This window comes from Halarchaeum nitratireducens, assembly GCF_014647155.1.
GTDB classification, from domain to species: Archaea; Halobacteriota; Halobacteria; order Halobacteriales; family Halobacteriaceae; genus Halarchaeum; species Halarchaeum nitratireducens.
This window is the reverse complement of sequence record NZ_BMOQ01000008.1, coordinates 111484-169154: the sequence shown is the minus strand read 5'-3', so window position 1 is coordinate 169154 and position 57671 is coordinate 111484. Positions and strand designations below refer to the sequence as shown.

Annotated in this window: 48 protein-coding genes and 3 pseudogenes (1 of these 51 running past the window's edge); 12 read left to right on the top strand and 39 right to left on the bottom strand. The window is 62.4% G+C overall.

Annotation, left to right across the window (positions count from 1 at the left end; translation table 11 throughout):
- Positions 1–331 precede the first annotated feature (331 nt).
- From IEX91_RS14400 to IEX91_RS14355, 10 genes and pseudogenes are all read right to left on the bottom strand, one after another.
- Positions 332–595 carry a DUF7389 domain-containing protein gene (locus tag IEX91_RS14400; RefSeq protein WP_188879851.1) on the bottom strand — a complete coding sequence of 88 codons (264 nt, stop codon included), beginning with the start codon at positions 593–595 and terminating at the stop codon, positions 332–334.
- A 213-nt stretch (positions 596–808) separates the two neighbouring features.
- Positions 809–2110, bottom strand: a complete 1302-nt coding sequence (locus tag IEX91_RS14395) for an RNA-guided endonuclease InsQ/TnpB family protein (protein WP_188879849.1) — start codon at positions 2108–2110, stop codon at positions 809–811.
- A 101-nt stretch (positions 2111–2211) separates the two neighbouring features.
- On the bottom strand, positions 2212–2526 hold the full coding sequence (locus tag IEX91_RS14390; protein WP_188879847.1) for a DUF6166 domain-containing protein: 315 nt from the start codon (positions 2524–2526) through the stop codon (positions 2212–2214).
- 209 nt (positions 2527–2735) lie between these two features.
- Positions 2736–2915 carry a hypothetical protein gene (locus IEX91_RS14385; RefSeq protein WP_188879845.1) on the bottom strand — a complete coding sequence of 60 codons (180 nt, stop codon included), beginning with the start codon at positions 2913–2915 and terminating at the stop codon, positions 2736–2738.
- Between the two features lie 2 nt (positions 2916–2917).
- Positions 2918–3408: pseudogene (locus IEX91_RS14380) on the bottom strand (hypothetical protein).
- A gap of 488 nt (positions 3409–3896) precedes the next feature.
- The gene (locus IEX91_RS14375; protein WP_188879843.1) at positions 3897–4139 is read right to left on the bottom strand and encodes a hypothetical protein; all 243 of its coding nucleotides are present in this window, start codon (positions 4137–4139) and stop codon (positions 3897–3899) included.
- A 125-nt stretch (positions 4140–4264) separates the two neighbouring features.
- Positions 4265–4885, bottom strand: coding sequence for a hypothetical protein (locus IEX91_RS14370; RefSeq protein ID WP_188879842.1), 621 nt, complete (start codon positions 4883–4885; stop codon positions 4265–4267).
- 279 nt (positions 4886–5164) lie between these two features.
- Positions 5165–5572, bottom strand: a complete 408-nt coding sequence (locus IEX91_RS14365) for a PIN domain-containing protein (RefSeq protein WP_123079108.1) — start codon at positions 5570–5572, stop codon at positions 5165–5167.
- On the bottom strand, positions 5569–5799 hold the full coding sequence (locus IEX91_RS14360; protein ID WP_123079106.1) for an antitoxin VapB family protein: 231 nt from the start codon (positions 5797–5799) through the stop codon (positions 5569–5571). Before IEX91_RS14360 ends, IEX91_RS14365 begins: the two co-directional genes overlap by 4 nt.
- 78 nt (positions 5800–5877) lie before the next feature.
- A complete protein-coding gene (locus IEX91_RS14355) occupies positions 5878–6798 on the bottom strand; it encodes a transcription initiation factor IIB (protein WP_188879841.1) in 921 nt (306 codons plus the stop codon).
- A 165-nt stretch (positions 6799–6963) separates the two neighbouring features.
- Here IEX91_RS14355 and IEX91_RS14350 point away from each other — a divergent pair, with 165 nt between their 5' ends.
- Positions 6964–7149, top strand: coding sequence for a hypothetical protein (locus IEX91_RS14350; protein ID WP_188879840.1), 186 nt, complete (start codon positions 6964–6966; stop codon positions 7147–7149).
- A 1154-nt stretch (positions 7150–8303) separates the two neighbouring features.
- On the top strand, positions 8304–8657 hold the full coding sequence (locus IEX91_RS14345) for a recombinase family protein (protein ID WP_188879878.1): 354 nt from the start codon (positions 8304–8306) through the stop codon (positions 8655–8657).
- 46 nt (positions 8658–8703) lie between these two features.
- Here IEX91_RS14345 and IEX91_RS14340 read toward each other — a convergent pair whose 3' ends face one another.
- The 3 genes from IEX91_RS14340 to IEX91_RS14330 form a co-directional block, all read right to left on the bottom strand.
- Complete coding sequence (locus tag IEX91_RS14340; RefSeq protein WP_188879839.1) at positions 8704–9645, bottom strand: hypothetical protein; 942 nt, start codon at positions 9643–9645, stop codon at positions 8704–8706.
- Positions 9646–9647: 2 nt separating this feature from the next.
- On the bottom strand, positions 9648–10820 hold the full coding sequence (locus IEX91_RS14335; RefSeq protein ID WP_188879838.1) for a hypothetical protein: 1173 nt from the start codon (positions 10818–10820) through the stop codon (positions 9648–9650).
- A 391-nt stretch (positions 10821–11211) separates the two neighbouring features.
- Entirely contained in the window at positions 11212–15363 is a 4152-nt protein-coding gene (locus IEX91_RS14330) for an Eco57I restriction-modification methylase domain-containing protein (protein ID WP_229772904.1), read from the bottom strand.
- Positions 15364–15666: 303 nt separating this feature from the next.
- Here IEX91_RS14330 and IEX91_RS14325 point away from each other — a divergent pair, with 303 nt between their 5' ends.
- Positions 15667–17490 (top strand): DUF262 domain-containing protein, encoded by a 1824-nt coding sequence (locus IEX91_RS14325; RefSeq protein ID WP_188879836.1) that lies wholly within the window; start codon positions 15667–15669, stop codon positions 17488–17490.
- Between the two features lie 45 nt (positions 17491–17535).
- Positions 17536–17835, top strand: a complete 300-nt coding sequence (locus IEX91_RS14320) for a hypothetical protein (protein WP_229772903.1) — start codon at positions 17536–17538, stop codon at positions 17833–17835.
- A 30-nt stretch (positions 17836–17865) separates the two neighbouring features.
- Here the strand turns inward: IEX91_RS14320 and IEX91_RS14315 are convergent, their stop codons facing one another.
- The 7 genes from IEX91_RS14315 to IEX91_RS14285 all read right to left on the bottom strand — a co-directional run bounded on the left by IEX91_RS14315 (position 17866) and on the right by IEX91_RS14285 (position 29365).
- Positions 17866–18879, bottom strand: coding sequence for a hypothetical protein (locus IEX91_RS14315; RefSeq protein ID WP_188879835.1), 1014 nt, complete (start codon positions 18877–18879; stop codon positions 17866–17868).
- A gap of 144 nt (positions 18880–19023) precedes the next feature.
- Positions 19024–22770, bottom strand: coding sequence for a UvrD-helicase domain-containing protein (locus IEX91_RS14310; protein ID WP_188879834.1), 3747 nt, complete (start codon positions 22768–22770; stop codon positions 19024–19026).
- Entirely contained in the window at positions 22770–26186 is a 3417-nt protein-coding gene (locus tag IEX91_RS14305; protein ID WP_188879833.1) for a PD-(D/E)XK nuclease family protein, read from the bottom strand. Before IEX91_RS14305 ends, IEX91_RS14310 begins: the two co-directional genes overlap by 1 nt.
- 194 nt (positions 26187–26380) lie before the next feature.
- Positions 26381–27274, bottom strand: a complete 894-nt coding sequence (locus tag IEX91_RS14300; protein WP_188879831.1) for a DNA-binding protein — start codon at positions 27272–27274, stop codon at positions 26381–26383.
- Positions 27275–28014: 740 nt separating this feature from the next.
- Complete coding sequence (locus IEX91_RS14295) at positions 28015–28584, bottom strand: hypothetical protein (RefSeq protein WP_188879829.1); 570 nt, start codon at positions 28582–28584, stop codon at positions 28015–28017.
- Entirely contained in the window at positions 28581–28949 is a 369-nt protein-coding gene (locus tag IEX91_RS14290) for a hypothetical protein (protein WP_188879827.1), read from the bottom strand. Before IEX91_RS14290 ends, IEX91_RS14295 begins: the two co-directional genes overlap by 4 nt.
- A gap of 92 nt (positions 28950–29041) precedes the next feature.
- Positions 29042–29365, bottom strand: coding sequence for a hypothetical protein (locus tag IEX91_RS14285; protein ID WP_188879826.1), 324 nt, complete (start codon positions 29363–29365; stop codon positions 29042–29044).
- Between IEX91_RS14285 and IEX91_RS16380 the strand changes: the two genes are divergently transcribed.
- Positions 29346–29753: a hypothetical protein gene (locus IEX91_RS16380; RefSeq protein WP_229772902.1), complete on the top strand. Its 408-nt coding sequence runs from the start codon at positions 29346–29348 to the stop codon at positions 29751–29753. The two genes, IEX91_RS14285 and IEX91_RS16380, sit on opposite strands and share 20 nt — an antisense overlap.
- Here IEX91_RS16380 and IEX91_RS16820 read toward each other — a convergent pair.
- The 16 genes and pseudogenes from IEX91_RS16820 to IEX91_RS16665 all read right to left on the bottom strand — a co-directional run bounded on the left by IEX91_RS16820 (position 29726) and on the right by IEX91_RS16665 (position 46910).
- Positions 29726–29966 (bottom strand): annotated as a pseudogene (locus IEX91_RS16820) (DUF7558 family protein). The gene IEX91_RS16380 and the pseudogene IEX91_RS16820 sit on opposite strands and share 28 nt — an antisense overlap.
- Before the next feature lie 37 nt (positions 29967–30003).
- Positions 30004–30471, bottom strand: coding sequence for a hypothetical protein (locus IEX91_RS14275; protein WP_188879823.1), 468 nt, complete (start codon positions 30469–30471; stop codon positions 30004–30006).
- A complete protein-coding gene (locus tag IEX91_RS14270) occupies positions 30468–30800 on the bottom strand; it encodes a ribbon-helix-helix domain-containing protein (RefSeq protein WP_188879822.1) in 333 nt (110 codons plus the stop codon). The genes IEX91_RS14275 and IEX91_RS14270 overlap by 4 nt, the downstream gene beginning before the upstream one ends.
- Before the next feature lie 86 nt (positions 30801–30886).
- The gene (locus tag IEX91_RS14265) at positions 30887–31210 is read right to left on the bottom strand and encodes a DUF7558 family protein (protein ID WP_188879821.1); all 324 of its coding nucleotides are present in this window, start codon (positions 31208–31210) and stop codon (positions 30887–30889) included.
- Positions 31211–31213: 3 nt separating this feature from the next.
- Entirely contained in the window at positions 31214–31501 is a 288-nt protein-coding gene (locus IEX91_RS14260) for a hypothetical protein (protein ID WP_188879820.1), read from the bottom strand.
- 71 nt (positions 31502–31572) lie between these two features.
- Positions 31573–32118 (bottom strand): hypothetical protein, encoded by a 546-nt coding sequence (locus IEX91_RS14255; RefSeq protein ID WP_188879819.1) that lies wholly within the window; start codon positions 32116–32118, stop codon positions 31573–31575.
- A 182-nt stretch (positions 32119–32300) separates the two neighbouring features.
- Positions 32301–32741 (bottom strand): hypothetical protein, encoded by a 441-nt coding sequence (locus IEX91_RS14250; protein ID WP_188879818.1) that lies wholly within the window; start codon positions 32739–32741, stop codon positions 32301–32303.
- A 539-nt stretch (positions 32742–33280) separates the two neighbouring features.
- Positions 33281–34804: a primase-associated protein gene (locus tag IEX91_RS14245; protein WP_188879817.1), complete on the bottom strand. Its 1524-nt coding sequence runs from the start codon at positions 34802–34804 to the stop codon at positions 33281–33283.
- A complete protein-coding gene (locus IEX91_RS14240; RefSeq protein WP_188879816.1) occupies positions 34801–35685 on the bottom strand; it encodes a bifunctional DNA primase/polymerase in 885 nt (294 codons plus the stop codon). The genes IEX91_RS14245 and IEX91_RS14240 overlap by 4 nt, the downstream gene beginning before the upstream one ends.
- Complete coding sequence (locus IEX91_RS14235) at positions 35682–39488, bottom strand: ATP-binding protein (RefSeq protein WP_188879815.1); 3807 nt, start codon at positions 39486–39488, stop codon at positions 35682–35684. Before IEX91_RS14235 ends, IEX91_RS14240 begins: the two co-directional genes overlap by 4 nt.
- A complete protein-coding gene (locus tag IEX91_RS14230; protein ID WP_188879813.1) occupies positions 39481–41691 on the bottom strand; it encodes a VirB4 family type IV secretion system protein in 2211 nt (736 codons plus the stop codon). Before IEX91_RS14230 ends, IEX91_RS14235 begins: the two co-directional genes overlap by 8 nt.
- Positions 41684–42802, bottom strand: coding sequence for a hypothetical protein (locus tag IEX91_RS14225; protein ID WP_188879812.1), 1119 nt, complete (start codon positions 42800–42802; stop codon positions 41684–41686). Before IEX91_RS14225 ends, IEX91_RS14230 begins: the two co-directional genes overlap by 8 nt.
- Before the next feature lie 3 nt (positions 42803–42805).
- Positions 42806–43864: a hypothetical protein gene (locus IEX91_RS14220; RefSeq protein ID WP_188879810.1), complete on the bottom strand. Its 1059-nt coding sequence runs from the start codon at positions 43862–43864 to the stop codon at positions 42806–42808.
- Between the two features lie 2 nt (positions 43865–43866).
- A complete protein-coding gene (locus tag IEX91_RS14215) occupies positions 43867–44562 on the bottom strand; it encodes a hypothetical protein (protein WP_229772901.1) in 696 nt (231 codons plus the stop codon).
- 167 nt (positions 44563–44729) lie between these two features.
- Positions 44730–46460, bottom strand: a pseudogene (locus IEX91_RS14210) (hypothetical protein).
- Between the two features lie 21 nt (positions 46461–46481).
- On the bottom strand, positions 46482–46910 hold the full coding sequence (locus IEX91_RS16665) for a hypothetical protein (RefSeq protein ID WP_188879808.1): 429 nt from the start codon (positions 46908–46910) through the stop codon (positions 46482–46484).
- Between the two features lie 373 nt (positions 46911–47283).
- Here IEX91_RS16665 and IEX91_RS14200 point away from each other — a divergent pair, with 373 nt between their 5' ends.
- The 3 genes from IEX91_RS14200 (at position 47284) to IEX91_RS14190 (ending at position 49853) form a co-directional block, all read left to right on the top strand.
- On the top strand, positions 47284–47763 hold the full coding sequence (locus tag IEX91_RS14200; RefSeq protein ID WP_188879807.1) for an SLC5/6 family protein: 480 nt from the start codon (positions 47284–47286) through the stop codon (positions 47761–47763).
- 83 nt (positions 47764–47846) lie between these two features.
- Entirely contained in the window at positions 47847–48812 is a 966-nt protein-coding gene (locus IEX91_RS14195) for a sensor histidine kinase (RefSeq protein WP_229772898.1), read from the top strand.
- 174 nt (positions 48813–48986) lie between these two features.
- Positions 48987–49853: an amidohydrolase family protein gene (locus tag IEX91_RS14190; protein ID WP_188879805.1), complete on the top strand. Its 867-nt coding sequence runs from the start codon at positions 48987–48989 to the stop codon at positions 49851–49853.
- 13 nt (positions 49854–49866) lie between these two features.
- Here IEX91_RS14190 and IEX91_RS14185 read toward each other — a convergent pair whose 3' ends face one another.
- The 3 genes from IEX91_RS14185 to IEX91_RS14175 form a co-directional block, all read right to left on the bottom strand.
- Entirely contained in the window at positions 49867–52074 is a 2208-nt protein-coding gene (locus tag IEX91_RS14185) for an LUD domain-containing protein (RefSeq protein WP_188879804.1), read from the bottom strand.
- Positions 52071–52580: an LUD domain-containing protein gene (locus tag IEX91_RS14180; protein ID WP_188879803.1), complete on the bottom strand. Its 510-nt coding sequence runs from the start codon at positions 52578–52580 to the stop codon at positions 52071–52073. Before IEX91_RS14180 ends, IEX91_RS14185 begins: the two co-directional genes overlap by 4 nt.
- Before the next feature lie 76 nt (positions 52581–52656).
- On the bottom strand, positions 52657–53982 hold the full coding sequence (locus tag IEX91_RS14175) for a GntP family permease (protein WP_188879802.1): 1326 nt from the start codon (positions 53980–53982) through the stop codon (positions 52657–52659).
- A 286-nt stretch (positions 53983–54268) separates the two neighbouring features.
- On the opposite strand from IEX91_RS14175, the gene IEX91_RS14170 reads away from it, so the two are divergent.
- From IEX91_RS14170 to IEX91_RS14155, 4 genes are all read left to right on the top strand, one after another.
- Positions 54269–55000, top strand: coding sequence for a fumarylacetoacetate hydrolase family protein (locus IEX91_RS14170; RefSeq protein WP_188879801.1), 732 nt, complete (start codon positions 54269–54271; stop codon positions 54998–55000).
- 56 nt (positions 55001–55056) lie between these two features.
- Positions 55057–55359, top strand: a complete 303-nt coding sequence (locus IEX91_RS14165; RefSeq protein ID WP_188879800.1) for an L-rhamnose mutarotase — start codon at positions 55057–55059, stop codon at positions 55357–55359.
- Positions 55360–55462: 103 nt separating this feature from the next.
- The gene (locus IEX91_RS14160; protein ID WP_229772897.1) at positions 55463–56878 is read left to right on the top strand and encodes an ABC transporter substrate-binding protein; all 1416 of its coding nucleotides are present in this window, start codon (positions 55463–55465) and stop codon (positions 56876–56878) included.
- A gap of 68 nt (positions 56879–56946) precedes the next feature.
- Positions 56947–57671, top strand: partial view of a carbohydrate ABC transporter permease gene (locus IEX91_RS14155; protein ID WP_188879796.1) — the 5' portion only. 202 nt of this gene lie beyond the right edge of the window; the window shows 725 of its 927 coding nt (coding positions 1–725); it begins with the start codon at positions 56947–56949; the stop codon falls past the right edge of the window.

Here is a 57671-nt window from a genome sequence, read left to right as displayed (position 1 = left end):
TCCGTATAAAGCCGGAGGTGACCTTTCCCTTTCGACCGCTGCCACCTTCGACGACGCTCGCTCAGTTAGATCGAAGCTCCGCTGTCTGCTGGGCGAGTCGCCGAAGTACTGGTTCGCGATTCTGATGCGCGTTTTCGTAGGCGACACACGCTTGGACGGTCTCGACGTCGGGAACCGTGACGATGCACGCGCGGCGGAGGTCGAGATTCGCTGGCGTGAGTCGCTGTTCGGGCGTGAGTGTGCCCGCATTCTCGCTCTCTTGGTTGGACATGATGGCGCCTCGCCCGCTCGCGGCGTCGACAAACGTGATCAGGGGCTTCGACGTGCGCCTTTACTCGGCCTCGACCCCGGGTTGGATCTGTCGTGCATCCTCGGCGAGTCGATGCAGGTACTCGCGAAGCACGTCCATGTCCTCTTGGGCGTCGTCGAGCGTTTCGGCTTTCACCTTCCCCGTGATCTTGTCTTCCTCGCGCGTTCCGGACCCGCGTTTGAGTTGGACGGTGATCGAGACGCCGACGTCAGTGCGTTCGACGTGCTTGGTTTCGGTTGGCTGTTCGTCGGTCACGTTGCTCGTCGCTTCGGTGGAGTCGGACATTGGTGGTGAGAGAAGTGCGTTAGGGAGTGGGTGCGATATCCTTGGGGAGGATTTGTTCGATATCGGCGTCGGTGATCGTCCAGGTGCCATCGGCGCCGTACTCGAGGTGGCTGACGACCTCGTCTTTGAACGTGTAAACTACCCCACCCTACTCCCTCGGCGCAGACGCGCCTCGGTCCTTGAGGGTGGGGCTTTGATGTGGACTCCCGGCAATCAGTCCCCGGCAATCTGCCGGTGACTCTCGCCGTTCAACGTCCCACCATTCACACGCACGTCTACTGGTGCGTCTCCGCTCCCCGACGTGGGCGAGGAACGGAGTCTGTGCGTCCGCTTCCGAGCGTACCGTAGCCCGATATTCTTCGCGCCGTTGTAGTCCGCGTTCACCTCGTACCCGCACTTCTGGCAACAGAAGTGTTCGCCGTGGCGGTTGTCCTCGTGCGTGAATCCACAGTCCGTTCGTGAACAGCGTTGGGACGTGTGGTTCGGCTCAACTTGCTCCACAGAGACACCCCGTTCGGGGGCCTTGTACTCGACGTACTCGAACAGGCGTCGGAACGCCCAGACGTGGTGCCACGTCGCGTGCGGAAGTCGATCTCGAATGTCGGTCAAGTCCTCGAACACGATAACGTCGCAGTCGTGAGTGAGGGCTTCCGTAACGAGCTCGTTGGCGACCGTGTGGATGTACTGTTTGCGCCATGCGTCTTCGCGCTTCCCGAGGCGAAGCAGGGCGTTGTGCGCGGCTTGGGTGCCGCGCTGTTGCAGTTCTCCACGTCGCTTCTCAAATTCGCGGCACCAGTGGTCGTAGTCGTCTCCCTGCCAGAACGTGCCGGTCGAGGAGACGGCGAGGCTGTTGACGCCGAGGTCGATACCGAGGACCGTTTGGTCAGGGTGCCCGGTATCTGCCGGAACCTCGTCGTCGTCCCCAGAACGCTTCGCGTTCTGGTGTGCGGACGAGACACACGTCTCGTCAACGCCGTCAATCCGCCGCGTCGAGATGTTAAGGTAGAACTTGTCGGTCGCCGCGTCGTACCGAAGCGTACTCTCGCGGAACTCGTAGTCCTCCGAGAGAACGTACTGGTCGTAGGGCGTCGGGCCGTCTGCCGGGAGAACGAACGAGGGTTCGACCCGCCCCTCAACAGTTGCCAGCGACGCCTTGTTGCGGTAGAAGGTCGCGCTCCGCGTGTCGTAGTCCATCGTCTCGGCGGAGAACGTGGGGCAAGAAACGCGCTGTCCCTTTTTCCACCGTTCGACAACGCTTTTGACGGCTTCGACGGCGCGACGTATCGCGGCTTGGACGAGTTGTGTCTGTAAGTCCGTCTCCTCTCGGAGTTCGGAGTAGAGCGCATCCCGGACCTCCCGTTTGTTGGTCTTACACCCGGTGTAGGCGGTGTCGGACCAACAGTAGTCGGCGGTTCGGTTCGCGCAGTACAGGTATTGCTCGGCGGTCCGGTGGAGTGCGTCGCGTTGCTCGTCGGAAAGGTTGAGTTTTACGACGGCGGTTCGACGCACGTCCATACTTCAGAGAGGTTCCAACGGTACGTATACGTTCGGGAGTTGGCCGGTCGGAGTATGCCGGTTACGTCATACCATGTCGGTTTCCTCTCCGGCCTACTCGCTCACTCCGTTCGCTCCTTGAGGCCGGAGGCTCCACCTCGAATACGCTGATAGTGCTCACGGGCGAGCGCGGCGTTGTCCGTGTAATCGAGGAGGACGGCGAGTGCGAGCTGTGCCGGGCCGCTGCCGCGATAGCCGACGGCGAACCCGCTCGGACTATGGCGGGCGATCTGGAGACTGCGCTCCGGCGTGAGGCGCTCCCCACCGGGATGGGTCGTCACGATCGTCTCTCCCTGCTTCCGGGAACCGACATAGTGAATCTCGCTTTGGTGGTGTGTGGTCTGTGCCGTCGCGTGATCGTCGAAGGTTCCACTCATCGTCTAGTTCGAGAGCACCACATGGGCACTCCCGCACCCCTCTCGGGGTCGACAAACACGACGGCGATTGCGGCCCGCCCAGTTTAACCAACACCGTCCCGACTTCACTGCCAATTGTTGGTTAACACGCCATCGTCCGAATCCCTAATACTGCCTCTGAGGGTCTGAAACGGTTGCAAGTAGATATTTACACTTTGCACACGGGGTGTCTACACGTCGCTCGTCCTCGCGAGTTCGTCCTCGAAGTAGCAGTCGGCACACCGCTGGTCGCCACGTGCGGCGTGGACCGGGTCCGCCGGCACTGTCTGACAGCTCGTACAGTAGCCGAAGGCGGTTTTCGGGATTGGCTTCTGCCACGGCGGCCGTCGGCGAGTCGTGTGGCTCGCCATCGTTAGTAGTGGACGTCGGCGGGGACGATCCAACACGACTCGGCGCCGTCGAGAATCCGCTTAAGGCGGTCTCGGTCCCGAACCCCCTGTCCGTGTTCGTCGTAGAGGACGACTGACGGCCCGCGATAGGCGCCAAGATTGTGGCAGGCATGCCGGACGAGGTCCTCGTCACGCATAATCGCCTCGTCGTCGAGCTCGTCCAAGCCCTCGCGAACAGCCGTGAGGTTCTGTTCGAACGCCTCGATGGTCGCCTCCCGGCCAGCCTCGAGGAGGTCTTCGCCGGGTCAGACTCGACCGGCGCCGCGGCCGGCCGCTCACCCCACCGTGCTTGGCCCGCCCCAGTGACGTCCGCCTCGTCGAACGTTACGTAGTAGTCGAAGACGGCGTTGGCGTCTGGGGCGACGCCGACCAGTCGGTCGAACGCAGATTTGCCTGCTGCAAGTGCTTCGTCGCGCGTCGATGCCTCCACAAGTGCGTAGATGAGCATGTGCATCTGTGTCCAACGCACGCCACTCCGGCGCGCGCCACCGCTCTTCGCGCAATAAACACGCGACGCGGGATACACGATATCGGCCGTTCCCGGCCGAAACACGCAGCTTTACACTCGACATGTGGTGTGCCCCTCGATCCGGGACTAGGCAAGAATCAGTACGACCGGACTCTGAGTTCAGACTGTGGGGCGCTTCTCCAGAGCGAGTTTCGCGCCGAACCCGAGAAGGACGCTGCCGCTCGCGACGCCGAGCCCAGCCCCGAGTCCGGCGAGGGGCCGCTCATGATGCTCTGCGTGAGCACGTAGATAGAGCCCGGTCCCGGAGCGACAATGAGGACGAGCGCCACCGGAACGAACGCGAGATGCATCGACGATTCGAGCATATCTACCGATGGATGTGATCGATAGAACACCCGTCAGTATTTCTGTCCGTTCTGCGAGCGACTCCCATCGGCGACCGGTCCTCCAGACGGAGGGCGACATTTCACGGTTTAGTCTGCGTTCCGCTGATCAGCACACCAGTCTAGAATTTCCTCGCGAAGGTCGTCTGGTGTCGGCTCGAACAAGCGTCCGAGCCGCCAGCCAAGATTATTCCACGTCAACTCCTCGAGAACCCCCTCGTACTCGTGTCCCTGCACGGCACGAGTCCATCCTTGCTTGAAGTTTCGACGCCGGCCCTCGGTCAAGTCTTGTCGTTTGTCCTCCTCGAAGGTGAGCCCCTCTATGTCGAACATCGGTGTCAGACATTCTTGTTGGATGGGACAAAAGTGCTTGTGCGAGCGAGAAACATCGACCTCGTCACGAGAATCTATTCGCGTTACTCGTCTAGGCGGATCGGTCGCTTAGTGCTCACACCTCACTATGGTGAGCTTGGGCCGTGGCGTGGTGTTTCGCAGATCCGGCATTCCCAGATCGGCTGTCCCGCCCACTGCTCGTCTGGACTGGTCTCGGCGCCGCGGAAGCGATGGGGGGTTTCACGTTCGCAGTGGCGACAGTGGAGTGGCTTGTGTGTGGGCGTCGCGGACGACGGCTGCCCCTGCTCGTCGGGACGCTGTTGGAGTGCGAGTGCGGGGACGAGCCAGAGCGCGTCCTCGGCCTGCGCATGGACTACGGCGAGTCGCTGCCGTGAGTCGATCGCGTGCCCGGCATCGTCGTAGAGGTACGTCGCGTGTTCCGTCGAGTCTTCGTTATCCCGCCATCGCGTCCGGTCACACGCCTGCTGCAGGAGCCGCTGGCCGGCGTCGCTCTCGACGTGGGCGACGTCGGGAAGGTTGCCCCAGTCGTTGGTGAGGGTTCGCGACGGCGAGCCATCACTCTCCGCGACGAGTTCGCACTCGTGGACCGCGGTGTCGCCCTTCTTCACGAGGAACGAATGCGCAGCGCTCCCTTTCGCGAGTGCGGCGATGTTGGTGCGCGCCGCGACGACTGCGAAGACGAGATGGAGGAGATCCATCTCTGACTCGCCGGCGTCTCGATTCACATCGCGTATCCCGCCACGTTCGCGCCGAGACGACCGACACCTTTCTCGCGCTGTGGGGATGGAGCCGTCGCTAGAGTACGCCGTCGATTCGCCTGCCGTCTCGGGATACTCAATCGCTCCTAACTGATCGCATAGCTCGTCATCTTGCTCGAGGACGTGGTCCGGCTCTTGGGTCGCTTCGCCTCGGGGCTGCAACGCTTCGTCGTCGCGACGACGGTCCGGGTTTCGCGTCACGTTCCGTATTCTCTCGTCTTCCAAGATGAATCTGCGTCGGGCGTCTCAGCGGTACGTTTCGAGGGCCACTCCGTCGATGGCTCCGAAGTGGCTATCACCGGCGAGAACGGGTTCGTCGCGCTCGATGGCTGTGGCGGCGATCGCGGCGTCTCCCTTTCCGATGCCGGGGCCCTCGCCAGGCTCGGAAGCGGCGAGCGCTTCGCCGAGAATCCGACCGGCGCGTCGCGAGATACTCGGTGTCATCGCCACTTGGGGATACGATTCGAGGATACTTTCGACCTGCTGGCGTTCTTCGGCTGTATTTGCGACTTTCCCGACGCCGATGTAAAGCTCCAGGATCGTCATTGCTGGGATGACGAGCGGAATGTTCGCCGCTTCGAGCTCACGCTCTTTGGCGAGTGCCGCCTCGTTCTCGTCGATGATATCGAGAACGTAGCTGGTATCGACGATCACTCGAACCGCTCCGCGACCCGACGGGCTTCGTCGTGATCACGCTCGTCGGCCGCCTCGATCGCATCGCGCATCTCCTGGGTTTGCTCGTCGTCGAAGACGTCCGCGAGTTCGCTCAGCGACCGACCACCGATGAGCCGTTCGACCGCATCACTAAACGTCTCGTCCTCCTGCTTCGCTGCCCGAACGCGTTCGTAGACGTCGTCGTCAAGCCGGATCTGATGCGACATCCCTGTCAACAACGTTGACGCCCTGGCTACTTCACTCCCGCGGCGTCCTCTCGAACTGCCGACCCGCTTCCGCTCGGATTACGGGAGCTCCTCAAGTAGCGTCTCGCGATGATTTCGGACCGTGGTCGTGGTGACGCCTGCGACGTCTGCCACTTCGGTCTGTGTGAGCCGATACTCGGCCTCTTGGGCCGCGTGATAGAGGCAGGCCGCCGCGAAGCCTGTCGGAGACGCCCCCTGTGGGATGCACTCATCCTCGGCGTGTTCGGTGAGCGCTCGTGCTCGTCTTTGGACCCTCTGGGGAACGTCGAGGTCGGAGGCGAGACGTGGGAGATACGCGTGGGGCTGCATCGGCTGTGCCGGAAGGCCGAGGTTCTCGTTCAGCGTCGCGTAGGCGTTGGTCACGCGATTCTCGCCGACGCGCGCGGCCTCCACGACGTCCGCGAGTGGAAGGGTTCGGCCGTTGCACCGGCAGGCAGCGTAGACGCTCGCGGCGGCCATCGCCTCGATCGACCGCCCCACGAGGAGGTCCTCGGACTGGGCGCTCCGGAAGAGCTGGCACGCCTGCTCCCGAAGCGTATTGTCGACGTCGAGGACGCTCCCGATCCGCTGCACCTCCCCGAGACCGTGGCTCAGGTTTCGCTCCTGTTTGGAACGGAACCGACCCCGTTTTTGCTCGCGACGTAGTCGGCCGAGCTGCCGGCGCTTCTTCGCCGAGAGCGTATTCCCGTTCGCGTCGCGCTTCCACCCGATCGTCGTCGAGAGTCCACGGTCGTGGTGCGCCGCCGTGAGTGGGGCGCCCGTTCGCTCGTCTTCGTCGTCGTACACCGGCTCGCCGCTATGATCGACTGCGTGCTCTTCCAGGACGAGTCCGCACTCCTCGCAGACTGTCTCTACTGTGTTCGTCTCGACTCGCCCACCGCACTCCGGGCAGCCATTCGTCTGGTCGTCAGTCTGGACGTCCTCGTCGAACCCGTTCGCGTAGATCTCTCTCGAAGCCATCCTGATCACGAGGAGTCCGTTGAACGCGCTGTTCTACTGGACCCCTCACCCCACCGGGGACGATAAACTGCTGCTGTTGGTTCTCAGTAGTTTAACCAACAGACCGGGGACCTTCGCCGATCTGTTGGTTAACGCCAGGGAGGGGTCGTTTCAAGTGTTTTTGCGGTGGATTTTCTCATTCACGTGATCCACCAGTTCGCGCACGTCCCCTCGCTCGTGCGGAACTGCAACGTCGTCTTCGACGAGCGCCCTTCCAGGGTGGATATCCCGAACGGCCGCGTTCAGCGTGCCGTCACGGCGTACCTGAAGGCCGCGGACTCGCCGGTGTCGACGTTGGAGGCGTTCGTCTAACTCGCCCGTACGACGGCCTCGGTGGTGACGCCGCCGCAGAGCGGGACGCCACCTAGGAGCGCCTCGAGTACGACCCCATGCGCACGTGGTGGGTACATGGCGGAGTGCGCCGCTCCGTTGAGCCCCTCTGGGGCCGACAAACAACTGATAGCGGCACCTCTGTTAACCAACATTCCCGGATCTCTGTCCAGAGTGTTGGTTAGAAGGAGATAGAGTGGTTGTTTCGAGTGTTCGTGCGAATCGAACGAAGAGAAGGAACGGGAGCAGGACCCCCTTCGAGGACACTCGAAATGGAGGGTGTGGCTCTCTCCTCTACCGACGACACTCACGATTCCAGTAGAGGACACTCGAAACGAGGGGTGTGTCTGTTCGTTGTGGTCCTCCTTTGGATGACACTAGACACTCAAAACGAGGGGTGGGGGAATTCTACTCCCCCCAGGATTTCCCATTTCGAACGGCGAAAAGCCGTACAGCAGCTGTGGATTCCGTTAACTCGTGCAATCTGGGGGGTTCCCTACTGGTTGAGCACGACATCAAGCTCTGCGTCGCTACTCCATTCGCGGAAGACTCGTTCGAGATACGTGGGTGCCTCATCTTCACTGACGAAGACGCCGCGGTCGAGAAAGTCCCCAACCGTGGCTTTCAGCGGTCGAACCCCCCGCGAACGTACTCGTCGCTAACAGGCTTGTCGTCGCGCTAAGTGACCGTCTAGAGTGCCCCATGCCCGATCGTCACTACTCGTGTCGCCGCCGTCGCGACGCCCACCATGCCGAACCAGAATAGCCGATACGCCGTCACTCGAACCATCCCTCTCACGTTTGATGGCGTCGCGCGCTCGTGATTGCGTGCTTTCACTTGGAGTCGTGAACGCCACGAGACTCATCGTCCAACCCACTACTCACTGATCACGTCTTCGCGATCCAGGTGGTCACCGACGTGGCTTTCAGCGTGTTGAACCCCCCGCACGTAGCCGTCAAGGCCTCGCCGTCGTTCCGAGTGAACGTCCTGAACCGGTCATGCCTGATCGTCGATGGTCGTATCGCCGTTGTCACGACATCCTCCAGTTCGGACCAGGACACTCGACACACCGACATCTCGAACGGATGATGCGAGCACTGCGATGCGAGTGATCGGGTGCTGCGTCGAATCCCCACATTGTCAGGGAGGACCTTACGCTTCGCCCCGACGAGAGCGACCCCTCCCAGACCGCGCTCTTCCAGCTGTTGGGCGTCTTCGCAGAGCTCGAAGCGAACATGACGCGCCAGCGCACGCGAGAGGGTATCACCGCCCGCCAGCAGAACGAGGCGTACCACCACGGGCCCGCGCCGCTTGGCTTCGAGAAGGACGACGGCGAGCTCATCGAGGATGGGGACTACCACGACGTCGTCGCGACGCTTGAGATAGTCCAGAAGGACGAACTCTCGAAGCGGAAGGCCGCGAAGCGGCTGGAGTGTTCACGGTCGACTATCGGACGGGCGTTGGAGCGATCCGAGCTCTACGGGCTATAGTTCTATAATGAATGCCCTATCATCTCTCCGCGTCTCACAACAAATCTCAGTTCGTTCCATCATCACCGAACGAATCAAAGGTTGATTGGTCGTCTTCTCGTAGATATTCCTCAACCCGCTGGGCCATCACGAGCTCTTCAACGCCGAGGATTGCGCTCATGTGCTCACGCCGGAACTCGTATCGATGTGTATTGACCTTCTCGCATGCGCCAATATCCTGTAAAAACTCGAAAGCAAGCTCTAGGTCACCGGCTCTTACGTTGTGGCGCGGTGCAAAGAAGTCCCGAACCTCCGCGCGTGATACTCGTACACCGTCCTCGTGGTCTAACGCCCGTTCCCCCCAGATATCGGTCACCGCCATTGCGAGTACCTCCGGTTCCATACCCTCGGTTAGCATAATCTCGTCCGGTGGATTCTCTGGGAGTGAGACGCCGACCCGGAGTGCTGATTGCATCGCTCCGTCATCATTGAACTCTCCACCGAGTACACGGAGGTTCCCGCCATAGTCCTGAGTCATCAGTACTGCGTATGTTGTTAGACGGTCGAATGCTTCGCGGAAGCTCTCCGAGTCACTGTACAGCTCCTCAATAGTGTCTTCATCCATATCCTGGTATACGATAATAGATTCTACTGACGATACTGATCCATCATATTCCGTCTTGTCGCGGACTTGCGCGTTCTTAAGCTCCTCTTCGGCGGTTTCGATTGACACCTTGGCGCACTCTGCCATTTGGTCAATGTCGCGCTCAGAGATGTTGTTTCCACTCTTGATCTCGCACAGCACGCAAGTCGAACCATCGTAAAGAACGATGTCTGGCTCAGCTTTTAGGTCACGGCCTTCAGACGCATCTTCGAATACAGGGAACATCACGGGTATCCGGACTCCTCGGGAAGAAAGAGGTGGATCAGCGCGTGCGGTAACAGCGGAATAGAATAGGTTGTACGTATTGACCTCGCGTCGTTGACGCTCTCCCGCTGTGAGGGTCATGGTTACTGGATCGCCACCGGATTTTGATGTTTCTCAAGCGAGTAGGTCGAGTCAAGCTCGCTGTAGACCTCTCGAACGAACGCTCGAAGACTCAGCGAAGAGGTTGACTTCCGTGCATACAACACGATATTAGGTGGCTCCAAGGCCACGTCGAATGTCTCATCGTGTTCTGTGTCGAATACACGGATTTTCGTTCCCCCGTCACGGATTCCATGCCGGTAGCGATTCCCGTTTAGGACATCACTCTCCAGTTCGTCGATCAGATCTTCTGGATCAGCGTCATCCCGATCAGGGTCAGCTAGCTCAACAGCAGTGAAGCCGTCTACAGTAAATCCGTTATCCAGATCATCCAGTGCCGCTTCAAACTTGACTTCGAACCGTGCTTGGTCCAGTCTTTGGTAACCCTCCGTGATTCCCAAAAGCGTTTCAACTGCCTTCGGCTCCGATCCATCCCGCACCGAACGCATGGAGATCCGACCGGTGTTCGTATTCGCCCCTTGGATCGCAGTGGTCGGTGAATTGGTTTGATCGAAGTCGATCCGCGTCGGCTTTGCATCAAAGGCATCCTCTGCTGTCTCTAAGTCACCGGGCTCCGCGCCAGTAAAGCGGAGGGTCGCGTTTCGTTGGCGATTCGGTGCATGGTACTTGGCCGTGAATCCGGACACACGGGAATCACGGATATCACCGGTGACCTCCTCAAGGTCGTCAGACGACAGGTACAGACGTTCGACGCAGGGAAGATAGCTTAGGAACCGCTCAATGGTTTTATCGCGCCAATCAGAGTGTACAGTGGTGAGGACCCAAAGGTAGTCTTCTTCGCTATTCCCATTCGTCGTCACGAAAAGGAATTCGTCCTCTCGGCCCTTATCCGGCGTCGTGATGGTGACGACAGAGAGGTCGTCATCAGCGACGTCCTCAGAGAACGTGTGTTCCTCGGCGAAGTTCGTCGCGTGCCCGGTGATGGAATCGTCTTCAGTGAACTGATGGACCCAGTGATCAAGGTTGCCAATCTCGAAGCCCTGATTATCGCAGAGATATATATTGAGGTCGGTTTGCCCGCCGCTTCGTGTTCCCTTATCCTCCATCTCCTCGTCGGTTTTAACGACGTACTCAACGAGCTCGTGGAGAATCTCTCGTTTTGATTTGTTTGCGTATTCGGCGGGGTCCATATCCATTGAGGAATACTCCTTGTATACTAGTTTTAGCTGCGGCCGTTTTATGCTACGATTCTAGATTAAACGTGTTCTTTGTATTGACAAGAGCCTTGTCCATGCTTCACTTACATGAACTCTCCTCTCATGGGTACGAATCACTCTCGCGTGTTCTCTCAGCAATCAGGGTAGAGACAAACCTACCGCACGCTGATCGATTCGCACTGCTGCGGGGACGCTTCTGGGGGTTGCGATGGGCGGCGTCGACGAACACGCAGAATTTCGCCGTATGCGCTGTGATTGCCTTAGTCAACGTCGATAGGGTCTAGCGTATCGTGACCTATTGCGTGTCCCTCTGCTACTTAAGCCCGGCATGTACGGTTGAAAGAAGAAAACGACACGTGAGCGTTGGCGGTTACTCGGGATAGATGGGGAGTGAACGGATTGACTCGTATTGTGAGTTAAAGCGTTCTACGAGTTCGCGATCTCGTTCGTTCTCGACTCCGTAGAGGGAGAAGACAGTGTCATCAATCGTCTCTTCGTATTGCTCGATGGCTTCGGATTCGAGAGTCTCTTGGTCGGATTTGAACTCATTGAGGGCGTCTGAAGCCACGGTGTCCGTGAGTGGAACCGGCACAGTGAGCGTCGTTCCTTTTTCGAGTGTCGTCCCGTCAAGCGCCTGCTGGACATATTCGAACTTCGCTTCCGAATCGATCACGGATGAGTCGACGATTTCCCCGTCAATCTCGAACGCCGGTTCGCCCTGGAGGTCGGATTGCTTTCCCGGACTGAGCGTCACTTTCGACGACGCCGTGTAGCTGAACGAGTGGAATTCGACCCCGGACTCCCGCGCGTCGGCGATGTAGGGGTCGGGGAACCGTTCAATCTTCAGTTCCAAGTCCTTCAGCCGGAGGATGTTCTCGACCGCGTCCTCAATGGTGTCACGATCGTCGCCCTCCGGGAGGACGACGGGCCACTTCGACGTGTGGTCTTCGATGTAGCGGTAGGCCTTCCCGACGTGGATCCGCGAGTGGAGCTTGTGATAGAACTCCACGAGCGACGAGTTCAACACACCCGCTAGTGCGCGTTTCCGATCCTCGTCGAGCATGATGGCGTAGACGCTCACATTGTGCGGGGCCATGTGTCCAGCATCATCGAAGCAGAGCTTGTTGTACTGGACGAGGTCCCCCGTCATCACCTTCGGTTTCGGAAGTGTCTCGATGTTCTTCCGGTACATATACCGATACCACCACAGGTCCTTGTCCTGCGTGTCAAGGTATTCGGCATTGTCTCGCAGCGCGTCGCTCAACCCGCCGTACTGACGCGAATTAAGCGTGTCGGCGTCCCCGTCATCAATCACACCGAGGTCGGCTGCGAGCGTCGCATGGAGGCGACTCCGTTCTTTCGACTCGTCACCAAGCAGCTCGAGAATAGCCGGGTCGGTGAAGTACCGCCATGTCTGTTCGTAGTCGTCTCTCAACTCGGTCGGTTGGACGAGACGCGCACGATCATCTCCCTGTACGTACGGGACGATGACGAGGCGATCGTTCCAATCGGGGAGCCACCGATCGACGTCCTCCCCATTTATGTCTACCTTGATCAGGTCCGTTTCAAGAGTAAACTGTTCGTCGTAACCAGATGGGGTAACACTGATCGTGGGGAGGTCGTGTAGTGTCTCTGGTGTGACTGAGACAGTTGGGTTGACAACGTATGCGCCGTCACCGCTAGTCTGGATCCCGACACGAATATTGTCACCTACAACGTCTCCAACATGCTCTTGCTGGTTGTCCCGAATGACTTTCCGATCACCGAGTCGGGCGTCCATCCCATTCTCCACACGGTCGATTACGCCGTACTCACGAGCCGAACAAATTGGCCAGACGTCGACCTCGGGGAGTTCTGCACGGACGGTCGTCTTCCCCCCAGTCTCCGTCTCGAATTCCTCGCTCACGGACTCGCAGACGACTGCACCGTTGTCGACTTCGACACGGCCTCGGAGTCGGTCGACGTCAACGTGGAAGAAATCCACTGCCGTCGTCGGTTCGCGTCGGCGTAAACAGTCTGCGAGTTCGAGGGTACTCCCGTCCCAGTCACGGACGCGGGCGGCCTCAATGTCGTACGTGTCGTCGAACGCGTTGTTTTCGATGAACGAGCTCCAGTCATCATTCTCGGCGCGTTTCTCGACCGTCACGATGCTGGAGTACGTCGTCGCGCCGTCAAAGAGCTGGTAGTCGGTGAAGTCGACGATCTCCTTGATCCGGTTCTTCGCGAGCAGACCCCGAATCTCCTTCGACCCGTCGTTGGTAAGATAGCGGTTGGAGACGATGAACCCGAGCGTCCCTCCCGCCGAGAGCATATCCAGCCCGCGCTCCATGAACTGCATGTACGTGTCCGTCTCCTTCCACGCGGAGGCATACTGTTGTTTCAGCCGCCGTTCCTCCTCCTCACCCTGATAGCGGCTGTGCTTTGACACCCACGGCGGGTTTCCGACGACGTACTGGTACGAAAGGTCGTTCTTTAGCGTCGCACTCAATACGATGTCCTCGACAAGCTTCAACAGACGACCGTCGTCGTACTCGTTGCGCAGCTCGCTGACGGTTTCGAGGAAGTCGTTCGCACACTCCGTAAACGCCGACGTGACCTGTTCGACGTTCGTACTCCGGTCGAAGTACGGCTCGAAGTACGGCGAGAGCTCAGACGTTTCGATCGAGTTAACGTCGTCTGACGCTCGGTCCTTGACGGCGTCGAATACTGCGAGTAACCCGGAGAAGTAGTCCTGACGCGACTCAACCTCGTGAGCGGTCCGTTGCTGTATGGATTGGAACTCAGGAAGTTCGAACGTCATCGGGACGAATTCCGAGCCATCCTTCACGGGAAGCGTCATCGTGAATTCGATCGAATCCTCGCCGTGCGACGCGGTGAGCGTCTGTTGTTCGCCTTCCTCAACCTGCGTCTCGTCGACGAGTGAATCCGCTCGATAAATGGGGAGCCGTTTGAGGACGAACTCGGGGTCAGACTCGATTGCTTCCCTGTACTCCGGGAGAATCTCCGTCATGAACCGGATCTGTGAGAGGACAACCGCGAACGGATGGATGTCGATCCCGACGATCCGTGCCTTCTCACAGAGGTCCTTGAGCGCGGTCTCCCAGTCGGTATTCGGGCCACGTGCGTTCTTGTATCGGCGGAGCGCTTCGACAATGAACGTCCCAGACCCACACGCAGGGTCGATCAAACGGCCGTGACTCTCGCCCTCGTATCCAGAACTATCAACGATGTAGCTGACGAGGCTTGGGTCAGTATAGAATTCGCCCAGCGCGCGTCGCGTCTCCCGGTCGAAGTACTGCTGATAGAGTTCGCCGAGGGGGTCTCCGCTCATTCCACCGAAGTCGAACCGGCGGATCGCGAGCAGGAACTCGACAAACCCCTCCCCAAGCCGTTCGACTTCGTCGGGCCACTCAGTATTGCGAATCTCCTTCGGGGTCTTTTCAGCGGCTTCTTCGGCAGGCTTTGTCCACCAGTAGTAGATGTCCTGCTCGAAGACGGATTCGACGAGCTCGTCCCGCATTCGAGACATGAGTCGGTCCCCCATGAGGAGATAGGAGACGGGTTCGACGTCACCTCGAAAGTCGACTGTCTCCTCAGTGACGAACCGAGAAAGGTTGACGTTCGGGAAGTCGTTGTCCTCACACGCTTTTGCGAGCATGAGTCGCCCGAGGAGCGATTGAACGGTCTCGATGCAGAACATGAGCTTCTGCTTGTTGTCCGCACTCCCCGCGATCTCCCTCCAAGGTTTCGGGATGTCGTACCATCCGGGGTCCGACGCGTAGTATTCGAGCCAGAACTCGTACGCGCTTCGTGGGAAGTTGTCCTCCGCGCCCTCTTCGAGATAGTAGTCGAGAAGCTCGAAGGTCCGTTCGAGTGTCTGATAGAATAGCGTGCCCGATTCGAGGCGAAATGTATCGAGAAATTCGTTCTGGCCGACGTCCTCACCATTGATGACTTGGTCGATTGCGACGGTATCGACCTCATCGAAGTATCCCTCGACCGTCTCCATTGAGTCGAACTCGAACGTCGGCTTCTGGAGCTCTTCGAGCGTCTCATAGTCTTCATCGTGGAGGTCGTCAAGTGGACGGCGGAACCGACGACTCGCTCGATTTCGGCCACCCCGTTCGTAGACGATCAGCTCCTCCCCATCAGTTAACACCCCATAGTCGGCTTTTAATGGGACTACGTACTGGTCCCACAGCTGGTCCTTGTGATCGGCGAGATCTTCCTTACGAGATGGTTTCTTGAACTCAACGACGAAGATTACGTTCCCATACTTGTCCTTGCAAAAGTAGTCAGGTCGATCGCCACCTGCGATATGATTCTCGGTCCGGACGTCCGTCGGAACACCGATGTACCCCAGCTCTTCGAAAAATCCCGCGTTCTCGAAGAGGCTAGTTACTTCCTCCTCTTCCAAGTCGGGCCGATCTTGTACGGCATCGTGAATTTTCCCTAAGGTGTCTCTCATTTTCTGGATGCGTAGGGAGTCTATGGCTTTCCCCTTATACTCTGCTACTGGCATGCTGTTGACTAATGGTCCCGTCTTGCGATTTCAACTTGGGGCTCGTAACACTGCGATCACTGCCATTGGGGGCCCTGAAACGTGGTGAACCACTGTGAGGTGATATTCACGTAGTGGGACTCACTCAAAGAGTTTGACAACCTGCTCGTAGTGAGCAAGCAGTGCCCCTAGTCGTCACAACCCAGCGTCGATTTCAGGTCATGCAAAGAAGGCATCTGAGGACTCCCAAACACGAAATGCCGAGAAGGTGCCTTGGTGTGGCTACAACGGGTTATTTAGTTCGTCGAACCGGAGGTGGCGAGCATGGCTCAGCAGTCGATGAGCATCATCGACGCCGTCGACGACCTCAACGAGAGTATCTTTCTCCCGGCGATCCAGCGCGAATTCGTCTGGGACGCCGACCAGATCGTTCGACTATTCGATTCGGTGATGCGGGAGTATCCGATCGGTTCGTTCCTCGTCTGGAAGCTGAAGGGCGACGCGGCGGCCGACCAGATCAAGTACCGTTTCGTCCGCCACTACATCGAGGACAGCGTCTATCCGGAGAGTCCGGACTTCGACCAGCTTGACCACCACAACCCGAAGGTCCCTGCACAGGAGGAGACGACCCTCCCGGACATGCAGCGACTCGTCCTCGACGGCCAGCAGCGACTGACCGCGTTCTACATCGGCCTCCAAGGGTCGTTCACGGAGAAGCGGAAGTTCGCGCAGTACAAGAACCCGAACGCGTGGACGCAGAAGCAACTCTACTTGAATCTCTTCTCCGACCCGGAACAGGAACTCGAGGACGAACTCGGCCTCCGATACGAGTTCACGTTCAAGAACGAGGCGCCCGAGCCCACCGAGGACGCCTACTGGTTCCCGGTGAGTGAGATCCAGGGCGCGGACACGGCGGTCGACGCGATGCAGATGACCGACGACCTCGGGATAGAGGACTTCCCGAAGGAGAAACGCTACGACGCACAGCAGAACCTCCACACGCTGTTCGCAGCACTCGCCGATGACACCCGGATCCAGTACCACGAGGAGACGACCGAAGACCAGGAACGCGTCTTGGACATCTTCGTCAGGACAAACGAAGGCGGGACGCCACTCAGCAAATCGGAGATTCTTCTCTCGATGGCGACAGCAAGATGGACGGAGTCGGAGACCGAGAGCGAGAGCCTCAACGCTCGCGAGGAGATCACGAGTTTCGTCGACCGTCTGAACCAGTACCATGAGGAGAAGGGGTTCTCGTTCAGCACCGACTTCGTGCTGAAGTCGCTACTCGTCCTCTCGGACCTCCCACCGGAGTACCGAATCGCGAACTTCACGAACGCGAATCTGGGGCAGATGAAACGCGAGTGGCTCGAGACGACCATCCAAAATGATATCCTCGCCGCGCTTGACCTCGTCGTCGAGTTCGGACTCGATAGCCAGAGTCTGACGAGCTCGAACGCCCTCATCCCGATCGCCTACTACATCCATCACCACGATCCCGACCTCTCCTGGGAGTCGAAGACCGGGAGTGAGAACCGACGGCAGGTCCACTACTGGCTCACCTCTGCTCTCCTCAATGGCACGTTCAACTCGCGACCGGACGAAGTGCTACAGGACTCTCGGGACGCGATCCAGGAGTCCGGCGGCGAGTTCCCGCTCGAGGAGATACACCACCAGATGCGTGGACGCGGGAAGGTCGTTGGATTCAGCCCGGACGTCATCGAATCGCTACTCGACGAGACGACGTACCGCTCGCAGAAGTCGTTCCTCCTGCTCTCGCTCCTCTACTATCCGGAGCCGGTGAAGCAGAATGTCACCTACCAGCGCGACCATATCTTCCCGAAGAGCGTCCTCGATGTGGAGACGCTCGTTGACGAGTACGGGCTCTCGGCGGAGACTGCCCAGCGCTGTGAGAACCGCCGCGACGTCGTCGCGAACCTCCAACTGCTGACGCCGAACGAGAACGCAGAGAAGAGCGACGTTGACTTCGAGGAGTGGATCTCGACACGTACGGACGAGTACTACGAGCGACACCTGATCCCGACCGAGGAACGACTCCATCGCATCGAGAATTTCCCCGAGTTCGTCGAACGCCGCGAGCAGCTGATCCGTGAGAACGTCGCTGAGAAGTTCAGTAGCTTCGAGTAGCGTCCCGAGCCGTATCGTTTTGTACACTCGCTGAGAGGATCGGCCATGGTCCGGGCCTGGGTGACGACGATGAGCACGGACTTGGAGGCTGTGGTGAACCCGCTCGCGGCGGCGTGCGAGTCCGGGTACGTCCCAGATGAGCTGCGCGTCCTCCGGAATCCCGGTGTCGGCGACCGCTTCGACACGATCACTTCGATGATGGAGCGCGTCGTCGTCGAGTACGGTGGCGACGACCCCACACTCGAGGTGACGGACCTCGATTCCGAGACAGACTTCGAGGGCATCGTCGAGCACTTCCGCACCCCCATCGAGGCGATGGACGACGCGGCTTGTGTAGCTACGTGAGGGAGGGATTTTGAGAGACCTTAGCAGACTCTAGCTCATCGGTTCCGGTAGTTCGTACATCGCATCCAGCAACTCGGGGGAGTGTGCATCAACTTCATCGACAACTGATCTCACAGAACGATATTCATCAACTCCCTCAGGCATTTCGTCATCGTTATACGCATTTTCAGGCCCGAACAATACGGTTTGGACATTCGGTTTTTTATAGGTCGCCAGTTTCTTCGCCTTCGACTTAAGGTCGGAATCAGTCGCCTTAGTCACCTGCGCAAATATCTTCTGACCACCACTCGTTCCGACAATGTCGACATCGCGGAGTGTTCGACCGACTGGAAGCAACTGTGTATAGCTCCCATGATTGTCCGAGAGACGGAGATATTCGTTACAAATGACCTCTAGTTGGGACGGGGCGAGTGGGTCACTCAAGTCATCTATCGAATTATTAATATTCCGAAAAGATCGATGACCTGCGTCAAATGCCTTTAGATGGGCTTCAGCGACATGCCAATCGCAGAACGAGTGATGGCGGGGACGGACAGCAGAGAGAAGTGGATAATCCGTTAATGAAACTTCCTTCGGTTCTCCGTATGCGCCACAGCCGACGAGAGGTAGAGCTTTGTAAACCCATTCATCTTCGAGTTTATCCGGGAATTCGTCCTCATGGACGTCCGGAACCCCCGCTTCCCGGGCAGCTTTCTCGGACTCGTAAACAGATGGGGTTTCGCCCTGGTGATAGTGGATTATATGAATATTAGTCTCGGGATCGATTCGTCCGATAACCATCCGATCCCTGAATTCATCAATCTTGTTTCCGTAATATGCGCCGATGATTACGGGCCTGTTCTCATCACGGACATTCCGCATTCGTCTAACTTCCTGGTAGCCCCGGGACCTTCCGTCGTCCCCATACGTGGTCTCGTCAGTGCTAGGAGAGTCGTCCCAGTTGATGGCAATATAGTTATTATCTTTTAGCCAACGAATTCCCTCACCATCACCACCAAGCTTGTGCCGAGCAAACATCGTCCTTGCCGACTCCTCAACGGACATGGATAACTGAACAGATGTCTATTGAATAATACTTCCCACGTCTACCAATCGTGAGCACCGGAGGGGTGCATACCTTGCGTCACAACCGGAATGCTAACTAATCCGCTACCGACGCATAGCTGTCTTACTTATAGGACGACGATATCAGGATCCTCCTCTCAGTGCTGCAAAAGCGCGCTGGTCAACTGTATTCATCAACTCATCAAGCTCGGAGTTCTGCCACTCGTACTCCCGCGTCACGCCTGCCTCAGTGAACAGGAGCGTCGCGTGCACATCTCGCTCGGCATCGCTCTGGTGGAGCGCGTCGGCGTAGGCACGCATCTGCCAGGCGTACCCGCGTGCTTTCTCATCGATCGCCTCCTCGCTGGTCACCTTGTTTGTCTTATAGTCGACGATGTGGTAAGCGTCGTCGGTGACGCGGAGACGGTCAATATCGCCGTACACCTCGCCGTGTTCGAGCTCGGCGCGCACTGTCCGTTCGTCGTCGACGACCGCGTCGTCGAGACCGTCAAGGTAGTCGCGAGCGACCTGATAGTGGCGCCGTAATTCGTCGACGTCGGCGTCGCTCACACGCGTCGTCGCGACGTCCTCCTGGGCGGCAAACTGTTCGAGGAGGCGACAGAGAACCTCCTCTTCGGCCTTGACGTCGAGCTCGACGGCTTTGTGGAGCGCGCTCCCGAAGACGTTTCGCGGTAGGTACTCGTCCGTCTCCTCGGATTCGCCAGAGTCCTCGTCGCTCGCGTCACGCGGCGGGCTATAGGAGACGTACATCCCGGTGTGGTCGACGCTGATCTCGCCGGGCGCGCCATCCTCAATGAGCGACCCGAGATACGACGCGGCGATGCTGTACTCACGGTCGCGCTCCCAGGCGGCGACATCGCGTTCGAGACGCGGTGGGTCGTGCGCGTCGACGCGTGAGAGCGTCGTGTCGTCGCACGGGAGACGCACGTCGAGGGGATGCTCGTCACCGATGGTGACACGGCCGCGTTCACTGAGCGTGTCGACCGCGTCGTCGTCGAACACGAGCGGTGCGAGGAGGTCGTACCAGTTCGAGGGGTCCGCGGCGTCACCGCGGTCGAGTTCGGCGATATCGCCGTCGTCCGTCGAGGTGGTCCCGACGAGGTAGAGGTGGTCGCGGGCGCGCGTCATCGCGACGTAGAGGATGCGTTTCTCCTCGGCGACGGATTCGCGCTTCCGAGCGAACTCGAGGCGGCGCTTCAGGATGGTGTTCGTTTGCGCGTAGGGGTCAGTCACGTCTGGGCCCTTGATGCCGACGAACGGCTGTTGGGCGTCGCCAGCGACGTCAGCGAGCGTCTCGAATTCGACGGTCCCGTCGCCATAGCCGGGTCGGAGGTTGAAGTCCGTCGCGAGACCGGGCACGAAGACGGCGGGGAACTCCCGACCCTTCGCGTCGTGCACCGTCATGATGCGGACGCCATCCGCATCTTCCGGGACTTCGGCCTCGCCCTCGCGAGTCGAGAGGTCGACCTCGCGCTCGATACGCTCCAGAACTGCCGGGAGCGTCTGGAGGCCGTCCTCACCCCACCCCCGTAATCGCGAGCGGAACTTCTCGACGTTCGCGACCGCCTGTTGGCCCCGGTCGTCGGTCGCGAGACTCGCGTGAAAGCCGGTGTCCGCGATAATCTCGCCGAGGAGCGCGTCCCACGTTTCGACCACGGCCTCGCCGTCGTCGACGCCGGCGAGTCGCCGCCATCGCTCGAGCTGGTCGCGTGCGTCCGCGAGTCGCTCGTCGTCCGTCTCCCCGAGCGCCTCCCAGAGAGCGCCCTCGCCGAGGTCGTCCGTGTCGATGTCGGTCCAGAGCGGGACGATGCGGCGGTCCTCAAAGCCGAACAGCGGCGAGCGGAGGACGCCGTAGAGCGCGAGGTCGTCACGCGGGTCGGCGAGGATGGCGAAGAGATTCCGGAGCGCAACGACCTCGGTGCGCTCGTAGAACCCGATCCCTGAGGCGACCGTGTAGGGGACGTTCAACGCGGCGAGAGCGCGCTCGTACTCCTCGAGATGCGTGCGCTTTCGGAGCAGGATCGCGACGTCCGACGGCTCGAGGTCGGTCGGCTCCTCGACGGGCGCGCCGTCCTCGTCGGTGCCGGTCGTCTCGTAGCGCTGCGTGCCGTCATCCAGGACGGCCGCGACCTCGGCAGCGAGCGTCCGTGCGTCGAGGGTGACGTCTTCTGCGGGATGGTCGACCAGCGCGTGGTCATCCGCGAGCGCCGACTGTCGTGTCTCCGTCTCCTCCGGCACGAGGACGAACGTCGCGCCCGTACTGATCGCGACCTCATCCGAACGGTTCGGCGTGAGCGCCTGTGGCGCCGGCTCGAAGCTCGTGTCCGTAGCGACACCAGTCGGCACCGCCTGGTACTCCTCGGGGATGTCGCCGAAGAGGTCGTCGAAGAGGCCGTTGATGGGTTCGAGAACACCGGGAAGCGAGCGGAAGTTTCGGTCGAGACCACCATCGCCATCGACGGGCTGGAGGTCCTCCAGCGAGGGGAGCGTCCGTGTGTTATTCGCATCCTCGAGACGCCGCCGTTCGCGGGCGAACTGCGCGACGTCAGCCCCTCGAAAACGGAAGATACTCTGTTTCTCGTCACCGACGACAAAGACGTTGCACGCGTCGTAGTCGTCGTCGAGTGACGTGAGGAGTTGGACGAGTTCCCACTGGCGCGGGTCGGTGTCCTGCACTTCGTCGAGCATCACGTAGTCGAACTCCCCTTGGAGGTCGGCGCGGACTTCGGGGTGGTCTTCGAGGAGTTCGGTCGCTTTGTCGATGAGGTCCTCGAAGTCGAGGACGCCCTCGCGACGCTTGCGCGCCTGGTAGCTCTCGTGGAGGTCGCAGAAGAGCGAGGCGAGCGCGACGTAGTAGGGCGCGGCGTTCCGTTCGACTGCGAGGCGGTCACCGGTCGCCCACGCTTCGACCGGGAGGACGTCGGTGAGCGTCGTCGTCGCGCGCTCGTACGACTCGGCGTTCGCGTTGTCCCAGTCGTCGTGACCCGTGTACGGCCACGCATCGAACGCTCCGTAGTAGGCGGTCCCGCCGCTGGTGAGCGCCTCACAGAGCGTCGCGGCCGCGTCGTGGACGGCGACGTCGTCCATCTCGTCGATGGACGTCCCGTACGTGTCGACCATCGCCGCGACGTTTCCCGCGATTGTGAGACGGTTCCCGCCGGCGGATTCGGCAGCCGCAACCGACTGGACATCTCGGAGTGCGTCTTGGACGGCGGGCCGCCCGAGGAGGTCGCGCGCTCGGTCGACGTCCACGTCTGCGAAGCGCTCGCCCACGTACTCGGCGTAGGCGTCCGGGGACGTGTCGGCCCAGCAGTTAGCCCACTCGCGGGCGCGGTGGTGTTCGGCGAGGAGGTCCGAGAGGAGTTCCTCGAGACGGTCGCGGTAGTAGAGCTCGGTCAGGCGTTCGAGACGCGGGTCGTCGAGGTGGTCGTCGACGAAGCGCTCGACGGCGTCGAGCTGTTCGCCGCGTGCGCCCGTCTCCTCGATGACGTCGAAGCCGACTGGGACGTCCACTTCGAGGGCGTACTCGCTGAGGAGCCGCGAGCAAAAGCCGTGGATCGTGTGGATGTACGCCTCCGGGAGCGCGTCGTGGTGGTCGCGCCACGCCGCGTAGGCCTCTCCGTCGGTGGTTGCGAGGCGGTCGCTGACGGCGTCGCGAACGCGCTCCTGGAGTTCGGCCGCGCCGCTCTCGGTGAACGTGATCGCCGCTACCGAGTGCGGTTCCGTCTCCGTCTCCTCTAAGAGTTCGAGGTAGCGGCTCGTGAACGTCGTCGTCTTCCCGCTCCCCGCGCCCGCCGTGACCGCGTAGTTGCGGTCGTACGCGAGGACGGCGCGCTTCTGCGCGTCCTCCAGCTGGTCGAAGTCGACCATCAGTTCGCACCTCCGTCAGCGTAGGCGTCGAGGTCGACGTCCTCGTCGGTCGCTCGTTCGGAGATGTAGTGCGTCGACTCGTCGAGTTCGTCGAGGGTGTCCTGGGTGGTGTGGTGGCGGACGTCGCAGGTGTGGCGGAACGCACAGTCTTCACACCCCGCCACACTCTCGGAGAGGAGCGTCGGCTGGAACGCGCCGGCCTCAGCGGCGGTCGCGATCCGCCCGACACGCGTCGCAGTGACGTCGTGGACGAACGCGCGGAACTCGGCGCGCGTGTCGAGCGGGAGTCGCCACGACTGGGAGAGCGACGGGACGAGCGGCGGGCCACTCTCCGGGTCGGCAGCCTCCCGTGAGGCGACCTGGCTCACGACCGGGTCGATGTCGTCCGGGGATTTGAGCGTGTAGTAGGAGCCCGCGACCGTCTCGTGGGACTCGCCCGTGCGGCGTTCAAGTGCGGTCTCGAGGGCAAGCCCGTAGAGGGGGAGCTGGAGTTTCAGGCCGCTGACGACGTCTTTGCGACTCGGCGTACTGCCGGTCTTGTAGTCGCGCACGTGGAGTTCGTTCGCGTCGCTCGACGCGACGTCGACGCGGTCCGCGATGCCGCGAACGTCAACCGGACCGTCGGGCGTATCGACCGTCGTCGGGTCGTCAGAGAGGAGTTCAACGCCGTCACGGTGGACGCCCAGTGCGCCCTCGAAGTACGTCGGCTGCGTCTTGACGCCCGTCTGTCGCTCGCGTTCGGCGTCGAGGAAGCGCGCGAGGAGCCCGTCGCTCGACGCGGGGCCGGAGTGATAGTAGTCGTTCTCGGCCGGGCCGCCGAGCCCGGAGAGAAGGCGACCGACCGTGCGTTCTGAGAATGGGGTTTCTATCTCGCCGAGGTCGTCGAGGTGGTCGAGTGCGGCCTCTAGGAGCGCCGCCTCGAGCGCGTCCGCGTCGTGGGCGGTGAGGTCGACCGGCTCGTCGGCATCGTCCCGGAGACGACGGTAGAAGTCGGCGAGAACGCGATGGACGTACGTTCCACGGTCAGCGCGAGTGATGCCCTCCTCGTCGCCGTAATCCTCGTCGAAATCGAGGACGCGTTTCGCGTAGAAGACGAACGGACAGCGGGCGTAGTCCTCGAGTGCGCTCGGACTGTACGATTCTCCCAGATCGGGAACGGTCTCGAGGATGGACGAGACCTGTGCGTCGTGCGGACTGACGCCCGGCTTGGAGCGACGCCACGAGGCGGTCGCGCCCTGTGTCGCGAATCCCCGCGCAGTCTCGGAGAGCCCTGTCGCGGCGTCGAGCGGTTCGGTTGCACGCTCGGGGTCGTCGAACGTCTCCCGGGACGCCCACGACCCATAGGCCTCTTGGACGTCCTCACTGACCACGCGCGGAAGCGGGTCGCTTCCCTCCGTATCCGTGGCGTCGCGGTCGACGTAGCGCTCGAGTTCGGAGACAACCGGGGCAGGGACGTGCTCGGTCCCGTCGACGGTGTGCTTCGGGACGGAGAGCGTGGCGTCCGCAGAGCCCGTGAGAAGCGTACCGAAGATGGCGCGGGCGCGCCGCCCCGTGTGCTCGCGGCCGAACTCCTCGTCGGCGTCGTTCACGGCCTCGAAGAAGCGCATTGTGTCCGACTCGGTCGGGAAGTAGCTCGTCGTCAATCCGAGGACGAAGCAGTGCTCGAAGGACGCCATCTCGGCCTCCGCGAGCGGGTAGACGCGCGTGTAGCCCGGCTGTTGGCGCGGGCCGCTCACCAGTTCGGCGAGGAGGGCGCGTCGCACGCGCTCGGCAGGGTCCTCGTCTGCGAGGTGAGTAGCGACGCCCTCGAAGGAAGCAAGCACACGCTCGATGGCGCGCCACGCGGAGCGCTCGTACTCCGGGCGACGCGACCCGTCCGAGCGCGCCTGATAATCGTCGACGGCGTCCCCGACACCGAGGTCAGAGAGAATCGTGCGGAGATCGTCAACGAACGACGCGAGCGATTGCGTCTCACCGTCGAGCGCATCGCGGAGCGTGCGGAGTGCGCTGGCCGTCTCGTCCGCACCTGGGTCGTCAAGTTCATCGAGTGTGTCGAGGAGGTTCTCGAGGGTGTCGTCGGGCGTGTCCTCGGCCGTGCGTTCGATGACGTTCGGCTCGATGCCGACCTGAGTGAGGGAGCCGAGGGTGTTCGCGGCGAGCGTTCTGAGTGGCGCGACAGAGGGGGCGTCCCCGGCGAGGTCAAGAAGGGCTCGGGCGGCGTCGCCGACGAGCGTCTGCTCGATACCGATCTCGTTGACGAACGTGAACGGCACGTCGTAGGCGGGAAGGACCTCGGCGAGGACACTCCGATAGGTCGCGCGGTCGGTGACCACGACCCCGATGTCGGACGGGTCGACACCGCGCTCGAGGAGGTCGCGGATGCGTCGTGCTGTCGCCCGAACCTCCTCGCGTTCGGTGGCGGGTTCGGCGAACGTGAGGTCGGCCTGGTCGGCCGTGTGCGTCTCCGAGTCCGTGGAGGGCTCGTAGAGCTGACGGACGGTGTCGAGACGGACGTCGTCCACGCGACGGGATGTCCGGTAGTCGAGGTCGAAGTCGAGTGTGCGATAGACGGAGAGTGCGCGTTCGAGGCCGGCGTCGATGCCGACGCCGTCGAGTGAGTCGTGGACGAGCGGGAGAACCGCGACGGTCGGATACGCCCGCGAGAGGCGGGCAACAATTTCACGCTCGGCGGGTGCGAGCCGCGTGAGTCCGTCGAGGACGACGACGTCGGCCGCGTCTGGCACGGCATCGAGGAGCGCGTCGTCGTCGAGGAGCGTGAGATACTGGTCGGCAACCGTCCGGCGCCACGACGGGTGGAGGTCGCCGCGAAGTCGCTCGTACTCCGTGTAGAGGTCGGCGAACGCAGTCGCCTGCGCGTCGAGCGGAGTCTTCTCGCCCGGCGCAGGAGTCTCGCGAAACGCACCGTAGAGCGCGTCCGGGTCGACGGCGTCGCTCCCGTGGTGACCTGCGGCCGAGAGCGCCCCCTCAATGGCGTCGGGGGAGTCGTAGCCCGCGTACTCCAAGAGCGAGAATATCCCCTGCACCTGGTCGATGAGGTCGTTCGACGGCGACTCAACCGCCGCGAACGGGCCGTCGCTCGTCGCGGCGCCGTACTGCTCGATGGCGGCCTCGACGAGGCGGAAGCGCTGGGCGCGAGTCAACGTGCTTTGGGCGAGTTCGCCCGTCGCGCGCTCGAAGCACTCGCTCACGTAGCCGTCGAGCGTCGTGCACGTCAACCGAAGCTGGTCGTGATCGGCGCGCCAGCGTGACGACAGCGTGGTCGCGCGCTCGCCCGACTGCGTGAGACAGAGAACGCTCCCGGGCTCTTCGCCCGCTGTCTCCGCAGCCCACGCGAAGGCCTGCTCGGTGACGCCGTCCGGGTCCGGACCGGAGAGCAGTGTACGAGTATCACTCACGAATAGGCACTACAGGGGAACTGTCAGCCGCGGCCATCAATCTATGTGCATCTTGAACGGAGCGTTGACCGCAAAACTAACGCGGTTGTGGCTGCGCGCGCAGCGACCTTGGAGTGAGCACGGAGCGGAGGGTGGGGCGGTGGGGTCTGGGTCTGGTCTGGCAGACAAAAAGAAAAGAGTCCACGCTGGTCGCCTTACTCCCAGTAGCGCTCGCGCTCGGGGAAGTGCATGGTGCTCCAGCCGGTGACTGCGATCGAGACGCGGCCTTGGTACCAGCTCGTGCTTGCCCCGCGAATCTGCACGCGCTCGCCTTCCGCGACGATTTTCGGATTCGACCGGACCCAGCTGGTGAATTTCGTCTTACTGCTCTCGTCTTCAATTAGCCCGACTTGTTCAATCGCCGGGTCTGGAGCGTCCCAGAGTTGCACGACTGTGCCCTCGACGCTCACCTCGCCACGGTCGACGTCTTCGACCCGATCGATGGGGATGACCTGTCCAGGCGCGGCCTCAAGCGCCTGTTTCACGTCGAGGACGGCCGTGGGGACGTCCGCGCCGTCGAGCACCGCCTGCGCGATTCGCCGACTGATCGCCGCCCGCGACCACCCATCGAGGTTGCCCGCCACTCTGGCCGCCTGCTCGTTCACCATCCCGAGTTCGTCCTGCGAGAGCATCTCGCGTGGGTCGTGGTCGGGACTCAACGCCCGATCCACGCTCGCCGCCCGCCGCTCGAACTCTCTGCTCCACTCGGCGCTCCGCGCCGCTGCGATGTCGCGCGTCCGCCTGGCACGGCCCTCCTGCTCGCCGAGTTCCGCCCGTGCGCTGATCCAGTCCAACTCCGCTTCACGCGCCTGAATGCGTTCCTCCTGCGCCAGCGTCACACCGGGAATCCGCTCCTGATCCGCGTCCGTGATCCCGTCCGGGTGGTTCGCATCCACCTTCGCTTGCGTCTCCTCTTGGACCGTGGCCTGGAACGCCGGCGTCTCCGCCACGACCGTGAAGCCGTCTTCATCGACCGTCTCACGCTCGAGGTCCTCGAATGCCTGTTCATCCACCGAAACGACCTTTCCGCTAGCGTTGTTACTGGACATTGGAGTTCATACACTCCGAAGGCGCTCACGCGCCGACACCGTGATGCCCAAACATCGCGGTTTCCTCACTGATGACGACCGACAGGACTCTGCGCGCTCTCGCTCGCGCCTTCGCGAGCGCCCCTTGGGGCGCGAGCGAGAGCGCGCCTCAGGAAGTAAAACATCCAGCCGCGCGCGCCGACCCGCCCGGAGCGAGCGGCCAGCGCATTCTCCGTTCGCCGCGACGCAACTACGTCCGTCGCGGTCGGCTTCGACGAGGTCCGTAGGACCCGAACGGGTGAAGCGCTGGCGCCGAGGGCACATGCACTTTAGCCCGGAACGGGCGCGGGCGGTGCGGAGAGCGCCCGCACGCCCGGAATGGTCGGTCGCGAGCGACGCGGAGGGCGGCAGCGGCGAGCGGGGCGGACCGGTACGAACACACCTGTCCAGCCGGTCACGTCGCTTGATGAGTCATCGACAGGCCTGGTGGACTCAGAAAGGGCGAGGCCGTCTCGATCGTCCCCCGACCTCGCAAGCACCGCAGGCACGAGGCGCGCAGTGGCGTCCTCGTGAGCGAGGCGAACGAGGACTAGCGAGACAGCGTCTCGCGCGGTCGCGGGACGTCGAGCGGCGGGAGAGCGACACTCTCCCGAGCTAACGGGTGGCGTTGCCGCCCGTGAACGGCCGAGGGCTTTCAGGAGTCGCCGCAGGGACTGGGTGTTCGGCGAGCAGCTCGTGGATGGCGGCCACTCAGAGGCCGATTACTCATCGAGGCGTTTGAGCAATTGCGTGACGTAGGGGCTGTTCTCCCAGCTCCGATGCGGGCTGATCGTCGTGAGCAGCGTTCGAGCCGCTTCGTGGGTCAGATGCCCGTTCCGGGCGTACTCCACGATGAGCCGCGGCGTCGGGACGATCCGCGGTCCTTGCAGCACGGCGTGAATCAGCGGGAAGTTCGTCCCACCGAACTCGTCGGTGAGAAACCCGTCGACGTCGAGCGCGTTCGCGAGGACGATTCCGTCGGTTTCGCCGTCGTCGAGGCCGAACGTCGGCCGGGCGTCTGACGTCTCGTCGCGCTTGTAGGGATCCGTGACTGTGTAGTGGGTGCGAGCGGCGAGGACGTTACTCGCAGCTGCGGCATGGATATCCTGATACTGCGTGATATCGCGGAGTTCTGCGACCACTTCTGGCGGCACGAATACCTCACAGGAGGTGAGCAAGTACTGGAGCGGGTCCGGAACGTCGGTCCCGACCACTGCATCCGCACGAGGCACGGCGAGACTGACGAGGGCACTGGTGTCGGCGACGACTGTTCGCAGTTGCTGGCCGCTCATCGGTCGTCGTCGCCCGCAGTGTCGACCGCTGTCGCGTCGCCATCGTAGACGTCGACATCGTCGGGCGCAGCGAGGTCGAGAGGCTCGTCCTCGAGGTCCGCTTTGAGGAGGCGGAGCCGCTGGGCGGTCTCGGCGCCGACCAACTGCTTGACTGTCTCGAACTCGAGCTGGTCGTCGTAATACTTCGTCGCGACCAGCTCCTGGAACGTTTCGCTGTCGGCGGTGTCTTCGATGTACTCGCGAATCGCCTCGACGAGGAGGTCCGTCCGGTCCGTGTCGAAGAGGTCGGCGATCGCGTCCAGCCGGTCGACGAGGTACTCTGGCGACTGGAAGTGCACTCGTCGGGGGTCGTCGCTGGCACTCATTCTATGTGCACGTTCTGCACATAGGTGTATAACGGTTTCGGCGGATGCACAGAGCTTGCACATCGTCGCCGGTGGGAGAAGAACCGCCCAGCTTACGTCTCCGCCTGCAGTTCGCGGAGCGTCGCGACGGCTGTCGTTCCGATCCGGACGCCGTCGACGGTCCGAACCCCCAGGTCAGCGGTTGCCGTGCGAAACGGCTGGAATGCGACGAGGACACGATGCGTGACCGTGCGAACAGCCTCCTCGTCGTAGCGCTCGAGGACGTCAGCCATGATCTCGTCGAAATGCGCATCCGGGTGGTCGACGCGGGGATGCTGCCCGCGCTCACACAGGAGCGTCCACACCGCCTCGAACGACGGATCGCCCGGGTTCCCCGTCGCGTCTTCCACCGGGTAGGTGGCGTTCGCTTCGGTCATATTTTCTCACCCGGAGTCTCTACACTTTGAGCTACCGCTGCGGGATTTCGAGGACAAGCACTACACCGGACAGGGTGGGGTGATGGGGTACGGGGCTGTCCACCCCAAGGGTCTACAGCGCGCACTCCGAACACTCGACTACATGGAGGATTCGTGGACGCCGCTGACGTCGGCGCAACGTGAGGTATTGGACCTCATCGTGACACACGTCGAGGCTACAGAGGAGGCGGTTACACGCGACGCGGCTGTCACGCAGCTCGTCGAGGAGGGAATCGAGCGTGCAGATGCTCGCGACCGAATCGAACAACTCCTCCTGAAGGGCTACCTCTACGAAGTCGGCGACGAGATTCGGATCCCACCCTACGATTCCGGGTCACCCGTCCAGTAAGTCGCTGGCCCGCCGGGCGCACACTTGAGGCAGAACCGGGGCGTGCCCTCGAGTCGCCTCGATCTCCACGCGGAACGACGTCAAGACGGAGAGGGACTCGACGACGTCGCCACAGCCGTCACAGGCGAACTCATCGCGAGCATCGGTGTCAGGACGGGCTTGGATCGCCCAGTCTACACACTCGGGTGCGTCACGAGTTCGTCCGTCCCCCACGTTCGCGCTTCGCCAAGCGTTCGTCTCGGGTGCCGCATCAGGAAACGTGTTCGATGGAGATCTCGGGAAGTGAGTTTGCGGCTGGCTCGAACGCAGCGAACGATTCGTCGTTCGTGAGAATCGTCGGCTCACGATCACGGTGCTCGAACGCCAGCACGAGAATTGGAACGTCTTTAGCCTGAATCTCACAGACGCGAGCAAGCGTCTGTACGGCAGCCGCTGATCGCTGCTCTCGCAGGAGCGACTCCCGCACATCGCGACTGGACGGCGCTTCGATGAGGCCCGTCATCCGCGTGAGTCGGGTCAGAAACCTGGTTTTGACGGCATCGCGATCTGCCGAAGAGAGACTCTGTGTGCGGTCGAATGCGGCCAGCGCTTCCTGGACCATGTACGCATTGATCGCTGACGTCGTCTCACCGCGGTCGATCTCGCCAAGTATGTCAGCGGCCTGCTCGTTGGTTTGGAGTGTCCCGAAGATCCAGAGATTGGTATCGAGGATCTTCACGCATCGGAGCCGTAGACCTGTTCGGACGTCTCGTCTCGTGCCGCTTCGACGGCTCGCTCGAGGTCGTCTGCATCGACTTTCTCGCCGAGCGCCGCGAGCTCGGCGTCGACCTCACTATCGGACTCGCGGCTCTGCTCAGCCTGCGCGAGTAGCTGCTCGAGGCGAAGCGCAGCGATTGCCGTGTCGTCGTTGAGTTCGTGGAGATGGGCGCGGCAGGCCTCTTTGATGAACTCACTCTTGTTGGTGTAGATCCCCGTTTCGTCGAGGAATCGCTCGATCTCGGTGTCAAGCTCGACCGGGAACTTGACACTGACACTCGCGTACTCCATGGTAATACCATCGTGCTACACCAGTATAAAGAGCATGCCCAGGCGCCACTCCAATGGGCGAGTGGGCGACAGTCGGTACCACCCCCTCATTCGACGAGATGCTCTTCGATGTCACGCGTCCAGTACGTCGCGAGCCCACCCGGACTACAACGGGCGCACAACTGCAACGGGCCTTCCAGATGCCCCAGTTCAACGCGGAACCGCGTCAGTGCCGCGAGCGTGTCGACGACCAGCCCACACCCATCGCAGGCGACGTGATCGCGCTCGTCGGGATCCGGCTCCGCCTGAATCGCACAGTCGACGCAGATAGGGTGAGTAACCCGTTCGTCCTGTCCCCACGTATGCGCCTCGCCAGTCTCGGTACCCGGCGGAGCGTCGCAGAACGCACAGCCGACGAGCGTTTGCTGCATTACTCAGCCCTCCGTGTCGGTGTCGCGACCGGCCGTCCAGCCACGGTGGAAGACGGCCAGCTGCGTCGATGAGTCGAACGCGGTACCGCTCGGCTCGTGAACCAGAACTTTGTCTTCGGGAACTGGAGTGACGACGTCCGCGTCGATGAGCTCGCTGACCAAGTTCTCGGCCGTCGCGTCGTCGACGTCCGTCGTGTCGATTCCGACGGCGTCGCGGTCCTGGGCGAGCTGTTCCTTCTCGAACTGTTCGTAGTCGGCACTCGTGTCGTCGTGCGGATCGGGACCAGGCATGGTGAGTCACGGCGCGCACTGTCGCGCGCTGCACGCCTCTTGGCGCAGATAAACAGTCAGGAGTGACAGCGTCAGTCCGGTCGGGGGTCGTGATAGCCGATGACGGCGACATCGTCGATGAACAGGACGCCCTTCATGAAGTCGAGCTTGGTCAGGCTGTGCTGATAGAGGTTATGTTGTCCGAGATAATTCACCGGCACCACCAGACAGCCGAACTCGACCTTCGGCCGGCCGTCCTTCTGGGTGCGGTACCCTTTCTGGAACTTGAGGAGGTCGTCGCTGACGTTGTTCCGTTTACTCTTCTCGACCTCGATGGCGATGCGGGCGTCGGCGTCGTAGAGGTCGACGCTGTAGTGAAACCCCTGATGTGACCAGAGTTTGCAGTTCGGGTTGTAGCCGCCGGCGGCGTCCCCCTCATACTCGTACTGCGAGAGCTCATCGGCGATTGCAGCATCGAACCCGCCGACCTTTGTGTGCTTCGTCGAACCGTCGAAGACGCTCGTCGGGACGGCTTCGATGGCCGTCTGAATCGACGCCAGTGCGTCGTCCGGAAACGCCTCGGACGAGGTCTGGGTGCGGCGCTCACTCAGTTTGGTGACCTCCTCGACGACGACCATACTCGCTATCGACGAATAGCGACCCGATAAAACCCGTCGCGACGGCCATTCGAGCCGACCGGCCGCTAGGCTTCACTTACTCGAGTATCAGGGCGGCGGGCGGGGGTGAGGGAGTGGACCCACCCTCAACGTTAACCAACACGGTGCCGGTTGCGGCCGGAAATGTTGGTTAAGTCTAGCCGCTACGGCGTTCGGAGTTCTCGAACTGGCTTCACGACGAAGGTGTCTGGCTCGCTGGCTGCTCCCTCACCTGATCGTTCCGCCGTCGTCGAGGGCGACCGTGTGAGCTGGGTGATGAGCTCGTCGCGAACGATCCGTCGAGGGATGGTGGTCTCGTGCCAGCCCAGCCGGTCATCGAAGTGCCGCTTTTGGAACTGCTTGCCGACGTCGTCTGCCGCGACGTACTGCGTCCGCGTCGACTGCCCGACTTCCCGGGCGACGAAGACGGCGCCCACGGCCTCGTGCGTGAGTTCGACGAGAGCACACTCCACGAGGGCAACGACCGACGTGTGATCTCGGTCGGTCGGGACCACCACCTCGAGGTCTGCCCACGGTGCCTGGCCGTCCGGGGTACTTGCCGCTTGATGCGCTGATCGTGTCTCGCTGCGTCGTTCCGAAGCCATCGTCTATCGGGGGCACCTGATGCCCCCCATCACCCCCTCGTGGGGGCAACAGACTCCACCTGAACACACCTGCCCAAACTATGCGCTAATTCTGATACGTCTCTGAATCCAAGATCCCGATGGCGGCCCCTCGGCCTGAGAGAGCCGGCGGCCTTCGCACATTGCATATCGCCTCTTCCTTTGGACGGAATCCGCGATATGCAAGACGATATGACGGTCTCAAATCGCAGAAGAACCCCGTCGGGCCGATTTGAGGCCGTAGAAAGTACCTCGACGAGTTCGGGAATAATTCTGTGATTTCTAAAATTGCTCGACGAGAGAGTAACGATGGCGATATTGGTCGTATCTGGATTTCTTTGGGTCGCTGCTCCACCTACTCTGGATCTCTCGAAGTTCCTCAACTCAGTGCCTCGAATCTTGAAATACCTCTATTCCCCGATTATGGTCGTGTTAGACGCTGAAATTGCTCGACGGGGAACCAGAAGGATCTGGTATTAGTCTGTAACACAGTTATCAGAGTCCCGAGAAAAGGCTATGAATTAGAATTGCTCAGTAGGCCCAGCGGATTCCTTCTCAACCTGCTCGTACATCTCATCTGGGAACGGAAGACTCCCCCAGATCGAGTAGGGACACTGGTCTTGGCCGATGCAGTAGCGCTGGAGATCGTCGTTATCGCAGTTCATCGGCAACGGCGTGTCCCCGTCGATGGTGTTCGAGAATTCGTAGCGAACCTGGTACTCAGTCTCCTGCTCGTCGTACCACGGCCACCGAGAGAAGACGTCCTTGAGGTCCGCGACGATCTCGTCGAGGCTGCTGTCTTGGTACTGCGGCAGCCACATCACCATCCGCGCGAAGTTGTAGAGATCCTTCCGGACGGGCTTCTTCTCGTGTAGTCGCTCCTCCATATTCGCCATACAGGGGAGTTCGAAGAGGTCCTCGATCTCCCGGACCTCGATCTGTTCGGCGCCGGTTCCGGCTCGCCCGATTCGGTACGTATTGACGCGCCCGTCGCGATCGATCGTGACGGCCGAGTGTGACTCGTGGTCGGCCAGCGTCTTCGCGAGACTGCTCGGACTCGAGATCCAGTCCGTTACAGAGGATTCCCACTCGTCCTCGGAGTCGTACGCCGTAACCGCTCGATAGAGCTCCTTCGCCGTGTGGAACTCACCCTTTTGCGCCACGTCATCGGGCGCGTCACTCAGGGCTCGTCGGAGGACGCGGATCGTCCGTTCCCCACGGTCCCAGTTCCGCCAGATCCGCTCGTGGTGGCCGGTCTCGAGGAAGCGGTCGATCCGCTCCGTAATCGCCGACTCGTTCGTAGTTAGCCACGTCAGCTGATCGTCGGAGAGCCCGTCTTCTTGCACCCGGAGGAGCTTCTTGAACGCCCGCTCAGCATAGTCCCGATACTTGCTGTCGAAATCACCGACCGGGACGTACAGCTTGTTGTCTTTCACTCGCGTCAGTATCTCCCCGCCATCGTTACTCCCCGTCGACGCCTCGTCCTCCCGAACGAGACATTTCCGTGACGCCGCCGCCATCGGGATTTCGAGGTAAAGACCATCCCCGAACTCCGGCATCTCTGTGATGTCCGTACAGACCCGACCTGGGTGTGGGCCATCCTCACCGGGCTCCTTGCTGTACAGCACGTCGGCGATATCCTGCTGGAGCGAGCCATCACCGTGGGCACGGATGAGTGAGGCGAGATTGTTGACGTACAGCTCCCGGATGTCGTAGAGGACCTGGATGTTCCGGGGCGACGCGTGCTCGAACTTCGGGTGCTCTTTCACACAGATCGCACTCAGCGTCGCGAGCACGGCGAGCGTGCCCGGCTCGTCGACGAACGGCTCCTCGGTGGCGTCGGCACGAACCTGCTCTTTGAACGCCGCCGTCCCGAACCGCTCGACGTCGTTCACGAGGTCCTCGGGCTGGTCCTGGCCGTCGACGACGTATCGATTGTAGCCACGCGTAAACAGCTGGTTGATGCGGGTTTCACCGTACTCCAGCGGGAGTGCCGCAACTCGATACGCCATGCCCTCGTCGTCGGTGGGGGTACTCGGACTCATTCGTCGATCACCTCGGGTGTCGCCGACCGAACGTCGAATGCCGGGCTCTCGATAGGTTGAACGATGCTACAGACGTCGGCGTGCAGCGAGTAGGGCAGGCGGGCGACCCGCCGGCGGTCGGCCGTCACGACGGGGTCGATTGGGATGTCGTACGTCTCGAGGAGGAGGTCGTTCAACACTTCACGGCTCTGCTCGTCGTACCGGTGCGCCGGGTCCGTATCGAGGAGGTAGACGTGGACGCCCTGCCCGCTGTACACGACCATCGTCTCCTCGGCGTCGAAATCGTCCTCGAAGATGTCGCACACCTCGAACCCGTACTCGATAGCGCGGTCGACATCTTCGAAGGCGTACGAATACCCCTCGGGAGCGGCGTCGAGGATACCCGCAGCGTCGAGGAGCGCATCGTCGTCCTGGTCGTCGCCGTCCGCTGAGACCATCTCGTCCGCTCGGTCGCGGGCGATCTCTTTCGCGTCGATATCGACCAAGAGGACCCACGGCCGTTCCCAGTGATCCAGTGCGTAGTAGACGGCGTCGGGCCGTGGGTCCGGTTTCTCCAGCACCTCCGGATCAGCAAGTGCGAATTTGCTCCGCCCCAGCGGGTCGTTGCGGGCTGGATGCCGAATGAACTCGACGACGTCCTCGAGGTCGTCGAACTCGGGCGTCGTTCGGCCGCCCGACGCATCTGTTTGCCACGTATCCCGCCGGATGAAGTCCTTGTCCGGCACCTCGTCTTTGCGCACCGGGTGGGACTCGCGAAAGGCGACGGCGTACTGTTTCGGGCCGGTCGCCGTGATGAATTCCGGCAGGTCGTCCAGATAGCGGGGGAACTCCTCGGCGTAGTAGGCGTAAATCTCCTCGCGGGTCGCCTGTCGCCAGGTCATTGGTTGAGCTCTTGATCGAGATTTTTGAAGCCCCGAACGGTGGTCAGGCCCGCAGCATCGAACTCGCCGACGGCGTCTCTGATGGTCGCGAACGACCGTGCCGCCCGCCCGCTGACCCGCTCGTCGATCCGATCGGCGTCGGCAAGGCTCTCCAGGACGTCGAGGGCTGTCTCGCGATTGTTGAAGGCCCAGATAGCGTCAGCATCCACCGTGCTGAGTTTGTCGTAATCCTCGACCGGGGCGTGCCGATTATTACTCGCGAGCTCTGCTTCGCCGGCCCAGACGAGATCTCCGCCCTCGTCGAAGCCGGCCACGTCCAGTACCGTGCCGTCGTCGGTTTCGTAGTACGGTTCCACGCGAACGGCGTCGTCCCGCTGCTGGAGCCACAGCTCGAGGAGGCGGACGCCCACCTTGTGTGGCGTTTTCTCGCCGAGATCGCCCGCTCCTGGCCCCGCTTTCAATTCTCTCCTGAGGAGGTCTCGGCCGTCCGGGAGGACGGTGTAGTACTTGCGACCTGCCGCGGAGTCTGCTTCAAGGAGGTTCTGCTCCGTGAGCCGCTCTATGTAGAGATCGTCGTATTCGTCCCGAAGCTGGCTCATCCTGTCCAACAGCGTGTACTCGTCGTCCGCTCTGTTCATCACGTCGAGGACATGATTCAGAAACCGGACGTCGTCTCGACTGAGGCCGCGTTGTCGGAGCTCGTCATCGGGGACGGGCACGCTGCTTTCCTGAACGGGCGTTGCCCCGTTCTCCGGCTCCGCTGCTTGGTCACCAGCTGATTCCCCGTCCGTCTCGGTAGCCTGCCCGAACAGGGGGCTCATCTCTGACTCGTCTGCACCTGGGGCACTGTCCGTCTCTGGCTGCGTAGTCGACGTCGATACGTCCTCGGTCGTCGACTCGCTGATGAACGCGGATTGCGTCGGGTCGGTCGCTGTATCGCCGTCGGCAGCCGAGCCCGTCGTGTCGGCTCCCGTACTACCCCAGCCAGTCTCCTCCGGAGCAGTGTTCGACTCAGTCGTCTCTGTTAGCCCGTACTGGGCCTGTGTCCGCTCGACCATCCGTGGCCGGGACACGGACTCGAAATGGTCTTCCTGGGGCTCTGTGAGCGGCTGGTCGCTTTCTGGATGCCCCGGCGCAATCGGGAGCGGCTGCAGCGAAAACGGCGGCGGACCAGTCTCTCCGAACGACGGGCTCGGGAGCTGGGCGATCCACTCGCCGCTCGGCAACGTGTTGATTCGGTTGCGGAGTTCGGTCGGGCTGAGGTCCTCGTGGGCAAGCGACTCCGCGAGATCGCGCTCAATCGAGATGTTGCCGATGAGCTTTGTCTTGATGTTGTTCAACACCTCGTCGTAGGCTCGCTCGTTCCGGTTCCGCACCTGCTCGGGGAACTGCATCACGAGCCCCATACTCAGGCCGAACGACCGGCCCTGCGGCAGTAGCTGCTCGGAGACGAGCTTCGTCGACGCCACCGGTGCGGCCTCCTCGATGATGAGGTTCGTCAGCTTCTCGTAGTCGGTCTGGCCGTCGCGCCGGCGTACCTGAACAGCATCCCAGAGGTTGCTCAACAGGAGCAGGGTGATCGCTCGCTGTGCCTCCGAGCGAAGGTCGCCCAGATCGAAGATGATGGTGGCGTCTTCATCGAGGAACGCGCGGAAGTCGAATCGGTTGTCGACGTACTCGCCGGCGTCGTTCTGCTCGGGAACGTGGCTGAAGATCCGCCGGAGATGTGCGTCCTCGTTGAGCTTGTCGAGACGGTTCCCGACGGCGTCCATCGACACCTGGAACTGGTGGTCGTCCTTCGCGAAGTGGCGTGTCAGCGATTCCTCGATGGTCTGGTTGTCCGCTGAGACTGGCGGAATCGTCTGGTCGCGCTGCATTCGGAGGGCGGCGGCGAAGAGGTCGTCCAGCCCGAACACGTCGCTGCCGTACTCCTCGTCGAACAGCGCCTTGATCAGGTAGCTGAGGATCTCGTTTGCGACGAACGCCTGGCCGTACTGCTCGCGGCCCATAATCATCCGGAGGATGTCGTGGAAGTGGTCGACTTTGTCCTGAATCGCGTCCTCACGGTTGCGACCCGCCTCGAGGGCGGGGCGGATGTCGAAGAAGGAGAACGCGGGGATGGTCTCCGGAACGCGGAAGTGGTAGACGTCGTCGAGGCCCTCAAATCGCTCGTAGTGGCAGCGCAGGTAGTTCTCACACATCCCGTCGCCCTTCGGGTCGACGAGGACGACGGGGCCACCAGTCGTCTCCCGGAGCGAGAGGGCATCGTTGATGATGGCCTTCGACTTCCCACCGCCGGTCGACGCGAACCGTCCGTAGTGCGTCGGCAACCGCTCTGTTGGGATCCGGATGGGGTCTGGTTGTGGGTCACCGTTCTCGTCGAGCGCGTAGCCGATCGCCATCCCGTCTTGGAACTGCTGGATCAGATCCGGATTGGGCCATGGGAGTGGATTTCGGCTCTGGTGCTCGGCTCGGGTCCCCCGCGTTCCCTCGACGGAGAGCTGTTCGGACGAGGGGACGAGGACGAAGTTCGCGAGCTCTTGCCCACTTAGGACGAAGTCGGGACGAGTCTTTCCACGCCCCGTCGTGATCTCGCGGTCGAGCAGTCGTTGGAGCGCTGCTCGCGCGTTCTTCTCCTTCTTCGCGTCACGGAATCCATCATCGCGGAGGCGCTTCGCGGTGACATCGTAGAACGGACCATCAAGAGGGTCGAAGACCGGTGCGAGTGAGTCTAACCGCGAGTCGAGGGCCCCGGGATCGTCTTTTGGGACACCGATGACGCGGGCGTTCACCGTGAACGAGCGTTTGGGGTTCTTCGCGTCGATCGCGTCGAGGCGCGCCGAGACGGAGTCGCTGAGTTCACGCTCGTCGTGCTCGTGCTCGATCTCGGAGTCGAGAAGGTCGCCGATGATCTTCTGCGAGAGCGTATCCCGGCCGTCAATCAACTCCTCCTTCCGGACCTCGGCGTCCGACTGCCAGCTCGCATGGCACTGGAAGACGACCTGAAACGCCACGGGCGCGCTCGCGTCCATCAGATGGTCGATGAGCGACGCGAGCGTACGCCCCGGTTGGTCAACCGACGTAAGTGACTCCTCACTCTCGGCGTCCGTGAACGGCGTGAGTGAGGTCATCCAGTCCGCTTTCCGCGTCGCTGCCCCACACCACCGAACGCCGAGCGGTGACACCGCGTCGACGGCCGGTCGCGCGAGTACCGTTCCCTCGTCCGTGACCGTTGGTTTGTCGAGCGTGGTCACCGGCTTGTCGTCCGGGAGTGTCCTCGACGGCGCGAGTTCGACAGCGGTCTCTCCGACGCGAACGATCCGGTCGGTGTCGAGGTCGACGTCGACACCACCATCTGCGACGGATTCCGCACCGTTTTCCGCTGTGTCATCGTTCGTGAGGTCGTAGCGCTCCTCCACCTCGAACTCGTACCGGAGATTCCCGGCTGTGTACTCCTCGACGAACTCCTCTCGGGTGTACTCGACCGGCTGGATGAGTCGTGATGCAACGTCGATGTCGACGCGTTCGATGTCGAAGGTCTCCGGATAGATCGAGCGGAGCCGTTCCTCGACGGTGTCGAGGTGCTCGTCGGCGCCGTAGTAGAACTCGACGGGCTCGTCCGGGCCCTCGCTCAGCGCGAGGAATTCGAACCGCGGCGGCGTTGAGGACTGGAACGGGTTCAGTTTCGCGCCAAGTCCCGATGATTCTGATGACGTGAGCTTGTGCAGGCTTTCGAGTACACGAGGTATCCCTGCCGGATCGAGTACCTCGGACGTCGGCGTCACGCGCAGATACTCACGCATCGTCCATCCCCTCCGTTGTTCCGCCATCAGCTTCTGCGTCCGCAACGTCTCCGTCTACAGGCTCCTGTGCTGTTGATCGCTCCTCCAGTTCCGCTCTGAATTCGCCGATCTCGGATGGCGTTTCGTCAATGTCGACTCCGGGCAGTTCGTCGCGAGTCTGTGCGGTGGGGTCAAAGTCGATGACTTGCTTCTCCTTGGGCATGGCTTCGACGCGAATGCCACGCCACTCGCCGTCGACACCCACGAGGGCTTCGGAGAAGCCGGCGTCCTCGTTCCCCGGAACCGCCTCTTGGACGTAGCGCATCTGTGCATAATTCAATCCGAACTCGTCAGCCCACGCCTCGTCCATCCCGTCGAGGCGGTGGAACTGCTTGACGGCGCACTGGTCGAGGATCGCCTCGGACTCGGCGTGCTCGAAGAACTCGTCGACCGTCTGCGTCACGAGGCGAATGGAGAGATCGTGATGGCGGTGGTGGCGGAACACTGTCTCGAGGAAGGCGAGACTCGCGGCGTCCTGCATCAGATAGCGTGCCTCGTCGATGACGAAGACGACCTCCTTCTCCGTCTCCTTCGCACGCTCGTAGACAAGCGAGATGAGGAGTTGCATCGTGAGCGCCGTACTGGAGTCGACGCTGCCCTCTTGCTGGGCGAGGTCGAGATAGATCGTCTTCTCGTCGCGAATGTCGAACGCGGACTCCGTCCCGAGATTCGCGTGCCGACCCTCTTCCTCGAAGGGCCGGAGCTGGTCGAGGAGCCACGTCGCGTCCGCCTGAATCTTTTCGGCTTCGGATTCGGAGCGCACGACGAACTCCTCGGGGTCGTCGACCATCTCCTCGAAGACATCCATCATATCTCGAATCGTCGGACTCGGATTGTCGTGCGTCGTGATGTCGTCGGTGATCCCTTGGCGGGTGTAGGCGGTCCGCAGGCCGAGTTCGAGCGTCGTTCGCCGATCACCGAGGGAGATGCCCCTGAGAGCGAAGAAGTTGGTGAGGAAGCTCATCGCATCGTCGAGTTTCTCGTTGAACGGGCTCGCGTCTTCACCCATCGCGCGCTGGGCGTGCTCGGGTGTTTGCCGAATCTCGAGGGGATTGAGGCCGAGCGTCCCACCGACCGTGATGCGCTGGGCGTCGAGGGCTTCGGCGACGCCCATCCAGTTGTTGAGCGGTTCGAGGATGATGCCGATCCGGTCGCGGTCCTGCTCGATCGACCGGATGAAGTTCTGCTTCGAGCCAAACGACTTCCCGGAGCCCGTGTCGCCGACGGTGAACATCGCGTAGCCGTTGTCGCGACTGAATGGATCGATGACGACGGGGCTTTGCGTGTCCTTGTGGATGCCGAACTCGACGCCGCCCTCTTCGAGGATCGTTGCGTTGTGCGGTGACGCGAGGAGTGCACCGACGGCGCCGCCGAGGGCGATGGACTCCCGGCCGAATGGATTGTCACCGATGGGTGCGGCGGACTGGAGGGCGACGTCCTGCCGACAGATGGCGGTCTTCGGCGTGAGGTTCGCCGGGTCGTCCCGGAGCGTGCTCTTCACCGTACGGACGGCGTCCTGCAGGTCGTCCTTCTCGTCGGCGCGCACCGTGACGAAGACGCCCTGGTCGAAGACGTTCGCACCGCTCTCGACGGCCTTGTACGTCGCCGCCGCCTCGTCAGCGCGCTCTTGGAGGTAGGCGCCACGGACGCTCTGCTCGAGGTCCGCGTCCACTTGGAGGTCGTCGGCGATCTCCTCGAGTTCGTTCCGGGCACGCTCTTGGTTCTTCGGCGTGATGTGCGCGGTGAGGTCGAACTGGATGTCGGTGAGGTTGAAGAGTTTGCTGAGGTAGCCGTCGCTCGGATGGTCGGGGTACTCGGCGATGTAGAGCGTGCTCGTCCACTGCTCGCCGACGCGTGCGGCCCGCGTCTCCCACTCGATGGCAGCCGGCGCGATTGCCGTCTTGTGCGACTCCGCGATCTCGTCGAGGAGACGGCCCTCAGCCTGCCCCTCCTCGAGTGTTTCTTCGTCGAGGACGTCCGCGAACTCGACGGTGGGTTCGTCGTTGCGAGCCTGATAGCGCGTCCATGCGACGACGCCGACTGCGACGACGACCACCGCGAGGAGGAGGTAGAGCAAGATGCCACCGGGCGTCGTCGGATTGAGTGCCCACTGTCGGATCTGGGCGCCGAAGCCGGCCGCCGCCGGCAGGAGGACACTATGCATCGGTATCCTCCCGTCGTTCGTGATCAACGACGGATTGCTGGCGGACGATCGAGTCGGGGTCGTCGTAGTCGTGTTCGTGGCCGTTCCAGAAGTCCATCGTGAGCGTGAAGAGTTCGACCGTGCTGAGGCGGCGCGCCGACCAGCCACTCGCCTGCTGGACGAATTCGCTGCGGACCGCGGCGATTCGGTCGTCGAGTGTCTCGAACATTCGTGCGCGCTGCTCAGCCGCTTGAAAGTTCTCGCGGCGGGTGACGAACGGATTGAAGAGGAAGCCGATGACGGGGAACTGGGTGAGTTTCTCGGCGGGCGTGGCTTCGTCCTGGAAGCGGTCGTAGACCTCGATCGGGGCGACCTCGACGCCGATGTAGAATCGGAGCTGCTGGATGCCACGTTCGCGCATTTCCCGGGGCCGCGTCTCCTGGTACTCTTCGAGAAGCTCGCGGAAGATCGGGTTCTCCGTGACGTCCTCGTGCGTGAGTCGCTCTTCGATGTTCTCGACGATCCGCTCGACGGGGAAGGAGCGCGTTGTGACGTGGAATTTGAGCTTCGAATCGAGTTCCTTGTTCGCGAACTCCGCGCCGGCCTCTTGGAGTTGGGCCCAGTCGTCTGACATCGCGAAGTCCATGTTGTCCGGAGTAACCTCGACGAAGGCCTCCATTGCGCCGTCGGAGCGCTGGATCGCGCCGGCGCCGGGCCAGGCACGCTCGACGTTCGTGAGGTCTTGGGTGCGTTCGTCGGGCTGGAAGGGCGTGTAGTTCGCGAGCCCGCCCTCGTTGCGCACACTCTCGTTTGTGCCCGCTGCTGGGTCGTCGGGTGCACTGAAGGTGATTCGGGGGCGTTTGAGGTACTGGGAGACGTCGGTGGCCCACGTCCAGGCGTTGAGGTGACTCGGTGAGACGTAGATGATCGCGACGCCGAGCCCCAGGCCACCGGCGACGAACGGGAGGGCGAGTGATTGAATTCCGGTGAGCGCAGCGAGGAGCAGCCCCATGATCGGGAAAGCGATGAGGACGCCGACGTCGCCCTCCTCGATATTGAAGTAGGGGATGCGGCTCTCCTCGCCGAACTGATTCATGATGCGTCTCGCGGCCGCGTCTGGATCTGTTGCCATGGATTAGTAGCTCCCTGGATCGTTCTCAGTGCGCCGGTACGACGGGGTCGAGTCCTCGTCATCACTTGAGCCTCGCATCGCGGCGCGTTGCGCGACGGCTTGGCCTGCTGCGGCCTTCGGCCCCCACCGGGCGGCGGTCGTCGCGACGCCAGCGCCACCGATGTATGCACCGGCCGTAACACCACCAAGAAGTGCCGCTCCTCGCGTTGCAGTGCCAACGATCTTCGCGGTCAGCGGCGACGCGTACGTGAAGGTCTTCCACGTGACGACCAGTGCGACGAGGGGAAGCGAAACAGCGACTAGATAGCTCAGGAACGGATCTGACGGGGTGAGAGAACTCTGCGTATAGATCAGGTCGTAGCCTTTGAACACGATCGCTGCTGGCAGCGGGAGAATTGCGAGTGGGACGAAGCGCTTGGCGAATCCCATCGCAACATCTGATAGAACGGGGATGTTCCCGTACGCAAGGGCGACTGCGATTGGCATTCCGTAGATGTAGACGTAGAGAAGAATCTCTCGGATGTAGTAGAGCGCTTCAAGTGCCCACATTGAAACCCCTCCAAGAAGTCCGAATATGAGCGAGAGTGCTGGATTCGAGAGTGCGGATCCGATGAGACGGACCATTACTGTGCCAAGGGTAGATAAGCTCGGCAAGAGCGCAATCGTGAATCCGTTTACCAGATAGAGCACGACGACCCCCAACCAATACCACGTTATGATGAGGAACGCACCGACCCACGCGGTCCGTTTGGTCTTCCGTGACTCGTAGGCACTCCCGATATTGAAGATCCGGATGAGGTGTCGGCCCTGTACGCAGATTACGAGGAGGAGAAGCGAGATCATCATAATCTGGCCGCCAACCAGCGCATGACGGATCGCTTGCCACGGCGCGTTTGTCGGCTGTCCGAAGACAAACCCGCTATGCGTATTCGGAGTCGGCGTACCGAAGGTATCGACCGTCAGGGTGTGATACCCGTGTCGAAGGCCTTGCATGAACAGGCCAGTGAACCAGTTGACCGCGTCCTTGAAACTCTGGAGGACGACATCGATTAGATCAACCATGACTACTGCTCCCCAATTTTGATTGAGCAGTTGTTGAACGATTCAGACGCCGAATAGTGTATCTGGTAGGTCTGGGAGGTCGATGAATCACGAACGCTCCCCGTGATACTAACTGTGAACGTCCCGTTTTGCGGATCGCTCTTACAATTCGTTCCGACACCGGGGACGAACCCGAATGGAGAACGATCGCTGTAAATCGTCTTCCGCTCTCCCGGTGGCACAACGACTTGTTGTGTCTCAGCGTCGGTCGATGGATCATAAATCCCGCTCACACTGGGGTCGTCTGCGTAGTTCGTCCCGTTCTCCCCGCTTGGATACGGGACTGCACCCTGGAAGAGGAGCTTTGTAACTGCGCTCGGGCCGCTCCCGTTGTTCTTCACGACGACAAAAGCCTCATCACCTGACTTGTGAGACGTTCCGTTCCACATCTTCGACGGATGGTTCCGTCCGACACCCATCTTCTCGATCTCGAGGTTCGGCCGAAGAGAACGCTTGACCGTCGCGATTGATTTTCCCTTGTTGACCGCGACGACCTTGTACGTTCCCGGCGAGTAGGCTGTTCCGACGTCGAAGGAGACACGGTGGGCGCCGGCAGCGAGTGACCGCTTGCCGAACAGCGAGTCGTTCGGCTTCACGAGATTCACGTGGTCGACGTCAGCCGAGGCATCCACCTCGACGACGAGTGTCGTCCCCTGCACACTGATCGACGTGAACGGCCCCGTCGCAGTAGTCGTCGATGTTGGTGACGTCCCCGACGGCGTTGTACTCGTAGATGTGCCATTACAGCCTGCCAGACAGACGAGTGTGCCGCTTCCGAGTGCTTTCAGGGCGGTGCGTCGGTCGATCGAAGTGGCTGTGTCGTGTGTCATGGGTCACTAAAGTAGCGTTCGGCGCCGAGCATCCGGAGGAGTCGCAGGCCGGCGTAGAACATCACGGCGAACGGGATGAGTCGCCAGCCGACGGCGACAATAAAATCGAGCCATCCACCGAGCGTGCCGAGTGGGTGCCAGCGCACGGTCGCCCGGTCGCTCACGTACGCGGGGTCCGTCCCGAGCCACGACTCGGGGTGATAGCGAGCCGTGTAGATGCCCGGCTGGTGGAGTGTCACCATCGCGACGCCTGATTCGTTCGTCGTTACCCGCTTCCCGCCAACCGTGATGTAGCCGTCACGGGACCGTTGGAAGATCGGATACCGCCCGCTCTGGTTGAGGACGATCGGTGCTCCGGTCTTGTTGTCGTGGAGTTCGACGCGAACCGTCGCTTGCGAGGCGTTCTGCGAGACAACGTGGGCGGTGAGGTTACTCCGGCGGAGCTGGCGTTTTGACCCTTGCTGCGGTTGGACGATGCTCGCATTCACGCCGCGGACGATTCCTGCGACGTGGAGCGCCTGCCGGTCGACGTGGTCGGCGCGGACGGCGAGGCCGTACGTCGTGGTATAGGAGCGGTTGACGATGTCGATGTGGATGTTCGGGCCGAGCGTCGCGCTCGGAGAGGATCGATTCGTCCCCCACGTCGTGATGATTGAGGGTCCCGTCCGAACGGGCTCGGCGACCGGTCCGATCCGCGACGGATAGGCGTGCACGAAGACCGGAATCGAATCGGAGGCTGTCTGCCTGTCTCCATCGCGGGTGGACTTGACGAGGGTATCCCAGCTCGTGTTGCGGGCGGTGTAGAATCGCCAGACGCCACGAACGCGGGCGCTGCCGTTCTTCGTGAGCGTATACCCCTGCCACGGCGCGGACTGGAAGATCGCGACGCCGGCGTCACCGTTCGGATACGTGGCGTAGTAGGGGGACGCCGAGAGGTTGTAGACTGACCCCGCCAGCGAGTCCGAGACGGTGAGTGAGTCGCCCTTTGTCGTGACGTCGACAACCGTTCCGTTCACACGGACGGTCTTCTGGACGCGCACGTGGATCGTTGCGTGGAGAGTCAGTTTCGTCTGTTGGGCGTCGTCGAGCTGGTAGTGGAGGACGGGCGTGTGTGATCCGGGCGCCGTCGCGATCGTCTGGCCGTCCTGCGTGAGGGTGACGTTCGTGATCTGGTGGCTGGTGAGCGACCAGTCGACACTCCGATTGCCGTTCGTCGTCGTGTTCGGGTAGCGGACGCGGTAGTCGACGAAGCCGCGGAGTGTGCCGTTCGGTGCGAGATAGCGGGTCGTCTGATTCTTTGAGAGATGCGCTTGCGTCGACGGCTGGGCAGCGAAGATCGTCGCGTGAGCATCCGCGATGAACACGCTGCTCTCGAGGTCGGCGTCGGGTGTGTGGATGGAGGTGTGCGGTCCGCCGGCGTGGAGGTCGGTGAAGTCGTGGCTCGTCCAAGTGGAAGCAGTGGCGGGCGGCCGCGTGAACGTGATGTCCGTTCCGTTCGCGAGCTGACCCATCGCGGTCCGATTCTCGCCGTAGCGCTGTCAATAGGCTGTTTGACTCGTGTAGTTGTCTGCGTCACGCGACCAGAGCGTCGCCGACTGGTTTTGCGTGAGGCCATTCCCCTCGCTTCCAGGTCGGGGGTGGCTGGCTGTCACGAGTCCCGTGACTGTCGCGACGGCGATCGTGACGACAGCGAGTGCGCGGAGGGCACGTCGATCGGGGGTGGTCACGGGTGGAGGCCGGGAGTTGGCTTACCAGGGGACGAGGTTGACGCACTGTGCGAGCGGGAGGTTCATCATCGATCCCGCGACGGTATAGAGTGGGCCGAGGACGACGAGGATGACCGTAGATTTGAGCGCGGAGCGTTTGTGCCGCTTCAATCCCTTCTTCTGCTCGGGATTGAGGGTGAACATATCGATGAGGGAGTCGGCCTGCCAGACGACGGCGAGACCGACGATTCCCAGCGCGGTGGTGAGCTGGAAGAACCCGGAGATCATGCTCGGCAGTTTATCTGCGCTACAGACCGCGTTGTTCTGGGCCGCGGCAACGGGTTCGACGGCTACCAAGCTGAATAGTAGCAGCGTGACACCGATCCGAAGAGGAACGCTGTTACGGAGCGTTGACTGATTATCAGACTGGTCAGTGGCTTCGTCTGAGGGAAGTTGCGTGAGGGAGGTCATGGATGATCAATCGGTCTGCGAGTTTCGCGGGGCCGATGAGCCGGGCCAACTGTTCTACTTAACGGTTGCCATCATGTGAAGGACAAGTGTCATTCAACGCATTCTCTCGGAGAGAACTACGGATAAAATAAATATCTTTTGAGAGTATTGAGTGTCGAGGCACAACATGGCCGGGGGTATACTACAGTGGGACAATCTTAGAGAATAGGTTTGATATGCGTAATACATACTAGATCTCGAGTGTGAATTGACAATCTACTTCTGTAGAGCTATTTTACACTTGGCGATAAATTCCAAACCCGATATACCATTACGATAAATTCGGCATCTCGGGAGACCCTTATTTAAGCACTCGCTGTGCACATACCCTGATATGGCTACGGCACGGTGGTCGTCCGGATTCGGATTCATACTCGCGACAGTCGGCGCCGCCGTTGGACTCGGGAACATCTGGCGCTTCTCCGCGGTCGTCGGCCAGAACGGCGGCGGTACCTATCTCATCCCCTACCTGATCGCAGCTGTCGTCTGTGCTCTCCCGATGCTTATCCTCGAACTCGCCATCGGACGACACCTCCGGACGGACGTCGTTTCTGCATTCCGCTCGATACAGACGGAATACACGGCACTCGGGTGGCTCATCCTCGGTGGCGTCCTCCTCATTCTGAGCTACTACCTCGTCCTCACCGGATGGGTGCTCGGGTTCTTTCTCTCGTGGCTTGCCGGGTCACGTACGAGGAGTAGCGGTCCGGCGTATGAGCCCTACGGTTGCCTCTCTGAATCCGGGCGCCAAGATGTGTACTTGTTAGAACAGCGACCGTGGGGACTCAACCACTCGTATCGGGGGAGTAACTAAGTCTATCAACATCGAGTCTCTCGCATATCCGTTCTATGGTTGCCGATTCCGCAGACGTCTCGGATTCGACCCGGTGGTATTCGATGTCTCACGACGCTGTCTCTGAGAAGCTAGATGCGTCTGCTGACGGCCTCACCTCTGCCGAAGCAACCCAGAGACGCGAGGAGTACGGGCTGAACCGACTGCCGAGAGCGAAACCTCGAACGTGGTGGAAGATCGGGCTAGACCAGTTCCAGAATCCACTCATCTATATTCTGGCTATCGCAGCGACCGTCTCCGTTGCAATCGGTGAAGTTACTGATGGTGTCTTCATCGTCGCCGTCCTGCTCCTGAACGCGATCATCGGTGGCGCACAGGAGTGGCAAGCCGAGCGGAGCAGTCAAGCGCTCCAGCAGCTGCTCCGCACCCGGGCGACCGTCTTCCGAGACGGGGAGACGCGCGAAATCGATAGCGAAGATGTGGTCCCCGGGGACGTCGTCCTGCTGGAGTCAGGCTACCGGGTTCCTGCGGACGTCCGGCGGGTGCGCACGAGCGCGAAGAACGTCGTCGAGATCACGGAGACGGCACGGGACTACATGCGGACGCTGGCGAGCGAAGACGACCCCACCGTCGCGCCCACACCACTCCCGCCGGCGATCGAATCCGAGATCGAACGCCGGCGCGAGCTCTTCCCGTACGCCGAATTCCGCCTCGAAGGCCAGGTACCGGACGTCACGGTGACCGCCAACGAGATGCTCGGGACCGTGTTCAGGAACCTGCTGAACAACGCCGTCCAGCACAACGGTTCGGCCGATCCGGTCGTGACAGTCTCATGCGCAGCTACTGACGGATACGTCGTCGTACGGATCGCTGATAATGGTTCCGGTATTCCGGACGGGCAGAAGGACGCGGTCTTCCGGAAAGGCCGCAAAGGAGCCGATAGTTTCGGGAGCGGGATCGGGCTCTATCTCGTCCGACAGTTGGTCGAGCAGTACGGGGGAGCCGTCGACATCGAGGACAACGAACCCGAAGGGAGCGTGTTCAGGGTTCGGTTGCCGACGGCCGACTGAGCGCGCCGACCGTCTCGCCCATGGGCGTCGATCCCGACGGAAGGCACGCGTAGCGTCGGGGCGAGCGTGACGGCCACGCGCGGGAGAGGGCGTGGAGGGCCGATGCGGAACACGCGTCGCTCCGTAATGGCGGATTCCGACATCGTTAAGCACGATCTATGGTAATGCTACCGTATGATCGATAGTCACACTCACGCGTGGGGGTATCCGAGCCGGGAGCACCCGTGGACGACCGGCCCGATACTCGATCTCGTCGACTCGTTCGACGTCCACACCGTCTACACCGCCGAGCGGTTGCTCGCGGACATGGACGACGTGGGCGTCGACGAGGCCGTCGTCGTCGGCTACCCGATCACCGAGTGGACCGACAACGGGTACACGATCGACTGCGTGGCCGAGCACGACCGACTCCACGGCGTCGTGATGCTCGACCCGTTCGCGGCCGACGCGGCGGAGACGCTCCGCGACGCGATGGCGGTCGAGGGGGTGCTCGGCTTCCGACTCGGCGCCGCGTGTCCGCGCGACGCGATGTGGGAGTACTTCGATCCGACGGTCACGTGGCTCCGGGACGCCATCGACGAGACCGCGTTCTGGGAGGCCGCCCGGGAGACCGACGCGCTCGTGCAGATCCTCGCCGACGAGACTCAACTCGATCAGGCGCTCGATCTCGTCGAGACCTACCCCGACCTCGATTACGTCTTCGATCATTTCGCGCACGCGGACCCCGGCGTCCCGCCCGACGAGGGGCCGTTTTCGGGGTTCGCGGCGCTCGCCGAGCACGACGCCGTCGCGGTGAAGGTCTCGGAGATCGTGCACCGGTCGGCGGACGGCTATCCCTACGCGGACATGCACGACCACGTCCGCTGGTTCCTCGACGAGTTCGGACGCGAGCGCGTCGTCTGGGGGTCGGACTTCCCGAACGTGAGCGACGCCGCGTCGTACGACGAGGCGTGTTCGTGGCTGGCGCACGTCGACGGGCTCTCGCGGGCCGACCGCGAGTGGCTGACCGACCGCGCGTTCCGCCGGCACGCCGGTCTCTGAGGGAAGGGGGTGTTCAGCGCGGCGCGATCAGCTCGATCGGGTGGGTGACGTCGCGCGGGAGGAGGTCGCGGAGCTGTTCGACGCACGACGTCCCGCTCGCCGCGACGAGCGCGTCGTCGCCCGCGAACTGCTCGCGGAGGTCCTCGCCGACGTCCATCGAGAGCTCGTAATACTCCGACTTGTAGCCGAACGACCCCGCCATCCCGCAACACTCCACGTCTGAGGTCGTGACGTCGAACCCGCAGGCGCCGAGGACGGAGACGGTGTACCCCTCGAGGCCCTGGGTGCGCTGCTGGCAGTGGCTGTGGTAGTCGACGGAAGCACCGTCGCCGTCCCGGAGCGCACCGACGTCGCCACCGTGCTCCAACAGCCCGTAGACGTACTCGAGGACCTCGTAGCTGTGTTCGGCGAGCGCGTCGTGTTCGTCCGCCGGAAGGAGCTTCTCGTACTCGCGTTCAAACATCGCGAGGTCGGAGGGCTCGACCACGACCACGTCGTAGCCGTCGTCGACGAGCGGCCCGAGACGGTCGCTGACGCGGCGCGCGTTCGCCTCGGCGGTCGAGACCATTCCCTGGGAGAACGGCGCGCGCCCGCTACTCGGAACCGAGGGGACGCGGACGTGGACGCCGAGGGCTTCGAGCGCCCGGACGGTCGCCTTCCCGCGCTCGGTGAGCACGTGATTCGTGTAGACGTCGGCGTAGACGACGGCCTCGCGCTTCGCGGACTCGCGCGCGACGCGGGACCCGCCGCGGGCCTCGAACCAGTCGACGAGCGTCTCGCGCTCGAAGGCGGGGAGGTCGCGCCGGCTGTCGACGCCCGCGACGCGTTCGAGGAGAGAGCGAACCGGGCGACTGGAGGCCAGCCAGTTCGAGAGGGGCGCGCTCGCGCTGCCGAGTTTCGCGAGCGTCTCGAAGTTCCCGAAGAGGCGCTTCTGGACGTCGACGCCGCCCGGGTCGTCGTCCGGCGTCAACCCCTCGACGAGGTGGTCGAAGGCGTCGGAATCGGCGCCGCGATTGAGGCGGTCGCGGACGACCGTGTTGATCCACGGGATATCGATCTTCACCGGGCAGGCGTCCACGCAGCGCGAGCAGCCCGTACAGAGGTCGTTGAAGTCACTGGCGGCTTCCTCGCCGCCGATACCGGCCTCCCAGCCGGTGGCGATCCCCCCCGTGTACGTCTCGCCGCCGAAGGCGTGCCCGCCGACGTGCTGGAAGTTCGCACAGGAGTTCGCACAGGCCGAACAGCGGATGCAGTAGAGCGTCTCCTTCAACTGGTCGTCCTCGCGCATGTCGAGGCGGCCGTTGTCGACGAGCACGAGGTGGAACTCCCGTTCGCCGGTCTGCTCGGAGAGCGGGACGTCGGCCGCGTCCGCGAAGTCGAGCGTCGGGGAGTCGACCGGGGGCGTGAACAGCGAGATGTAGGAGGTGACGTCCTGTCCCGTCCCGGAGCGGCCGATGAGCTCCATGAAGGGGTGGAAGTCGCTCACCGAGGGAACGAGCTTCTCGACGCCGGCGACGGCGACGTGCGTGTCGGGAACGAGCGCGGACTTCCGGGCGTTCCCCTCGCTCGTCACTAGCATCATCGTCCCCGTCTCGGCGGCGATGAAGTTCGCGCCCGTCATGCCGACGCCCGCGGTCCGGATGTCCTCCCAGAGACGCTCGCGGGCGAAGCGCGTGAGGTTCTCCGCCGACTCCAAGCGCTCCTCGGGGTCGAACGTGCCGTTGAGGAGATCCGCGATGCTCTCCCGGGACTTGTGGATCGCGGGCGCGACGAGGTGCGAGGGCGCTTCGTCGGCGACCTGCAACACCCACTCGGCGAGGTCGGTCTCGACGGGCGTGACACCGGCCGCGTCGAGCGCCTCGTTGACCTCGAGTTCCTCGCTCGTCATCGACTTCGACTTCACGACGGTGTCCGCGTCCTCGTCGGCGCAGACCTCCGTGATGTAGCGGTTCGCGTCCGCGGCGTCGTCCGCGATGTAGACGGTGCCGCCGTTGGCCTCGACGGTCTCGCGCACCTGCTCGACGAGCTCGGGGAGGCGCTCGATGGCGTCCTCCTTGATCGCGCGCGCTGCGTCCTTCGTCCCCTCGTAATCGTCGAGGTCGGCGACCGTCTCGTACCGGCCGGCGTTGAAGCCCTTCGTGTTGGACTCGACGGCGTCGCCCTCCGTGTCGAGGAGGTGGCGGATCCGAGCCGCCTTCTCCCGACGGCTATCCGTGCTCATCGGTCGGAGAGGACGACGACGTGGACGTTTCGCGGGCCGTGCGCGCCGTAGACGAGACCGCCCATGTCCGCCGTCGCGCTCGGGCCGGTCGCGATGACGGCGCTCGCGCGGGCGGTGTTCACCGCGCCGTCGAGCGCTTCGAAGGCGGCTTCGGCGTCCGGTTCGATGTCGCTCTGCGCAACGACCGCGACGTGCGTCTCCGGGAAGAGGCTCACCGGCTCGGTGCCCGCGGTGTCCATCCGAAGCACCACGGAGCCGTAGTCCGCGATCGCGAACTCGGCGGCCGTTACGCCGAATTCGGCGGCCTCGAGTTCGGCGGGCGTCGGATCGAGCGTCACCGGCAGGTCGTCGAGCGACGCGCCCGCGAACGGCAGGGGCGTGGCGACGGCGGGCCCGTCCAGTCGCTCGGCGAGGGCGTCGGACAACGCCGCGGTCTCGACGACCGACGACGTGGCGCTGTGCGCCGCGAGCGAATCGCGGAACTCGCTCGTGAGAGCCTGTGGCATACGCCATTATTTTGCCCGATCGCAGATAACTGTTCCCCACTCGTCGCCCCGCGTCGGCGGAGCGCCGGGCCGGGGTTCAGGTCAAAAGCGCGATCCCGACGGCGCCGACGAGGCCGAAGACGGAGAGGATCGCCTCACCGAGCGTATACGTCTTGATCCCGCCCGTGACCTCCAAGCCGGTCAGTTCGGTGACGACCCAGAACCCGCTGTCGTTGATGTGGCCGATACTCATGCCCCCGGACAGGGCGGCGAGCGCGAGCGCGGATCCGGTGACGCTCGTCTCGATCCCGGCGACGATGGTCATCGCCGTGATCCCGGCGACCGTTCCCGACCCCTGTGCGACGCGGAGAACCATCCCGATGAAGAACGCGAGGAAGACGATGGCCAATCCGTCGCCACCGACGCCGATGAGGTCGACGAGCGCGTTCGCGGCCTCCGTCTGCTGAATGACGTAGCCGAACGCGCCGCCCGCTCCGGTGATGGCCAACACCATGCCTGCGGGACGTGTGGCGTCCGAGAGCGTCTCCGAGAGCTCTGCCTTTCCCACGACGGAGACGAATATGGCGATGGCAGCGAGGAGGCCGGCGAGCATCGCGATGATACGTGTTCCGAGGAACTGCACGAACGGACTGGCACTACCGAAGACGGCGTTCGACGTCGTTGTCAGCAGAATGAGGACGATCGGTGCGGCGATGGGGAGGATCGAGGAGAGGAACGATGGCTGTTTCGTACCCTCGTCCTCGGCCTCCTCGAACGGTATCTCCTCAATGTCTTCGTCGGCGTCCCAGACGAGCGCGACAAGGCGAACGTAGACGGCGGTAGCGATGAGGACCGCGGGGATCCCGAGTCCGAGCCCGGCGAGCATCATCTGTCCGAGAGGGAACCCGAGTATCTCCGGCGCAGCGAGGGGGTTCGGTGTCGGTGGGATGAAGGTGTGTGCCCCCGCGGCGCCGATGACGAGAGAGCCGACGACGACCGGGTAGTCGATGTCCGTCTCGCGCCAGAGCGCGACGACCATCGGCGTCAAGACGAGGAACGCGACGTCGAAGAAGACGGGAATGGCGACGATGGCCCCGGATAGCGCGAGCGCGTACGGGATGAAGCGGTGCGGGACGACGCCCGTCAGCGTCACCGCGATCTTCCGTGCCCCGCCGCTCTCCGCGAGGAGCATCCCGATCATGATGCCGAAGATGATAGGGAGGCCGATGCCCGTCATCAGGTTCCCGAATCCGGTGCCGATACTCGACACCGTCTCGTTCAGTCCTAGCCCGGACGCGATACCCATGTAGAGCGACCCGACGACGAGGGAGACTGCAGGGTCGAAGTCGACGTAGATGATCAAGAACAGTGTCACCGCGACGGCGATCACTATGTTCGCTGCAAGGAGTGGTGTGGTAACCATACCGGCGAGTATATAATGTTCTTTGAAAGTTCTTTTGGTGGCCCGCCGTCCCTTGATTCCGGCATTACCGAAATATATTCGTGAAGTATGTCCCGATGAGACTGGTATCCCGGTCACGATTTCACGTGTCCGGCTCGGTTTGGACATTCGAATATAGCTCATTTACGCATATATATTCGTAAACCCCCTTGGTCGAAGTCCCGTCCGGTATTACCCAACTCCCGTGATCTACCGCGGGTCGACGGTGACGGCAAGGTATATGTACGGAGGCACAAATGGTGCGGGTATGGCACGAGTACGATTCCGTGACCACGCCGGTTCGATTCGCAACGGTACGTGGATGTCGTCGGGCGAAATCACGTTCGGGGGCGAGACGTACGACCCCGAGAGCGTCGACGTTCTCCCGCCGTGTGAACCGACCAAGATCGTGTGCGTCGGGCTGAACTACGCGAATCACGCCGCCGAGGAGGGGATGGACGTCCCCGATCGCCCGCTCCTCTTCCTGAAGCCGCCGAACGCGGTGTCGGGACACGGGGATACGGTCACGCTCCCGGCGGGGAAGGAGACGGTCGAGCACGAAGTCGAACTCGGCGTCGTGATCGGCGAGCAGTGCCGGAACGTCGACGCGGCGGACGCCGACGACGTCATCGCCGGATACACCGTCGCGAACGACATCTCCAACCGCGACGACCAGCGCGTCGAGCAGAACTGGGTGCGCGGGAAGGCCTTCGACAACTCCTGTCCCCTCGGTCCGGTCCTCGCGGACCCGCAGGACGTACCGACGAACGCCGACGTCGAACTGCGCGTGAACGGCGAGGTGCGCCAGTCCTCGAACACCGAGGAGTTCATCTTCTCCGTCCCGGAGCTCGTCGAGGAGATCACGCGCTACATGACGCTCGAAGAGGGCGACGTCATCATCACCGGCACGCCCGCGGGCGTCGACGCGCTCGAAGACGGCGACCACGTCGCGGTCGAGATCGAGGGTATCGGCATCCTTGAGCACGACGTGGCGCGCTGATCGCGACGCCGCCTCGCGCCCGAACACCTATGAGGCGGTCCCGCCACAACGACGCTATGGCACGGATCGCCTTCCACCTCGAGATCGAACCCGGGAAGCGAGAGGAGTACCGCGAGCACCACGAAGCCGTTCCCGACGCGCTCGAGTCGGCGTATCTCAAGAGTGATGCGGGACTCGAGACGTACAGCGTCTTCGAGGCCGACGGCCACGTCTTCGGCTACATGGAGGTCGACGATCCCGACGCGATCCGCGACGTGATGGCGGAGAGCGACGCCCAGGCGGCGTGGGACGACGTGATGGACGGCATCATCGCCGAGGACAGTCAGGTCTGGCTCGAGGAGGTCTACCGGATGCGCTGAGCCGTCGCCGTCAAAACATTTATTATAGATGCTGATGGTTTCCTGAGTAGGAACGCGGCAGCGACGATGTCCGCGTCGTACCACTATGACCGACAAGCAATCTATGCCCGACAGGACGACTCGTCGAACCCTCCTCGCCGGACTCGGCACGGCCGCGGCGGCCGGACTCGCCGGCTGCGGCGGTGGGGGTGGAGGCGGAGGCGGTGACGGATCCGGCGGCGGTGGCTCCGGGCCACAAGACCTCGACTTCTGGCTCTTCGGTGGCATCCCCGCCGAGCGGCAGTACATCAGCAACAAATACCAGGAGTACGAGGCGAACGACGTCACGTACGAGCACAAGTCGTGGGGGAACAAGTACCAGATCATCGCGTCGGCGGCCGCGAACCAGAACCTCCCGGACGTGATGGCGGGCCAGACCCAACAGATCCCGGACTACGTCGGCGCGGGCGCCATCCAGCCGGTCGACCAGGATCCCTATCAGGACCTGCTGAGCGAGCTGAACGAGCCCTTCATCGACGCGAACGTCCAGACGCAGATGTACGAGGGGCTCGGCGACTACAGCGGGGAGCGACAGTGGGGGCTCCCGGGCGGCTACGCCGACCTCGGGCCGTTCATCGACATCCGGACCGACTACCTCGAACAGACGAGCTTCGATCGGCCGCCGCGCACGTGGCCGGAGCTCATCCAGATGGGCGAGGAGATGCAGGACATCGACGGCGTCACCGCGCCCATCACCGCGCCCGGGACGAACTTCGGGCTGACGTCCTCGTACTTCATCGGGTTCGTGTACGCGAACGGCGGCCGGTACTTCGACCCCGACGGGCTCACCGCGACGATCGATCAGCCGGGCTTCGTCGACGCGGTGCGGCTCTACCAGGACATCGCGGGCGCCGGGCTCTTCCCGAGCTCCATCGCCGAGAACAACCACATCGCCGCCGGCCGCCTCCTCCGACAGGGGCAGTCGGGTATCTTCATCACGCTCTCGCACGCGAACGCGATCTATCAGACGACCGGCGCGCCCCAGGAGTGGCTCAACGGCGAGGGTCACGTGGTCACGCGCGCCCCGCTCCCCGACGAGCCGTCCGGGCAGTTCGAGCCGCAGGACCTCCTCATGCAGAACGCACAGGGGTTCATGCTCGGAAACGGGACGGCGAACGACGCCGAGCGGGACGCCGCGTTCGACTTCATCGAGTGGTTCAACCAGCCCGAGCAGCTCGCGCCGTGGACGTACAAGCAGGACATCGGGATCCGCGGTCGCGTCCCGACGCTCCGGAGCGCCTTCGAGGAGCCGGCGGATCTGTTCCGGAGCCAGTTCGGCGACCTGCTCACGCTCTATGACGACGACAGCCTCTTCACGACCTCGCATCGGTTCCCGTCCTTCTCGGGGCTCGAAGCCGTCCACAACGTCCTCAACACGGAGATCCTCCAGCCGGTCATGCTCGGCGACAAGACGGCCGAGGAGGCGTGTGCGGACGCGCAACCCCAGATGCAGCAGGTCATCGACGAGAACCTCGGCTAGGGCGGCGCGGCGTCGAAATACTTTTTACACGCGGAGCGAAACCGGCTACGTAGTTCACGGATAATACAATGAGTTACGAATCAAACGCACACTCCCCGTACGAGCGAGCGATACAGCGAGTCCCGGAGGGACTCCGGGTCTACCTCGCCGTGCTCCCGGTGACCGCCCTCGTCGGGCTGTTCATCCTGTACCCCATCGCACGAGCGATCTACACCAGCTTCTTCGAACGCAGTCTCCTCCACCCCGACCAATCGACGTTCATCGGGATGGGGAACTACGCGAACATCTGGAGTAGCGCCCAGATCCACCAGGTCATCGTCAACACGGTGCTTTGGGTCGTCGTGGGAAGCGGGATCGCCATCGTCATCGGGTTCGTCCTCGGGTGGCTGCTCTACGAGAAGCTCCCGTACGTGAGCGTCGCCAGCGCAATCGTCCTCATCCCGTGGGTGCTCCCGCGCGTCGTTGGGGCGTCGATTTGGCAGTTCATGTTCAGCGGCTCGCAGGGCATCATCAACGAACTGCTCGTCCAACTCGGCGTCGTCGACGACTACGTCGTGATGCTCGGCGACCCCTCGCTGTCACTGTGGCCGGCCATCGTCGGGATGATCTGGCGACTCGCTCCCCTGTTCGCGCTCCTCACGCTCACGTCCTTCCAGGGCATCGACGAACACCTCTACGAGGCGGCGCGGATGGATGGCGCGACGCCGTGGGAGGCGTTCCGGTACATCACGCTTCCGCTGATGCGGTACAACCTCGCCATCGGCTTCCTCCTCATGCTCATCTACAATATCCG

Bases quoted from the DNA above. Each gene is read 5' to 3' on its own strand.
- IEX91_RS14400 (WP_188879851.1), bottom strand. From the start codon at position 595: ATGTCCGACTCCACCGAAGCGACGAGCAACGTGACCGACGAACAGCCA.
- IEX91_RS14395 (WP_188879849.1), bottom strand. From the start codon at position 2,110: ATGGACGTGCGTCGAACCGCCGTCGTAAAACTCAACCTTTCCGACGAG.
- IEX91_RS14390 (WP_188879847.1), bottom strand. From the start codon at position 2,526: ATGAGTGGAACCTTCGACGATCACGCGACGGCACAGACCACACACCAC.
- IEX91_RS14385 (WP_188879845.1), bottom strand. From the start codon at position 2,915: ATGGCGAGCCACACGACTCGCCGACGGCCGCCGTGGCAGAAGCCAATC.
- IEX91_RS14375 (WP_188879843.1), bottom strand. From the start codon at position 4,139: ATGTTCGACATAGAGGGGCTCACCTTCGAGGAGGACAAACGACAAGAC.
- IEX91_RS14360 (WP_123079106.1), bottom strand. From the start codon at position 5,799: ATGTCGCATCAGATCCGGCTTGACGACGACGTCTACGAACGCGTTCGG.
- IEX91_RS14355 (WP_188879841.1), bottom strand. From the start codon at position 6,798: ATGGCTTCGAGAGAGATCTACGCGAACGGGTTCGACGAGGACGTCCAG.
- IEX91_RS14340 (WP_188879839.1), bottom strand. From the start codon at position 9,645: ATGACCCTCACAGCGGGAGAGCGTCAACGACGCGAGGTCAATACGTAC.
- IEX91_RS14335 (WP_188879838.1), bottom strand. From the start codon at position 10,820: ATGGATATGGACCCCGCCGAATACGCAAACAAATCAAAACGAGAGATT.
- IEX91_RS14330 (WP_229772904.1), bottom strand. From the start codon at position 15,363: ATGCCAGTAGCAGAGTATAAGGGGAAAGCCATAGACTCCCTACGCATC.
- IEX91_RS14325 (WP_188879836.1), top strand. From the start codon at position 15,667: ATGGCTCAGCAGTCGATGAGCATCATCGACGCCGTCGACGACCTCAAC.
- IEX91_RS14320 (WP_229772903.1), top strand. From the start codon at position 17,536: ATGGTCCGGGCCTGGGTGACGACGATGAGCACGGACTTGGAGGCTGTG.
- IEX91_RS14315 (WP_188879835.1), bottom strand. From the start codon at position 18,879: ATGTCCGTTGAGGAGTCGGCAAGGACGATGTTTGCTCGGCACAAGCTT.
- IEX91_RS14310 (WP_188879834.1), bottom strand. From the start codon at position 22,770: ATGGTCGACTTCGACCAGCTGGAGGACGCGCAGAAGCGCGCCGTCCTC.
- IEX91_RS14300 (WP_188879831.1), bottom strand. From the start codon at position 27,274: ATGTCCAGTAACAACGCTAGCGGAAAGGTCGTTTCGGTGGATGAACAG.
- IEX91_RS14295 (WP_188879829.1), bottom strand. From the start codon at position 28,584: ATGAGCGGCCAGCAACTGCGAACAGTCGTCGCCGACACCAGTGCCCTC.
- IEX91_RS14290 (WP_188879827.1), bottom strand. From the start codon at position 28,949: ATGAGTGCCAGCGACGACCCCCGACGAGTGCACTTCCAGTCGCCAGAG.
- IEX91_RS14285 (WP_188879826.1), bottom strand. From the start codon at position 29,365: ATGACCGAAGCGAACGCCACCTACCCGGTGGAAGACGCGACGGGGAAC.
- IEX91_RS14270 (WP_188879822.1), bottom strand. From the start codon at position 30,800: ATGGAGTACGCGAGTGTCAGTGTCAAGTTCCCGGTCGAGCTTGACACC.
- IEX91_RS14265 (WP_188879821.1), bottom strand. From the start codon at position 31,210: ATGCAGCAAACGCTCGTCGGCTGTGCGTTCTGCGACGCTCCGCCGGGT.
- IEX91_RS14260 (WP_188879820.1), bottom strand. From the start codon at position 31,501: ATGCCTGGTCCCGATCCGCACGACGACACGAGTGCCGACTACGAACAG.
- IEX91_RS14255 (WP_188879819.1), bottom strand. From the start codon at position 32,118: ATGGTCGTCGTCGAGGAGGTCACCAAACTGAGTGAGCGCCGCACCCAG.
- IEX91_RS14250 (WP_188879818.1), bottom strand. From the start codon at position 32,741: ATGGCTTCGGAACGACGCAGCGAGACACGATCAGCGCATCAAGCGGCA.
- IEX91_RS14245 (WP_188879817.1), bottom strand. From the start codon at position 34,804: ATGAGTCCGAGTACCCCCACCGACGACGAGGGCATGGCGTATCGAGTT.
- IEX91_RS14240 (WP_188879816.1), bottom strand. From the start codon at position 35,685: ATGACCTGGCGACAGGCGACCCGCGAGGAGATTTACGCCTACTACGCC.
- IEX91_RS14235 (WP_188879815.1), bottom strand. From the start codon at position 39,488: ATGCGTGAGTATCTGCGCGTGACGCCGACGTCCGAGGTACTCGATCCG.
- IEX91_RS14230 (WP_188879813.1), bottom strand. From the start codon at position 41,691: ATGCATAGTGTCCTCCTGCCGGCGGCGGCCGGCTTCGGCGCCCAGATC.
- IEX91_RS14225 (WP_188879812.1), bottom strand. From the start codon at position 42,802: ATGGCAACAGATCCAGACGCGGCCGCGAGACGCATCATGAATCAGTTC.
- IEX91_RS14220 (WP_188879810.1), bottom strand. From the start codon at position 43,864: ATGGTTGATCTAATCGATGTCGTCCTCCAGAGTTTCAAGGACGCGGTC.
- IEX91_RS16665 (WP_188879808.1), bottom strand. From the start codon at position 46,910: ATGACCTCCCTCACGCAACTTCCCTCAGACGAAGCCACTGACCAGTCT.
- IEX91_RS14200 (WP_188879807.1), top strand. From the start codon at position 47,284: ATGGCTACGGCACGGTGGTCGTCCGGATTCGGATTCATACTCGCGACA.
- IEX91_RS14195 (WP_229772898.1), top strand. From the start codon at position 47,847: ATGTCTCACGACGCTGTCTCTGAGAAGCTAGATGCGTCTGCTGACGGC.
- IEX91_RS14190 (WP_188879805.1), top strand. From the start codon at position 48,987: ATGATCGATAGTCACACTCACGCGTGGGGGTATCCGAGCCGGGAGCAC.
- IEX91_RS14185 (WP_188879804.1), bottom strand. From the start codon at position 52,074: ATGAGCACGGATAGCCGTCGGGAGAAGGCGGCTCGGATCCGCCACCTC.
- IEX91_RS14180 (WP_188879803.1), bottom strand. From the start codon at position 52,580: ATGCCACAGGCTCTCACGAGCGAGTTCCGCGATTCGCTCGCGGCGCAC.
- IEX91_RS14175 (WP_188879802.1), bottom strand. From the start codon at position 53,982: ATGGTTACCACACCACTCCTTGCAGCGAACATAGTGATCGCCGTCGCG.
- IEX91_RS14170 (WP_188879801.1), top strand. From the start codon at position 54,269: ATGGCACGAGTACGATTCCGTGACCACGCCGGTTCGATTCGCAACGGT.
- IEX91_RS14165 (WP_188879800.1), top strand. From the start codon at position 55,057: ATGGCACGGATCGCCTTCCACCTCGAGATCGAACCCGGGAAGCGAGAG.
- IEX91_RS14160 (WP_229772897.1), top strand. From the start codon at position 55,463: ATGCCCGACAGGACGACTCGTCGAACCCTCCTCGCCGGACTCGGCACG.